Origin of the sequence: Brevundimonas sp. GCM10030266 (assembly GCF_042666595.1) — a bacterium.
Classification (GTDB): domain Bacteria; phylum Pseudomonadota; class Alphaproteobacteria; order Caulobacterales; family Caulobacteraceae; genus Brevundimonas.
In genome coordinates this window covers 493892-550084 of the sequence record NZ_JBHTCY010000002.1, presented here as the reverse complement: position 1 = coordinate 550084, position 56193 = coordinate 493892, and the positions used below count along the sequence as shown (strand labels likewise).

General features: G+C 68.2%; 53 protein-coding genes (2 of these 53 only partly in view). 34 read left to right on the top strand and 19 right to left on the bottom strand.

Going from position 1 to position 56193, the window contains the following annotated elements; genetic code table 11:
• Positions 1–92, bottom strand: partial view of a type I secretion system permease/ATPase gene (locus tag ACFQQC_RS09280; RefSeq protein ID WP_376861876.1) — the 5' end (the start) only. Its footprint begins 1708 nt before the window's first position; only the first 92 of its 1800 coding nucleotides appear in the window; the start codon lies at positions 90–92; its stop codon lies beyond the left edge, outside the window.
• A gap of 193 nt (positions 93–285) precedes the next feature.
• On the opposite strand from ACFQQC_RS09280, the gene ACFQQC_RS09275 reads away from it, so the two are divergent.
• Entirely contained in the window at positions 286–1167 is an 882-nt protein-coding gene (locus ACFQQC_RS09275; protein WP_376861873.1) for an ABC transporter ATP-binding protein, read from the top strand.
• A gap of 10 nt (positions 1168–1177) precedes the next feature.
• On the top strand, positions 1178–4756 hold the full coding sequence (locus tag ACFQQC_RS09270) for an ABC transporter permease/M1 family aminopeptidase (RefSeq protein WP_376861870.1): 3579 nt from the start codon (positions 1178–1180) through the stop codon (positions 4754–4756).
• Here ACFQQC_RS09270 and upp read toward each other — a convergent pair.
• Positions 4753–5397 carry a uracil phosphoribosyltransferase gene (gene upp, locus ACFQQC_RS09265; RefSeq protein WP_376861868.1) on the bottom strand — a complete coding sequence of 215 codons (645 nt, stop codon included), beginning with the start codon at positions 5395–5397 and terminating at the stop codon, positions 4753–4755. The genes ACFQQC_RS09270 and upp overlap by 4 nt on opposite strands.
• Positions 5398–5610: 213 nt before the next feature.
• On the opposite strand from upp, the gene ACFQQC_RS09260 reads away from it, so the two are divergent.
• The 3 genes from ACFQQC_RS09260 (at position 5611) to ACFQQC_RS09250 (ending at position 8923) form a co-directional block, all read left to right on the top strand.
• Positions 5611–5940, top strand: coding sequence for a PadR family transcriptional regulator (locus ACFQQC_RS09260; RefSeq protein WP_376861866.1), 330 nt, complete (start codon positions 5611–5613; stop codon positions 5938–5940).
• A gap of 25 nt (positions 5941–5965) precedes the next feature.
• Entirely contained in the window at positions 5966–7084 is a 1119-nt protein-coding gene (locus ACFQQC_RS09255; protein ID WP_376861865.1) for a hypothetical protein, read from the top strand.
• A gap of 63 nt (positions 7085–7147) precedes the next feature.
• Positions 7148–8923, top strand: coding sequence for an SLC13 family permease (locus ACFQQC_RS09250; RefSeq protein WP_376861863.1), 1776 nt, complete (start codon positions 7148–7150; stop codon positions 8921–8923).
• Between the two features lie 21 nt (positions 8924–8944).
• On the opposite strand, the gene ACFQQC_RS09245 is transcribed toward ACFQQC_RS09250, so the two are convergent.
• Positions 8945–9271 carry a hypothetical protein gene (locus tag ACFQQC_RS09245; RefSeq protein WP_376861861.1) on the bottom strand — a complete coding sequence of 109 codons (327 nt, stop codon included), beginning with the start codon at positions 9269–9271 and terminating at the stop codon, positions 8945–8947.
• 54 nt (positions 9272–9325) lie between these two features.
• On the bottom strand, positions 9326–9562 hold the full coding sequence (locus ACFQQC_RS09240) for a hypothetical protein (RefSeq protein ID WP_376861859.1): 237 nt from the start codon (positions 9560–9562) through the stop codon (positions 9326–9328).
• 113 nt (positions 9563–9675) lie between these two features.
• Between ACFQQC_RS09240 and ACFQQC_RS09235 the strand changes: the two genes are divergently transcribed.
• The 8 genes from ACFQQC_RS09235 to ACFQQC_RS09200 all read left to right on the top strand — a co-directional run bounded on the left by ACFQQC_RS09235 (position 9676) and on the right by ACFQQC_RS09200 (position 16383).
• A complete protein-coding gene (locus ACFQQC_RS09235) occupies positions 9676–10776 on the top strand; it encodes a bifunctional transcriptional activator/DNA repair enzyme AdaA (RefSeq protein WP_376861858.1) in 1101 nt (366 codons plus the stop codon).
• Positions 10760–11290, top strand: coding sequence for a methylated-DNA--[protein]-cysteine S-methyltransferase (locus ACFQQC_RS09230; RefSeq protein ID WP_376861856.1), 531 nt, complete (start codon positions 10760–10762; stop codon positions 11288–11290). Before ACFQQC_RS09235 ends, ACFQQC_RS09230 begins: the two co-directional genes overlap by 17 nt.
• A gap of 151 nt (positions 11291–11441) precedes the next feature.
• Positions 11442–12521, top strand: a complete 1080-nt coding sequence (gene nadA / locus ACFQQC_RS09225) for a quinolinate synthase NadA (RefSeq protein ID WP_376861854.1) — start codon at positions 11442–11444, stop codon at positions 12519–12521.
• Positions 12522–12555: 34 nt separating this feature from the next.
• Complete coding sequence (locus ACFQQC_RS09220) at positions 12556–12723, top strand: hypothetical protein (RefSeq protein ID WP_376861852.1); 168 nt, start codon at positions 12556–12558, stop codon at positions 12721–12723.
• Between the two features lie 117 nt (positions 12724–12840).
• The gene (locus ACFQQC_RS09215) at positions 12841–13731 is read left to right on the top strand and encodes a metalloprotease (protein ID WP_376861850.1); all 891 of its coding nucleotides are present in this window, start codon (positions 12841–12843) and stop codon (positions 13729–13731) included.
• Positions 13728–15236 carry an L-aspartate oxidase gene (locus tag ACFQQC_RS09210; RefSeq protein WP_376861848.1) on the top strand — a complete coding sequence of 503 codons (1509 nt, stop codon included), beginning with the start codon at positions 13728–13730 and terminating at the stop codon, positions 15234–15236. Before ACFQQC_RS09215 ends, ACFQQC_RS09210 begins: the two co-directional genes overlap by 4 nt.
• A gap of 6 nt (positions 15237–15242) precedes the next feature.
• Positions 15243–16091 (top strand): carboxylating nicotinate-nucleotide diphosphorylase, encoded by an 849-nt coding sequence (gene nadC, locus ACFQQC_RS09205; protein ID WP_376861846.1) that lies wholly within the window; start codon positions 15243–15245, stop codon positions 16089–16091.
• A 76-nt stretch (positions 16092–16167) separates the two neighbouring features.
• Complete coding sequence (locus ACFQQC_RS09200; protein ID WP_376861844.1) at positions 16168–16383, top strand: hypothetical protein; 216 nt, start codon at positions 16168–16170, stop codon at positions 16381–16383.
• Positions 16384–16387: 4 nt separating this feature from the next.
• Here ACFQQC_RS09200 and ACFQQC_RS09195 read toward each other — a convergent pair whose 3' ends face one another.
• Positions 16388–17425 (bottom strand): cell wall hydrolase, encoded by a 1038-nt coding sequence (locus tag ACFQQC_RS09195; protein WP_376861842.1) that lies wholly within the window; start codon positions 17423–17425, stop codon positions 16388–16390.
• A gap of 466 nt (positions 17426–17891) precedes the next feature.
• Here ACFQQC_RS09195 and ACFQQC_RS09190 point away from each other — a divergent pair, with 466 nt between their 5' ends.
• Together ACFQQC_RS09190 and ACFQQC_RS09185 are read left to right on the top strand one after the other, a co-directional pair.
• Complete coding sequence (locus ACFQQC_RS09190) at positions 17892–18077, top strand: hypothetical protein (RefSeq protein ID WP_376861840.1); 186 nt, start codon at positions 17892–17894, stop codon at positions 18075–18077.
• A 148-nt stretch (positions 18078–18225) separates the two neighbouring features.
• Positions 18226–18588: a DUF6481 family protein gene (locus ACFQQC_RS09185; protein ID WP_376861838.1), complete on the top strand. Its 363-nt coding sequence runs from the start codon at positions 18226–18228 to the stop codon at positions 18586–18588.
• 45 nt (positions 18589–18633) lie between these two features.
• On the opposite strand, the gene ACFQQC_RS09180 is transcribed toward ACFQQC_RS09185, so the two are convergent.
• Positions 18634–22275 (bottom strand): PAS domain S-box protein, encoded by a 3642-nt coding sequence (locus ACFQQC_RS09180; RefSeq protein WP_376861836.1) that lies wholly within the window; start codon positions 22273–22275, stop codon positions 18634–18636.
• Between the two features lie 185 nt (positions 22276–22460).
• Between ACFQQC_RS09180 and ACFQQC_RS09175 the strand changes: the two genes are divergently transcribed.
• From ACFQQC_RS09175 to ACFQQC_RS09155, 5 genes are all read left to right on the top strand, one after another.
• Positions 22461–22940, top strand: a complete 480-nt coding sequence (locus ACFQQC_RS09175; protein ID WP_376861834.1) for a Dps family protein — start codon at positions 22461–22463, stop codon at positions 22938–22940.
• Between the two features lie 124 nt (positions 22941–23064).
• Positions 23065–24243 carry a cell wall hydrolase gene (locus tag ACFQQC_RS09170; protein ID WP_376861832.1) on the top strand — a complete coding sequence of 393 codons (1179 nt, stop codon included), beginning with the start codon at positions 23065–23067 and terminating at the stop codon, positions 24241–24243.
• Between the two features lie 99 nt (positions 24244–24342).
• On the top strand, positions 24343–25989 hold the full coding sequence (locus ACFQQC_RS09165) for a PAS domain-containing protein (protein WP_376861830.1): 1647 nt from the start codon (positions 24343–24345) through the stop codon (positions 25987–25989).
• 99 nt (positions 25990–26088) lie between these two features.
• Positions 26089–26496: a response regulator gene (locus ACFQQC_RS09160; RefSeq protein ID WP_376861828.1), complete on the top strand. Its 408-nt coding sequence runs from the start codon at positions 26089–26091 to the stop codon at positions 26494–26496.
• Positions 26497–26573: 77 nt separating this feature from the next.
• On the top strand, positions 26574–27533 hold the full coding sequence (locus ACFQQC_RS09155) for an aldo/keto reductase (RefSeq protein WP_376861826.1): 960 nt from the start codon (positions 26574–26576) through the stop codon (positions 27531–27533).
• Between the two features lie 18 nt (positions 27534–27551).
• On the opposite strand, the gene trxB is transcribed toward ACFQQC_RS09155, so the two are convergent.
• Entirely contained in the window at positions 27552–28562 is a 1011-nt protein-coding gene (gene trxB / locus ACFQQC_RS09150) for a thioredoxin-disulfide reductase (protein ID WP_376861824.1), read from the bottom strand.
• 69 nt (positions 28563–28631) lie between these two features.
• Here trxB and ACFQQC_RS09145 point away from each other — a divergent pair, with 69 nt between their 5' ends.
• Entirely contained in the window at positions 28632–28919 is a 288-nt protein-coding gene (locus ACFQQC_RS09145) for a hypothetical protein (RefSeq protein WP_376861822.1), read from the top strand.
• Here the strand turns inward: ACFQQC_RS09145 and ACFQQC_RS09140 are convergent.
• The 5 genes from ACFQQC_RS09140 to ACFQQC_RS09120 form a co-directional block, all read right to left on the bottom strand.
• The gene (locus ACFQQC_RS09140; RefSeq protein WP_376861820.1) at positions 28916–29359 is read right to left on the bottom strand and encodes a hypothetical protein; all 444 of its coding nucleotides are present in this window, start codon (positions 29357–29359) and stop codon (positions 28916–28918) included. The genes ACFQQC_RS09145 and ACFQQC_RS09140 overlap by 4 nt on opposite strands.
• A 36-nt stretch (positions 29360–29395) precedes the next feature.
• Positions 29396–30397: a mitochondrial fission ELM1 family protein gene (locus ACFQQC_RS09135; protein ID WP_376861818.1), complete on the bottom strand. Its 1002-nt coding sequence runs from the start codon at positions 30395–30397 to the stop codon at positions 29396–29398.
• Positions 30388–30861, bottom strand: coding sequence for a transcription elongation factor GreA (gene greA, locus ACFQQC_RS09130; protein WP_141625921.1), 474 nt, complete (start codon positions 30859–30861; stop codon positions 30388–30390). The genes ACFQQC_RS09135 and greA overlap by 10 nt, the downstream gene beginning before the upstream one ends.
• Positions 30862–30966: 105 nt before the next feature.
• On the bottom strand, positions 30967–31170 hold the full coding sequence (locus ACFQQC_RS09125) for a hypothetical protein (RefSeq protein WP_376861816.1): 204 nt from the start codon (positions 31168–31170) through the stop codon (positions 30967–30969).
• 111 nt (positions 31171–31281) lie between these two features.
• Positions 31282–31947, bottom strand: a complete 666-nt coding sequence (locus tag ACFQQC_RS09120) for a glutathione S-transferase family protein (protein ID WP_376861814.1) — start codon at positions 31945–31947, stop codon at positions 31282–31284.
• A gap of 108 nt (positions 31948–32055) precedes the next feature.
• On the opposite strand from ACFQQC_RS09120, the gene ACFQQC_RS09115 reads away from it, so the two are divergent.
• Entirely contained in the window at positions 32056–33351 is a 1296-nt protein-coding gene (locus tag ACFQQC_RS09115) for a dicarboxylate/amino acid:cation symporter (RefSeq protein WP_376861812.1), read from the top strand.
• A 490-nt stretch (positions 33352–33841) separates the two neighbouring features.
• Here ACFQQC_RS09115 and ACFQQC_RS09110 read toward each other — a convergent pair whose 3' ends face one another.
• A complete protein-coding gene (locus tag ACFQQC_RS09110; protein WP_376861810.1) occupies positions 33842–34246 on the bottom strand; it encodes a hypothetical protein in 405 nt (134 codons plus the stop codon).
• Positions 34247–34475: 229 nt separating this feature from the next.
• Here ACFQQC_RS09110 and ACFQQC_RS09105 point away from each other — a divergent pair, with 229 nt between their 5' ends.
• Positions 34476–35243, top strand: a complete 768-nt coding sequence (locus tag ACFQQC_RS09105) for a DUF4019 domain-containing protein (RefSeq protein WP_376861808.1) — start codon at positions 34476–34478, stop codon at positions 35241–35243.
• A 174-nt stretch (positions 35244–35417) separates the two neighbouring features.
• Here ACFQQC_RS09105 and ACFQQC_RS09100 read toward each other — a convergent pair whose 3' ends face one another.
• The 3 genes from ACFQQC_RS09100 to ACFQQC_RS09090 are packed head-to-tail and all read right to left on the bottom strand — an operon-like array spanning position 35418 to position 39355.
• On the bottom strand, positions 35418–35705 hold the full coding sequence (locus ACFQQC_RS09100) for a DUF1294 domain-containing protein (RefSeq protein ID WP_376861807.1): 288 nt from the start codon (positions 35703–35705) through the stop codon (positions 35418–35420).
• Positions 35706–35712: 7 nt separating this feature from the next.
• The gene (gene carB / locus ACFQQC_RS09095; RefSeq protein ID WP_376861805.1) at positions 35713–39012 is read right to left on the bottom strand and encodes a carbamoyl-phosphate synthase large subunit; all 3300 of its coding nucleotides are present in this window, start codon (positions 39010–39012) and stop codon (positions 35713–35715) included.
• 28 nt (positions 39013–39040) lie between these two features.
• On the bottom strand, positions 39041–39355 hold the full coding sequence (locus ACFQQC_RS09090; protein WP_376861803.1) for a hypothetical protein: 315 nt from the start codon (positions 39353–39355) through the stop codon (positions 39041–39043).
• 260 nt (positions 39356–39615) lie between these two features.
• On the opposite strand from ACFQQC_RS09090, the gene ACFQQC_RS09085 reads away from it, so the two are divergent.
• On the top strand, positions 39616–42723 hold the full coding sequence (locus ACFQQC_RS09085; protein ID WP_376861801.1) for a TonB-dependent receptor plug domain-containing protein: 3108 nt from the start codon (positions 39616–39618) through the stop codon (positions 42721–42723).
• A gap of 64 nt (positions 42724–42787) precedes the next feature.
• Here ACFQQC_RS09085 and ACFQQC_RS09080 read toward each other — a convergent pair whose 3' ends face one another.
• Positions 42788–43483, bottom strand: coding sequence for an HAD family hydrolase (locus tag ACFQQC_RS09080; protein WP_376861799.1), 696 nt, complete (start codon positions 43481–43483; stop codon positions 42788–42790).
• A gap of 159 nt (positions 43484–43642) precedes the next feature.
• Here ACFQQC_RS09080 and ACFQQC_RS09075 point away from each other — a divergent pair, with 159 nt between their 5' ends.
• From ACFQQC_RS09075 to carA, 3 genes are read left to right on the top strand one after another with little or no spacing between them, the layout of a single operon-like run.
• Complete coding sequence (locus ACFQQC_RS09075) at positions 43643–44482, top strand: hypothetical protein (RefSeq protein WP_376861797.1); 840 nt, start codon at positions 43643–43645, stop codon at positions 44480–44482.
• 43 nt (positions 44483–44525) lie between these two features.
• Entirely contained in the window at positions 44526–45863 is a 1338-nt protein-coding gene (locus tag ACFQQC_RS09070; protein WP_376861795.1) for an amino acid permease, read from the top strand.
• Between the two features lie 46 nt (positions 45864–45909).
• The gene (carA, locus tag ACFQQC_RS09065) at positions 45910–47067 is read left to right on the top strand and encodes a glutamine-hydrolyzing carbamoyl-phosphate synthase small subunit (protein ID WP_376861793.1); all 1158 of its coding nucleotides are present in this window, start codon (positions 45910–45912) and stop codon (positions 47065–47067) included.
• A 38-nt stretch (positions 47068–47105) separates the two neighbouring features.
• On the opposite strand, the gene ACFQQC_RS09060 is transcribed toward carA, so the two are convergent.
• Positions 47106–47930: an SIMPL domain-containing protein gene (locus ACFQQC_RS09060; protein WP_376861791.1), complete on the bottom strand. Its 825-nt coding sequence runs from the start codon at positions 47928–47930 to the stop codon at positions 47106–47108.
• Positions 47931–48022: 92 nt separating this feature from the next.
• A complete protein-coding gene (locus ACFQQC_RS09055) occupies positions 48023–48289 on the bottom strand; it encodes a hypothetical protein (RefSeq protein WP_376861789.1) in 267 nt (88 codons plus the stop codon).
• 218 nt (positions 48290–48507) lie between these two features.
• On the opposite strand from ACFQQC_RS09055, the gene dnaG reads away from it, so the two are divergent.
• From dnaG to ligD, 7 genes are all read left to right on the top strand, one after another.
• Positions 48508–50382 carry a DNA primase gene (gene dnaG, locus ACFQQC_RS09050; RefSeq protein ID WP_376861788.1) on the top strand — a complete coding sequence of 625 codons (1875 nt, stop codon included), beginning with the start codon at positions 48508–48510 and terminating at the stop codon, positions 50380–50382.
• 69 nt (positions 50383–50451) lie between these two features.
• Positions 50452–52398, top strand: coding sequence for an RNA polymerase sigma factor RpoD (rpoD, locus tag ACFQQC_RS09045; protein ID WP_376861786.1), 1947 nt, complete (start codon positions 50452–50454; stop codon positions 52396–52398).
• A gap of 98 nt (positions 52399–52496) precedes the next feature.
• Entirely contained in the window at positions 52497–53231 is a 735-nt protein-coding gene (locus tag ACFQQC_RS09040) for an extensin family protein (protein WP_376861784.1), read from the top strand.
• Positions 53232–53353: 122 nt separating this feature from the next.
• Complete coding sequence (locus ACFQQC_RS09035) at positions 53354–53812, top strand: hypothetical protein (RefSeq protein WP_376861782.1); 459 nt, start codon at positions 53354–53356, stop codon at positions 53810–53812.
• A 108-nt stretch (positions 53813–53920) separates the two neighbouring features.
• Positions 53921–54190, top strand: coding sequence for a hypothetical protein (locus ACFQQC_RS09030; RefSeq protein ID WP_376861780.1), 270 nt, complete (start codon positions 53921–53923; stop codon positions 54188–54190).
• Positions 54191–54890: 700 nt separating this feature from the next.
• Positions 54891–55304: a hypothetical protein gene (locus ACFQQC_RS09025; protein WP_376861778.1), complete on the top strand. Its 414-nt coding sequence runs from the start codon at positions 54891–54893 to the stop codon at positions 55302–55304.
• Between the two features lie 122 nt (positions 55305–55426).
• Positions 55427–56193, top strand: partial view of a DNA ligase D gene (gene ligD, locus ACFQQC_RS09020; protein WP_376861776.1) — the beginning only. Its footprint extends 1819 nt past the window's final position; 767 of the gene's 2586 nt are visible here — the first part of the coding sequence; it begins with the start codon at positions 55427–55429; its stop codon lies beyond the right edge, outside the window.

Below are 56193 nucleotides of genomic sequence, written 5' to 3'. Positions count from 1 at the left end.
ACCGCCGCCCAGACGAAATGGGTCCGGCACGCCTTCAGCGCCTCGGCGAGGGGCTCGGTCCCCGGCTTGCTGGGCAGCAGGTTTTTAAGCACGGGCGGGGTCGGGTCCTGCGGTTGTCCGGCGACAGTCTAACCCGCTGGCGGTTCAAGACATAGTGGTCCGTGCGTCACGCCCGTCTGCGCGCCCGTTCCGCGCGCCCGTTCCGCGCGTTTGTGACCCAACTTTAACTTGCCGCCCTCGCGCCCGCGCGACACGGTGGCCATCGGCTTTTGTAAGGGGGACGCCATGCTGACGATCGAGAACCTGACTCATGTCTATGGGAACGGAACCCGCGCTCTGGATGACGTCAACCTGACCATTCCCAAGGGGATGTTCGGCCTGCTGGGGCCGAACGGGGCGGGCAAGTCCACCCTGATGCGCTCGATCGCCACCCTGCAGAGCCCGACGTCGGGTTCGATCCGCTTCGGCGACATCGATGTGGTGGCCGAACCGGAGAAGCTGCGCCGGGTGCTCGGCTACCTTCCGCAGGATTTCGGCGTCTATCCGCGGGTCTCGGCCTACGACATGCTGAACCACATGGCCGTGCTGAAGGGCGTCGCCAATGGCAAGGAGCGAAAGGAGACGGTCGAGGCCCTGCTGCATCAGGTCAATCTGTGGCCGGTGCGGAGCAAGGCCCTGGCGGGCTTCTCGGGCGGCATGCGCCAGCGCTTCGGCATCGCCCAGGCCCTGATCGGCAACCCCGAACTGATCATCGTCGACGAGCCCACCGCGGGTCTGGACCCGGAGGAGCGCAACCGCTTCCTCAACCTGCTGGCCGAGGTCGGCGAGAACGTGGTCGTCATCCTGTCGACCCATATCGTCGGCGACGTGACCGACCTGTGCCCGCGCATGGCGGTTCTGGCCGGCGGCAAGATCCAGCTGGAGGGCGCGCCGACCGAACTGCAGCACGCGCTGGAAGGCCGTATCTGGAAACGGGTGATCGACAAGCCGGAGTTGCCGGAGTTCCGCAAGCGCTACGAGGTCATCTCGACCCGGCTGCTGGGCGGCCGCACCGTGATCCACATCCTGTCCGACACCCCTCCGGGCGACGGGTTCGAAAGCGCGTCGGGCGGACTGGAGGACGTCTATCTGGCGACCGTCTCCAAGTCGCGCCGCGCGGCCGCTTGAGGCCATCGCCATGTTCGGAAAGATCGCCAGCTTCGAATTCCGCTACCAGCTGCGCCAGCCGGCGTTCTGGGTCATCTTCATCGTCTTCGCCCTGCTGTCCTTCGGCGCGGTGGCCAGTGAGAACGTCTCGCTCGGCTCGGGCGGCAATGTCTTCAAGAACGCCCCCTATTCGCTGGCGATCGCCCACATCGCCTTCAATGTCTTCTTCATGCTGGGGTCGACGGCGATCGTGGCCAATGCGGTCGCGCGGGACACCTCGACCGGCTACGGCCCGCTGATCCTGTCCACCCCGGTCAGCAAGTCGTCCTATCTGTTCGGACGGTTCTTCGGCGCCTTCGCGGCGACGGCCGTCTGCTACATAAGCATCTCGTTCGGCACCCTCGCGGGTACGCTCATGCCGTGGGTGGATCCCGAGACGCTCGGGGCCTTCCGCCCGTTCGACTATCTCTACGCCTATGGCGTCTATGGCCTGACCGGCCTGTTCCTGACTTCGGCCCTGTTCTTCATGCTGGCCACGGTCACCCGCTCGATGATGGCGACCTATGTCGGCGTGGTCGGGGTGATCATCCTCTATCTGGTCAGCACCGGGGTTCTGGGCTCCCGGCCCGAGTTCGAGACGGCCCTCGCCTGGGGCGAGCCGTTCGGTTCGGGCGCCTATGGCCTGGCGACCAAATACTGGACCGCCGCCGAGCGGAACACGATCAATGCCCCGCTGGAGGGCGTGCTGCTCTGGAACCGGGTGTTGTGGACCCTGGTGGGCGTGGCGCTGCTCGCCTCGACCTGGGCCCTGTTCCAGCCGTCGCCACGCGGCGCCAAGGCGAAGAAGGCTGACCGTCTGCGCGCCATGGTCGAGGCCGCGCCCGAACCGGTCGTCACCGCCATCGGCCACCTGCCGCAGCCGACGCACGGGCTGAAGGCCGCCTGGGCCCAGCTCGTCTCGCGCACGGCCTTCGAGATGAGTCTGATCTTCCGCAGTCCGGCCTATGTGGTGCTGATGCTGCTGGGCTTCGCCTTCGCCCTGGCCATGCTGTTCTTCAGCGGCGAGATGTATGGGGCGCCGATCCTGCTGGTCACCCGGGTGGCCATCACGGCCCTGTTCGGCGCCTTCGGCCTGATCTCCATCGTCATCGCCATCTACTATTCGGGCGAGCTGATCTGGCGCGATCGTGAGCGCAAGATCCACGAGATCATCGACGCCTCGGCCGCGCCCGACTGGACCTTCCTTGTGCCCAAGACGCTGGCGCTGGCGCTCGTGCTGCTGTCGACCGCGCTCGTCGGCATTCTGGCCGGCGTCGCCACCCAGGCGATCAAGGGCTATTTCGATTTCGAACTGGGCAAATACCTGATGTGGTACGCCCTGCCGCAGGCGATCAGCTTCACCCTGCTGGCGGTGCTGGCCATCTTCGTGCAGGCCCTGTCGCCCAACAAGTTCGTCGGCTGGGCGATCATGGTGGTCTACATGATCTCGACCATCGTGCTCAGCAATCTGGGATTTGACCACCCGATCTATCAGTACGGCAACGGGATCAGCGTACCCCTGTCGGACATGAACGGTCGCGGCGATTTCGCCCTCTTCAACAGCTGGTTCGACCTGTACTGGACCGCGTTCGCCGTGGTGCTGCTGGTGGTCGTTTACGGCCTGTGGCGGCGCGGGACCGAGACCCGTCTGGCGCCGCGGCTGAAGCGCTTCCCGCGCCGTCTGGTCGGCCCGGCGGGCGTGATCGGGGCGGTCGCCGTGCTGGCCTTCATCGGTCTGGGCGGCTTCATCTACACCAACACCAACGTCTGGAACGAGTACCGCACCCGGGACGCCGAGGAACGCCGCATGGCGGATGGCGAGAAGGCCCTGCTGCGCTACGAGAACACGCCGCAACCGTCGGTCGCCGACGTGAAACTGGTGCTGGACCTGCATCCGCACGAGCCGCGCCTGAACGCGCAAGCGACCTGGGTTCTGGAAAACCGGACCCAGGGTCCGGTCAACGAGATCCACCTGCGCTGGCCCGACGATCTGGACATCCGCGCCCTGAACATCGAAGGGGCGACCAAGGCCCGCGACTGGCCCGAGTTCAACTACACCATCTATCGGTTCGCCACGCCGCTGCAGCCGGGCGATCGCCGGACCATGACCTTCGAGACGGTGATGGCCCAGCGCGGCTTCAAGGCCAGCGGCAACACCACCCGCATTGTCGATAACGGCACCTTCGTCAGCCAGAACGAGTTCGGCCCGACCATCGGCATGAACCGCAACGGCCTGCTCGACGACCGCGCCAAGCGCCGCAAGCACGGCCTGCCGGCTGAGCTGCGCCCGGCCAAGCTGGAAGACGAAAGCGCGCGCGGCCGCAACTACATCGGCGCCGACTGGGTGAACGCGGACATCACGGTGACAACCGACGCCGACCAGACCCCGATCGCCCCGGGATACAAGGTTTCGGACGTCACCCGCGACGGTCGCCGCACCGCCCGCTTCGTCACCGAAGCCCCGATCCTGCACTTCTTCTCGGTGCAGTCGGCCCGGTACGAAATCCTGCGCCGCCAGCACAACGGAGTGACGCTGGAGGTCTATCATGACGCCCAGCACGCCCGGAACGCGCCGCGGATGATCGAGGCGATGCAGGCGTCGCTGGACTATTATACCCGGGCCTTCAGCCCGTATCAGTTCCGGCAGGCGCGGATCATCGAGTTCCCGGACTACGCCAGCTACGCTCAAGCCTTCGCCAACACCATGCCCTACTCCGAGGGGATCGGCTTCATCGCCGACTTCTCGGATCCGACGAAGATCGACTACGTCACCTACGTCACGGCGCACGAGATGGCGCACCAGTGGTGGGCGCACCAGGTGGTCGGCTCCAACCAGCAGGGCATGACCGTGCTGTCCGAGACCCTGGCGCAATATTCGGCGCTGATGGTCATGGAGAAGATGTACGGGCGCGACGACATCCGCCGCTTCCTCAAGTTCGAGCTGGACCGCTACCTGCGTGGTCGCGGCATGGAGCGGCTGGAGGAGATGCCGCTCTTCCGGAACGAGAACCAGCAGTACATCCACTATCAGAAGGGCGGGCTGGTCATGTACCTGCTGCGCGACCAACTGGGCGAGGATGCGGTCAACCGCGCCCTGCAGCGGGTGCTGCGCCAGTACGCCTTCAAGGGCGCGCCCTATCCGCGCTCGCTGGATCTGGTCGCCGCCCTGCGGGCCGAGGCTCCGGCGGACAAGCAGGCGCTGATCACCGACCTGATGGAGAAGATCACCCTGTATGACGTCAAGACGACCGGGGTGACGGCCACGCGCCGGGCCGATGGTCGCTGGGACGTCGCGGTCACGGTCGACGCCCGCAAGCTGTACGCCGACGGCAAGGGCGCCGAGACGCCCGCGCCGCTGAACGAGAGCTTCGACGTCGGCCTGTTCACCGCCGAGCCGGGCACGGGCCGCTTCGACCAGAACGACGTGATCCTGATGGAGCGTCGTCCGATCCGGAGCGGGGTGCAGACCCTGCGCTTCATCAGCGCGCGGGAGCCGAAGTTCGCCGGGGTGGATCCCTACAACAAGTGGATCGACCGCAACTCGGACGACAACGTCAGGGCGGTGAGCTAGCGCGTCCCGAACAGACGGTCGCCGGCGTCGCCTAGGCCGGGGACGATGTAGCCGTGGTCGTTCAGATGATCGTCCACGGCGGCGGCCCAGACCGGCACGTCCGGATGGGCCGCGCGCAGACGGGCGACGCCTTCGGGGGCGGCGACCAGACAGACGAAGCGCAGGTTGGCGACCCCGCGCGCCTTCAGCCGGTCGATGGCGGCGATGGCTGACGCCGCCGTGGCCAGCATGGGATCGACGACGATGCAGAGGCGGTCGGAGACGTCTTCCGGAGCGCGGAAATAGTATTCGACCGCCTCCAGCGTTTCCGGGTCGCGGTACAGGCCGACGTGGGCGACGCGGGCGGACGGGACCAGGTCCAGCATGCCCTCGACCAGTCCCAGTCCGGCGCGGAGGATGGGGACGAAGACCAGCTTCTTGCCCTCGATCTTCTGTCCGGTGGTCGGTCCGACCGGCGTTTCCAGCGGCCAGTCTTCCAGCGGCAGGTCGCGGGTGACCTCGTAGCAGAGCAGGGTCGAGATCTCGCGCAGCAGGGTGCGGAACTGGACGGTCGAAGTGTCCTTCGCCCGCATGATCGACAGCTTGTGGGTGACCAGGGGGTGGTCGACGACGGTGACGCCGTGGGCGGTGGAAGCGGGCATGGGCGTCCGATTTTTTATGTTGGAGTTTCGGGAGAGGGAGAAGACTCGAACTTCAACTTGAACAGGGCGGGCGGGCGTCGTCACGCCCCGGCCCCTTCATAGCATGACGATGCGTCGGAATTGGTCGTATCGAACAGCGGTATTGACTCCCTCGCACAGTATGCGCCATACACTGTGTGTCACACACTATGTGACGCAACAGGAGGGCGCGGCGTGAGCCTCGATCCCGAACTTTTCGAAAGCATGCGGCTGGAGTTGCGCCGCGGGTCGCTGGTGCTGGCGGTGCTCGCCTGCCTGCGGACCGAGCGGTACGGCTACACCCTGCGTCAGGCGCTGGCGGCGGACGGTCTGGAGATGGAGGAATCCACCCTCTACCCGCTGCTGCGCCGGCTGGAGAGCCAGGGCCTGCTGCAGAGCGAATGGCGCGAGGAGGAGAAGCGGAAGAAGCGCTTCTACGTCCTGTCGCCCGGGGGAGAGTCGATGCTCACCGCCCTGACTGACGAATGGCGGGGCATCAGCGCCTCGCTCGACAAGCTTCTTTGAACATCCGGGGACAAGGGGAAGTCTGATGGACCTGATTGATCGCTACCTGAACGCCGTCGCCGCGCAGCTGCCGCAGGACCAGCGGGCCGACATCGTCGCCGAGCTGCGCGACATGATCCTGAGCCGCTTCGAGGAGAAGGAGGAGGCGCTGGGCCGCCCCCTGACCGAGGCCGAGCAGGAGGAGATCCTGCGCGACATCGGCCATCCGCTGGTGGTCGCCGCCCGCTATGGCTCGGGCCCGCAGCATGTCGTCGGGCCGGAGCTCTATCCCTGGTGGATCTTCGGGGTGAAGGCGGGCCTGATCGTCATCGCCGCCATCGCCGTGCTGGGCGTGGTGGTGCGCGTGATCGTCGGCGATGTGGAAGCCGGTCGGGCCATCGGTCAGGCCTTCCACAGCGTGTTCACCAGCGCCATCACCCTGATCGGCTTCGCCACCCTGGGCGCCTTCATCATCGAGCGCCAGAAGGAGAAGCCGCGCTTCCTGCGGGAATGGCGGGTTCAGGATCTGGGCCTGTTCGAGTTCGGGGGAAACCTGAACGCCGAGGCGGTGTCGCGCGGCCTGAGAGAGGGGGACTGGAGCGGCAAGGCTGATGTCGCCAAGCCGGCCAAGGTCAAGGCGGGGGCGTCGCTGACCGTCCGCGCCCTGGGCAGCGCCGTGGGCTGGGGCGTGGTGCTGATGTGGTGGAGCGGCTGGCTGCCGCTGATGCATGTGTCGCCCCGCGATCTGGGCGGCGTGATCGACGGCGTCGACTACGGCCGAATCCTCGCCGAGACCCATGCCCTGCTGTACTGGCCCCTGATCGCCCTGCTGCTGGCCCGCATCGCCTTCGACCTGACCCGGGCGGCCCACAGCCGCGGCGTGCGCTTCACCGCCCTGGGCGACATCGGCTTTGGCGTGGCGGAGGCGACCCTGTTCGGCTGGCTCTGGCTCTACTCGCCCATGTCGCCGGTGGTGTTCGTGCCGAACCTGGAGGCCTTCGTCGAGCGGGTCCGGGCGATGTTCGAGACGGGCATCTGGCCGGTGCAGACCATCCTGATGCTGTGCGTGGCCTTCGGCGTCATCGTCGGCGTGTCCAAGGTTATCGGGGCGTTGGGCCGGTTGCTCACCGGTAAGGATCGCCGTCTCCCCGAAGCATCGAACTGAACCCTCGGGCGTTAGGCCCCGGCGGCGATCCGGCCGCCGGGGCTTTTCATTGATGGGGCAGGCGTGACGCTGCAGCAGGGGCTGGCTTTCGGGCTGGTGGGTTTGACCATTGTCGCCTTCATCTGGGGGCGGTTCCGCTATGACCTGATCGCGCTGGGCGCGCTGGTGCTGGGGCTGGCGATCGGGGTGATCCCCGCCGAGGCCGCCTTCGACGGCTTCCGCAATGATGTGACGGTGATCATCGCCGCGGCTCTGGTGGTCAGCGCCGCCTTCGCCCGGTCCGGCATTGTCGAGATGGCGCTGAAGCGGGTGCTGCCCCTGCTGAAGACCGAGCGCAGCCAGACGCCCGTCCTGACCGTCGCGGTGACCTTGCTGTCGATGGTGACCAAGAACGTCGGGGCGCTGGCCATCATGATGCCGGTGGCCCTGCAGGTCAGCCGCAAGACCGGTTCGTCCCCCTCGCGGCTGCTGATGCCGATGGCCTTCGGGGCGATGGCCGGCGGGATGGTGACCCTGGTCGGCACGGCGCCCAACATCATCGTGGCCGAGGTTCGTAACGACCTGCTGGGCCAGCCCTTCGGCATGTACGACTATGCACCGGTCGGTCTGGCGCTGACGGCGATGGCGCTGGTCTTTCTGGCGTTCGGCTACCGCCTGCTGCCGAAGGATCGCAAGGGCTCCGTCAGTCTGGGTGAGGCGCTGGCAGCGAACGGCTATGCGACCGAGGCGCGGGCGCCGGAGGGGTGGACCTCGCCCAATCCGACGATCAAGGGCCTGACCGCCATGGGGGACGGGGAGGTGCGCATCCTCGCCCTGATCCGGGGCCAGAAGCGCACGGCCAGTCCGCGCGGCAACCACAAGGTTCTGGTCGGCGACACCCTGCTGATCGAGGGCGGGCCCGAGGCGCTGGAAGGCTTCCTCGCCGCCAGCCGCCTGCAGCTGGTTCGCGAGGACCGGCCGGTGATGCTGGAGCAGCCGACCGACGAGGTGCAGGTCATCGAGGCGGTGATCGGCCGCAACTCGCCCCTGTCCGGCCAGTCGGTGCGGGCGGCGGACCTGTACGGCCAGTACGGCGTCAACCTGATCGGGGTGTCGCGCAGCGGCTATGAGCTGACGCAGAAGCTGCGCTCGGCGCGGCTGCAGGCGGGCGATGTGATCCTGCTGCAGGGCGGGGAGGCGGGCATGCCGACGGCGCTGAAGGCGCTGGACCTGCTGCCGCTGGCCGAGCGGGATGTGCGGCTGGGCAGCGTGCGCAAGCGGTTCCTGCCGGCGGTGGTGCTGGCCGTGGCCATGACGCTGGTGGGTTTCGGCGTCGTGCCGGTGTCCATCGCCTTCTTCGGCGCGGCGGTGGTGATCGTGGCGCTGGGCGGGCTGAAGATGCGTGAGGCCTATGCGGCGCTGGATGGCCCCCTGCTGATCCTGATCGCCGCCCTGATCCCGGTCTCGGACGCCATCCAGAAGACCGGCGGCGCCGACCTGATCGCGGCGGGGCTGAGCGGACTGTTCACCCACCTGCCGGGGGTGCTGGCGGTCGGCGGGCTGATGTTCGCGGCCATGGCGGTGACGCCCTTCCTGAACAACGCCGCGACGGTGCTGATCGTGGCCCCCATCGGGGCCAGTCTGGCGACCCAGCTGGGCTACAATCCCAACGCCTTCCTGATGGCGGTGGCGGTTGGCGCGGCCTGCGATTTCCTCACCCCCATCGGCCACCAGTGCAACACCCTGGTCATGGGGCCGGGCGGGTACCGCTTCGGGGATTACGCGAGGCTGGGGGCGCCGTTGAGTTTGCTGGTGCTGCTGGCCGGGCCGCCGCTGATCCTGCTGTTCTGGCCGCTGTAAGGGACGCGACCGGCCAGCGCGTCAGGCGGGAGGGTGCCGGGCCGAGCAGTCCTCAAGCAGTTCGCGGAGCCCTTCCTTGTTGGGCGAGGCTTCGATCTCGGCCGCGATGCGCTGGCTCTCGGGCGTGATCTGCTGAAGCCACGCCACCCCGCCGTTGGCCTGGACGATACGCAGCATCCGCGCGTTCATGTCATTCGCCAACGCCGTGTCCGAGGCCGTCGCCGCGCCGGCGCTGGCGAGGCTGAAGACGGTCATGCAGTGAACCGGATCGGCGCTGTTCCATTGGTCGGCCTTCTGACAGGCGGTCAGGGCTCCGGCGAGCACAAGCATGGTGACGGCGACGCGCATCTCATCTCCCTCAAAGCGGCTGGCTGATGCTGGTCCGGGGGAGTGAAGGTCGGGTTAGCGGACGTTCGATCCACCCTTCCTGAACCCGCGCAGCAAGGCCGTCGCCCCGGCGATCGACGCCAAGATCAGCATGGCAGACGGGACGTAGGTCGCCCACGATCGGCGCGGATCACCGAACGGATCTCCGTCGTCCGCCATCTTCGTCCCGACGGGGTCGAGCAACGCCACAAGCTCAAGGACGCCGACAAGCGCAGCAAACAGCAGCAGGAGGGCGGCGAGGATGGCTCTCACAATGGCTCCTTCTGGACGCGTTCATGGAACGTATCCCACACGGCGGCCTCCGTCATCACGCCCATGTCCGAAAACCGCGAGCGTTCTATCCTGCTCCGGCCTATCTTCCGCTCATGGAAAACCCCGCCGCACTCGATCAGGAGGCCTGCTATCGCGCCGTGCTGACGCGCGATGCGCGGTTTGACGGGCGGTTCTTCGGTTGTGTGAAGACGACGGGCATCTACTGCCGTCCGGTCTGTCCGGCGCGGACGCCCAAACGGGAGAACATGATCTTCGTCGCCTCGGCCGCGGCGGCAGAGGAGGCGGGGTTCCGCGCCTGCCTGCGTTGCCGCCCGGAGACGGCCCCCGACATGGGGGCCTGGCGCGGGACGTCGAATACCGTCAGCCGGGCCTTGGCCCTGATCGAGGCGGGGGCGCTCGACGAGGGGGATGTGGACGCGCTGGCCGGGCGGCTGGGGGTGGGCGAGCGGCATCTGCGTCGGCTGTTCCGTCAGCATCTGGGCGCCGCGCCCGTCAGCGTGGCCCAGACGCGGCGCGTGCTGCTGGCCAAGGCCCTGATCCACCAGACCGACCTGTCGATGGCGCAGGTGGCGCTGGCGTCCGGCTTCGGCAGCGTGCGGCGGTTCAACGAGACGTTTCAGGCCCTGTACGAGCGGCCGCCCTCGGCCCTGCGGCGACGGGGCGAGCGGGCGCACGAGGGCGGGGTTGTGCTGAGCCTGCCCTATGCGCCGCCCTATGACTGGGACGCCATGCTGGCGGCGCTGGCCGCGCGCGGCGATGCGATCGAGGGGCGGCGGTGGTCGCGCATCCTGGCCCGAGAGATCGACGGCGCCGAGGGTTCGGTGTGGGTCGAGCCGGCTGAGGAAGGCCGGGTCTCGGTCTGTGTCGAAACGACGGAGCTGAAGGCTGTGCCGGGCGTGCTGGCGCGGGTGCGGCGGGTGTTCGACCTGTCGGCGGACCCGGACGCCATCGCGAAGTACCTGTCGTCCGATCCGCTGCTGAAGCCGCTGCTGGCGGCGCGGCCGGGACTGAGGCTGCCGGGAGGCTGGATCGATGAAGGCGCCGAGCCGCCCAACGACCGGCTGAAGGATGATCGCCTGACCGCGCGCGCCGAGGACTGGCGTCCGTGGCGGGCCTATGGGGCGCTGCATCTGGCCGTGGCCGGGATCGACGCCGCCGAACGGATGGAGCGAGACGATGCCGAAGCGACCTGAAGCCGAGACTCTGACGCTGGACCGGGTGGCGACGCCTGTGGGCGAGGTGCTGCTGATCACCGGTCCGGAAGGGGCGGTGCGGGCGCTGGACTTCGTCGGCTATGAGGACCGGATGCACCGGCTGCTGGGGCGCCACAGCCCGGACGCGGCGCTGGTCGAGGGACGGGCGCCGGACGATGTGCGGGCGGCGGTGCAGGCCTATTTCGCCGGCGACCTGACAGCGCTGGACGGGCTGGCGGTGAAGACCGGCGGGACGGACTTCCAGAAGGCCGTCTGGGCGGCGCTGAGGGCGATCCCGGCGGGCGAGACGCGCACCTATGGCCAGCTTGCGACGGCCATTGGCTCGCCCAAGGCGGTGCGGGCGGCGGGGCTGGCGAACGGCCAGAACCCGATCGCGGTCATTGTGCCCTGCCACCGGGTGATCGGGGCGAACGGGACCCTGACCGGCTATGCGGGCGGACTGGAGCGCAAGCGCTGGCTGCTCGCGCATGAGAAGGCTGTATCGGGCGGCTGACCGTTCATCCATCCCTTGCATTCCTCCGGGATCGGCCTAGATTGTCCCTGCTTATGCTGAAAGTGAGCATAAGTCGGCGGACGGGTTCACAGACCGGCCGCCGTTATTCGGACCCATGATTTGCTCAGATCGAGCAAAAGGATGATTGGCGATGGCGGACGGCATGTTCGGACTGTCGAAGGAACTGGAGCGGGAGACCGCGCCGGTGTGGGACAAGGTCAAGGACCATGTGACCCCGCTGGAGTGGCCGGCCTATGCGGCCCTGATCAGCGAGATCAACGCGCTGAAGAAGGAGCGCGACGCGGTCATTCTGGCCCACAACTACATGACGCCGGAAATCTTCCACGGGGTCGGCGACTACGTCGGCGACAGCCTGGGCCTGGCCAAGGAGGCCGCCAAGTCGAAGGCGAAGGTGATCGTCCAGGCGGGCGTGCACTTCATGGCCGAGACCTCGAAGATCCTGAGCCCCGAGAAGACGGTGCTGATCCCCGACCTGCGCGCCGGTTGTTCGCTGGCCAGTTCGATCACGGGCGAGGACGTGCGGCTGATCAAGCAGCGCTACCCCGGCCTGCCGGTGGTGACCTATGTGAACACGACGGCCGACGTGAAGGCCGAGACGGACATCTGCTGCACCAGCGCCAATGCCGTGCAGATCGTCGAATGGGCGGCGAAGGAATGGGGTGTCGACAAGGTCATCCTGATCCCGGACGAATATCTGGCGCGCAATGTGGCGGCCCAGACCGACATCAAGATCGTCGCCTGGAAGGGCCACTGCGAGGTGCACAAGCGCTTCACGACGCAGGACATCGCCGACATGCGCGACGCCTGGCCGGACGCCGAGGTGCTGGCCCACCCGGAATGTCCGGAGGAAATCCTGCAGGCCGCCGACTTCGCCGGGTCGACCGCGGCGATGACCGACTATGTCGAGGCGCGCAAGCCAAAGCGGGTGGTGCTGATCACCGAATGCTCGATGGCCTCGAACATCAAGGGCGACGTGCCCGACGTGCAGTTCGTCGGCCCCTGCAACATGTGCCCGCACATGAAGCGGATCACGCTCGAGAACATCCGCGACTGCCTGCGCGACATGACGTTCGAGGTCACGGTGCCCGAGGAAATGGCCGAGCGCGCGCGAATGGCCGTGCAACGCATGATAGACCTGCCTCCGCCGCCGATTCCCGCGCGGTATGACCTGGTGAAGGCTAGGCATCACGTGGACGTGGAGCTGATCTGACGTGGTTCGAGTGTGGCGGGTTCCCTTTGGGTACATGATCCTGATCTGGCGCGCGAAGCAGCGCTGGCTCGCCTTCCGGCCGGTGCAGGATCTGCGCCGGGTCTATGAAATCCTGGCGCGCCGCGGCGTGCCGAAAAATCTGGTGCGTGAAGCGCTGACGCGGGCCAATCCCGCCGAGGCGAGGGCGCACAATCTGGACTGATCCCGCGATGCACTACGTCCCGCCCGTCCGCGCCGTCGCGACCGTTGACCGGAAGACCCTGCGGCTTCTCGCCGTACTGGCCTTGTGGCTGCGGTCGGAAAAGGCCACGTCGCGGCGATGAGTGACGCAAACACCCCCCGCCGGCCCGGTCCCTGGGATCCGAAGCCTGAAGAGACCGCCCGCGCCCCGGAGACCGTCAAGGCCCCTGCGCGGTCGCCGGGCGCCGCCCCGGCCAGCGGGCCGCTGGCCTCCACCTCGGCCCATCCGGTGGTGCAGGGCCAGAGCCCGGCCTGGGCCATCATCTCGACCCTGCTGCTGGGCGGGTTGATCTATCTGTGGATGCGCAGCTTCGAGATCGTGGCGGCGGTGCTGTTCGGCGTGCTGGTGCACGAGGTCGGCCACATGCTGGCGATGAACCGGTTGGGCATGGGCCCGGCGCGTATCTTCATCGTGCCCTTCTTCGGCGGGGCGGCGGTGGGCCAGCGCCCGGCGGCGAGCGAGTGGCACGGGGTGCTGGTGGCGCTGGCGGGGCCCGCCTTCGGCCTGCTGGCGGCGGCACCCTTCATGGCGCTGTACGCGGTGACCGATCAGCCGATCTGGCTGCTGTGCGTCATCGCCATCGCCTTCATCAACCTGATCAACCTGCTGCCCGCCCCCATGCTGGACGGCTCGCGGGCCATCGGTCCGGTGCTGGCCAAGATCCATCCCTTGGTCGAGAAGGCGGTCCTGCTGGTGATCGGCGTGCTGGCCATCCTGTGGGGCGTATCGACCGGCAGCTATCTGTTCGCCCTGTTCCTGGCCATTGCGGTGTTCAGCTATCTGAAGCGGGACGGCTGGCGTCCGGACACCCGTCCGCTGAGCTGGGGCGAGGCGGGCAAGTCGACGGGTCTGTACCTGCTGTCCATTCTCGGCTGTCTCGCCGTGGGTCTGGTCGCCGTCCTGCCGGGCGTGGACACCCTGGCCGCCGCGGCCGGGCAGGGCGCGGGCCTGCTGGGCATCAGCCGATGAACCGTATCCGTCATGACGGCCCCCTGATTATCGGCGGCGGTCTGGCCGGGCTGTCAGCCGCATTGGAGGGCGGGCCGCGCCCGACGCTGGTGGTGACGCCCGCGCCGCTGCTGCAGGCCTGTTCCTCCGCCTGGGCGCAGGGCGGGGTGGCGGCGGCCCTGTCGGGCGAGGATGACCCGGCGCTGCACGCCGAGGATACCGCCGCAGCCGGAGCCGGTCTGGTCGATGTGGAGGCCGCGCGGGCCCTGACCGCCGATGGTCGCCAGACCGTCGAATGGCTGGCGTCGATGGGCGCCCCGTTTGATCGCGCCGCCGACGGCGGTTTCGCCGTCAGTCTGGAAGCCGCTCACTCGAAGGCTCGGGTTGCTCGGGTCGGCGGCGACGGGGCGGGGCGGGCGATCCTGTCGGCGCTGGTCGCCTCGGTCCGCGCCGCGCCTCACATCGAGGTCTGGGAGAACGGACGCCTGCGCGCGCTGGTGCAGGACGCGACAGGCCGGGTGCGCGGGGCGGTGATGGAGCGGGACGGGCGACTGACCGAGGTGCTGGCCCCGGCGGTGGTGCTGGCGACCGGCGGCGCGGGCGGACTGTATGCGCGCACCACGACCCCGGCGGCCCTGCTGGGCGAGGGGATGGCGCTGGCGTATCTGGCGGGCGCGGACATCCTCGATCCCGAGTTCGTGCAGTTCCACCCGACCGCCATCGATGTGGGGCTGGATCCGATGCCGCTGGCCACAGAGGCCCTGCGCGGCGAGGGTTCGCGCCTGATCGACGCCGAGGGTCGCTTCCTGCTGGGCGAGGAGCCCGACGCCGACCTGAAGGCGCGCGACATCGTGGCCCGGGCGGTGCACAGCGCCCGCAGCGAGGGGCGCGGCGCCTATCTGGACGCCCGTACGGCGGTCGGCGCCCACTTCCCCGAAGAGTTTCCGGCGGTCTTCGCCGCCTGCATGCGCGCCGGTCTGGACCCGCGCGAGACGCCGATCCCCGTCGCGCCGGGCGCCCACTACCACATGGGCGGGATCGCCGCCGGGCTGGACGGACGGACCAGCCTGCCGGGCCTGTTCGCCGTGGGCGAATGCGCCGCGACGGGCGTGCACGGCGCCAACCGTCTGGCCTCCAACTCGCTGCTGGAGGCCGCGGCCTTCGGTCGTCGCGCGGGCCGCGCCGCCGCCGCCGAGACGGGCGGCGAGGGCGAGACGCTCAAGACGACGATCTTCCCCGATCTGGCCCGCGAGGCGCTGACCGCCCTGCGTGTGACGATGAGCGACAATGTCGGCGTGGTCCGCGACGCCGAGGGCCTGACCCGCGCCCTGGCGCTGATGGAGCGGCTGGAGCAGGAGGCGCGGGGCGCCTTGCCGCTTCTGGCCGCGCGCCTGATCGCCGGCGCTGCGCTGGACCGTCGCGAAAGCCGGGGCGGCCACTATCGATCCGACTATCCCGACACCGACGCCACGCCGCGCCATACCCGGCTGCGCCGCGATCCCGCCGTCTCCCTCGCCGCCGAGTAAGCGCTCATGTCCCACCCGACCCTGCCAGACCTGCTGATCGAGCCGGTGGTGCGACTGGCGCTGGCCGAGGATCTGGGCCGGGCCGGAGACGTGACGGCGAAGGCCTGCATCCCCGAAGGCGCGCGCATGCGGGCCGTGTTCGCCGCGCGCAAGCCGGGCGTGCTGGCGGGGATCGATTGCGTCAGGCTGGCGGTGCTGGCCATGGATCCGGACGCTTCGGTCGAGTTGAAGCTGCGCGACGGCGATCCGTTCGAGGTCGGCGCCGTCCTGGCCGAAGTCGAGGCCGACGCCCGCGCCTTCCTGTCGGCGGAGCGGACGGCGCTGAACCTGCTGGGCCGCCTGTGCGGCATCGCCACCCTGACCCGGGCCTATGTGGATGCGGTCGAAGGGACCGGCGCCCGGATCGCCGACACCCGCAAGACCACGCCGGGCCTGCGCGCGCTCGAGAAGCACGCCGTGCTGTGCGGCGGCGGTCTGAACCATCGCTTCGGGCTGGATGACGCCATCCTGATCAAGGACAACCATGTCGCCGTCTGCGGCGGGGTGGGCGAGGCGGTTCGCCGGGCGAAGGCTGCGGCAGGCCACCTGATGAAGGTCGAGGTCGAGGTCGACGGGCTGGATCAGCTGGACGAGGCGCTGGCCGAACGTCCCGACGTCATCATGCTGGACAATTTCAGCCTGGACGACCTGCGCACGGCGGTGTCGCGGGTGGCCGGGCGGGTGACGCTGGAGGCGTCAGGCGGGGTCAATCTGGAGACGGTCCGGGCGATCGCGGAGACCGGCGTGGACGTGATCTCGGTCGGCGCCCTGACCCATTCGGCGGCCTCGCTGGACATCGGCCTGGACGCCATCTGACGGCTTGGGGCCGAACGACGTTCCGGAACAGTCCCGGCGCGGGACGGTTGTTTCTTCACACGGAAGGAGACGATCGATGACCCACAGTCCGAAGATTCCGAAGGAACAACGCAGCTTCGCCAACCGTGGCGGCACGCCGATGGACGACGCCATGCAGGCGGATCGCCGCGACCTCGCCACCGGGGCGCAGTCGGGTCAGCCGGGCGACGCCGACGTCAATCTGGATACCCAGGGCCGTTTCGGAAACCTGCGTCAGAACATGACGACGCAGTGGAAGACCCAGCAGCGCTGATGGATCAGGCGGCCGGAGCCTCGGTCGGGTGCGGGATGGCCACGGGCGCCGGAGCCGCCGCGGGAGCCGTGCGGGCGGGCGTGTTGCGAACCGGCGCGGGAGCGACCGGCGCATCGCTGACGACCGACAGATACGGCACGGGGCCGGTGGTTTCGGTTTCCAGATTGGCCTGAACGATCCGCGGCGCGTCCGCGTCGGACGAGCGGCGGGCGGCATAGGTGAAGGCGCTGCTGGAGCCCGACCGGCCGCCGAAGCGATAGAACAGGTGATCGCCGACCTGGGTCACGCGGATCAGGCTGTTTCGCCACTGCGGCGCGACAGCGGTCGTGTGGAAGTGGGTGGCGTTGCCGACCTGGCCGTAGACCGAGCCGGACAGGGCTGCCGAAGCGATGTCGCGGGCCCGATCCCAGGCGGCGCGATTCACGCCGCCGCGCATCGAGCCGTTGCAGGTGAAGCTGAACTGGCAGCCGGTGCTGCGACCGGCGCCCTGGAAGACCACGCCGCAGACGCTCTTGGGGAAGGCCGGGTGGCGGACGCGGTTCAGGACCACTTGGGCCACGGCGCGCATGCCGTCACGACCTTCGCCGCGGGCTTCATAATAGGCCGCCTGGGTCAGGCATTCGAGGTCTCGGGACTGTTCCAGCGCGCCACTCATGCGGAAGGGGCGGGCGGCGACGGTGGCCGCGTTGCTGGCCTGACGCAGGCCGGTGACCTGCGCGCCGCGAAGCTGCTCGAGGCGGGCGGTCAGGAGTTCGGTCTGGCGGTCGCGCTGGCTCGGGCCGGCGACAGTGAAGGGGTCGTGACGCCGGGCGATGGCCAGCGCGCTTTCGTCCAGTCCGCCGGCGGCGGCGATCAGGGCTTCCTCGGTGAAGCCCGCGGAGGTCGCGGATTCGATGCGTTGGGCCCGATCCTGAACAGCCGACGCCTTGGCCGCGGCGCCGCCCAGATAGGCGCCGCCGACTGCCAGTCCCACCAGAGCGCCGAACGCCGCCGCCGCCGTGCCGGGCCGGATACGGGCCACACGATCAACGGGCGATTTCACACGCGTCTGCGAGGAATTAGGCAAAGGCTCAGTCCTGTTCGGCAGGGCGCAGTGCCGCCCCCGGGTAGTCTTGCCGTCGGGCGATCCGGGATCGCGGTCCGACTGCAGCAGTTCCGATGTTCGGCGAACGGCCGGGCTTCGGAGGACGCGCCTTAAGCCAGCCGTTTGTGGCGCCAATGTGGTTGATTCGCAAGAATTGTGTGCGCCGCAACATAAGGTGTTAATCGCTGTGTATGCGCGTAAAGCCTTGTCCGATATGGAAGTGCAGGCGATCAGTTGATCATCGCTCTACTGTATTGAACGTCATGGGGTCTTCGTCACAATCCGGATGCCCGCCTTGCCCATGTCTTCGCGGGCGCGTTAGTCTAGTTTCAGCGCGGTCGCTTTCCTGAAAGGTAACTGGAGGGTGTGCGCGGGAACCCCACGGCCACGCTGACGTTTGATGCTCCGAACAGGAGACAAGAACATGCGCCGTATTTCCACCGTCCTCGCCGTCGCCGCCCTCGCTCTGGGAGCCGCGGCCTGCGGAACCACAACTGAACAGAAGGCCGCCACGGGCGCGGTCGCCGGCGCTGTCGTCGGCGGTCCGGTCGGCGCGGCGGTCGGCGGCGCCGCGGGCGCGGCCGTGGGTCACGCCGAGCGCCCGAACTGACACACTTGCGGCGGGGCGTGCATCGACGCGCCCTGCAAACCTTGCTTTCTGACCCTATATGGGGTTAGCGGACCCGCCCGGGGCTGAGCCTTGCTCGCCCCGGCGTACGCGCATCTGACAATCGATCAAGGATACGACGACCCCTCGCATGAGAGATCTGAAACAAACCGGCTTCAACGACCGCATCTCCGCCCAGAAGGACGCCAAGGCCGCCCTTCTCGCCAAGTTCAAGCCGAAGGCCGCGGCCCCGGACCCCGAATTCGACAAGCTCGCCGAAAAGCGCGCCGCCGAGAAGGAAGCCCAGCGCCAGCAGCACGAACTGGCCAAGGCCGAGCAGCGTCGCGAAAAGGCTGAGAAGGAAGCGGCGCGTATGGCCGCCGAACAGGCTGCGCAGGACGAGGTGGACGCCGCCAAGCGCGCCGCCCGCAAGGAGCGCAAGCAGCTCACCAAGGAAGAACAGAAGGCCGCCCGTGACGCCCGTTACGCGGCCCGCAAGGCGCGCCAGCGCTGATCTGACGACGCATATCCGCGACCGCCTTTCGTGCGGTCGCGGGCGTCACTCCGCTCCGGCGGGAACCTGTCCCAGAATTTCGGCCAGTTGCTCGCCCGAGTAGGGTTTGCGCAGGAAGGGCCATGGGGCGTCCGAAAGCGCCTCGTCCACATCCTCGCCGGCATAGCCCGAGGTCAGGACGATCCGCATGTCCGGCCAGTCCCGCGCGCACTGCCGCGCCAGTTCGATACCGGTCATGCCGCCGGGCATCACCACGTCGCTCAGCATCAGGTCAAAGCTTTCGGCCTTCAGCATCTCCAGCGCGCGCGGCGCGCTGTCGGCGGTGGCCACGTCCATGCCCATCGCCGTCAGCAGGTCCAGAGCGATGGCGGCGACCCCGGCGTCATCCTCGACCAGCAGGATCCGGCGCGCCGCCACCTTGGGATAGGGAGAGGTTTCGCGGGTCGCGGTCTCGACGTCCTCCGTCCGGTCCAGCGGCGGCAGGTAGAGGCGAATTTCCGTGCCCCGGCCCAGTGTCGAGGCGACGCGCACGCCGCCGCCCGACTGACGTGCGAAGCCATAGACCTGGCTGAGCCCCAGTCCGGTGCCCTTGCCGATGGCCTTGGTGGTGAAGAAGGGCTCGAACACCCGGGTCAGCACCTCGGGATCAATCCCCGACCCGTTGTCCGCGACGGTGACGCAGACGTAGTCGCCCGCGGCCAGTTCATGCACCTCGCCGGCCTGCACGGAGCAGGACAGCGTCTGGACGGTGATGCGACCGCCCTTGTCGCCCATGGCGTCACGGGCGTTGACGACGAGGTTCAGCAGGGCGGCCTCGAACTGGGACGGGTCCACGTGCACCCGGGCGCCGCCCCGCCGCAGCTTGAGCCGGAACTCGACCGCCTCGCCCACCGCGCGGCGCAGCAGGGGCTCGCTCTCGCGGATCAGGCCGTTGAGGTCCAGCGCCTCGGGGCGCAGGGCCTGACGGCGCGAGAAGGCCAGAAGCTGGTGGGTCAGGCCCTCGCCCCGACGTGCGGCGGCCAGAGCGGCCTCGCCCAGCTTCTTCTGGCGCGCCCTGTCGTCCGGCGAGCGCAGCATCATGTCCAGAGCGCCGATCACCACGGTCAGCAGGTTGTTGAAGTCGTGGGCGACGCCGCCGGTCAGGCGACCGACCGCCTCCATCCGCTGGGCGTGCATCAGGTCGGCCTCGGCCTTGGCCTTCTCGGCCATGGCCTCGCTGACGCGCTCCTCCAGAAGTTCGTTGATCCGCTTCAGGTCATCCTCGGCCTGACGCGCCTCGGTGACGTCGATGTTGGCGCCGACATAGCCCTGGAACTGACCATCGCCGTCGAAGCGGGGAATGCCTTCGCAGCGCAGCCAGCGACGGCCCAGCTGGGGGTGCATGACCTCCATGATCGCCTCGAACCGGTCGCGCTGCTCCAGCGCGGCGAGGAAGCCGGAATAGAAGGACTCCAGCCCGTTGGCGCTCATGATCCCGCGCCAGCTTTCGTGCAGGTCGGCGTCCTTCCGGACCCCGAAGAAGGTGCGGTAGCGCCTGTTGCCGAAGATGACCTGACCGGCCTCATCGGTCATCCACATATGGGCCGGGGCGCTGTCGGCGACCGTGCGGAACCGGGTCTCGGATTCCATCAGCCGGGCCTGCGCCTCGCGGATGTCCGTCACGTCGAAGGCCACGCCGACGAAGCCGATCACCTCGTCGTCGGCGTCGAGACGGGGGCGCGAGAAGGATTTCAGCCAGCGATGCTCGCCGTCATGGCGCAGGTAGCGGGCCTCCATCGAGAAGGGCTGGCCGGTGGCCTCGCCGGCGATGGAGTCGTGGATGATCCGTTCATGGTCGTCGACGTGAATGACATCCCGCCAGTCCGCCAGCCGGGCGTCGTCGTAGGAGCCGCCGTTGAAGGCGACATAGGCCTCATTGACGAACTCGCGCACCCGGTCGCGGCCCGTGACCCAGATCAGCACCGGCGCGGTGTCGGCGATGGCGCGGAAGCGCTCCTCGCTCTCGCGCACGGCCCCCTCGGCGCGGGCGCGCTCGATCTCGGTCCAGGTGCGGCCGGCCACCTCCTGCAGCAGCTCGGTCTCGGCGTCGGTCCACTCCCGCACGTCGGCGTCGTGGGCATAGAGGAAGGCGCGCAGGCGGCCGCCGCGGATCACCGGCGCGCGCATCAGGGCGCGGGTCTCCAGCCGCTCGAACACCTCAAGCGCGTCGCGGGTGCGAGGATCCTTGCGGACGTCGGCGATGCGGATCAGCCGCCCCTCCGCCAGGTCCTTGATCAGATCGGCGCCGAGGTCGGACAGGGCGAACTGGCCCTGGGCGCTGACGACGCCGGCGGTCCAGTCGCGGCTCATGGACACCAGGCCCCGGGCCTGATCGACCTCGCCATAGCCTACGCGATCCGCGCCGAACTCGGCCCCCAGCGACCGCTCGACCTCCGCCATGATGTCGTCGGGCGTGGTCAGGTCGCGCACACGGTCGGTCAGGCCCAGCAGGAAGCTCTGGCGCCGCTCCTGCGCCTCCAGGGCGTCGATGGCGGTGCGGGTGTCGGTGCTGTCGAACGACATGCCGACATAGCCCAGGAAGGCGCCGTCCGCGTCGAAGCGGGGGTTCACCGCCACCCGCATCCAGCGCCAGCTGCCGTCAAAGCGCCTGAAGCGGGCCTCGAAGCCGTAGGGGCGATGCTCGGGCCGCGCGACCTCCATTACCGCCTCGACCTCGGCGACGTCATCGGGGTGCAGGGTCCGGCGCCAGGTCGCGCCCATGACCCGTTCGGCCGGCTGTCCATAGAAGTCGACCAGCGCCGTGTTGACGAACTCGACCTCGGCGTTGGCGTTGGTCATCCAGACCGGGGAGGGCGCCGTGTCGGCCATCAGGCGGAAGCGGGTCTCGCTTTCCCGCAGCGCGGCCTCGGCGGCCTTGGCGGCGGTGATGTCCACCACCACGCCGATGAAGCCGATCAGGGCGCCGGCCGGGTCGGTCAGGGCGCGCAGGCTGGTCAGGGCCCAGACGATGGAGCCGTCAGGGCGGATGTAGCGCTTCTCGATCCGTCCTTCTCCGCCGTTGCGGGCGGCCTCCAGCGCGCGACGGGTGATGGCGACATCCTCGGGGTGGGTGACGTCGCCGGTGGTGATGCCGATTATCTGCTCCGGCGTCAGGCCCAGGATTTCGGCGAAGCGGGCGTTGGCGCTGATGATCTGGCCCTCAAGGCCGACGCGGGCGATCCCGGCCGACGCCTGTTCGACCATGGCGCGCAGTTCCTGCGTCGTCTCGCCGACGCGGGTGTCGGAGGTGCGCAGGCGCTGGACGGTGTCATCAAGGTTGCGCAGGGTCGAACGCAGCGAGGCGGCCAGAACGGTGCCGAACACCCCCACCACGATGAAGGCGCCGACGCCCACGGTCATCAGGTTGAAATTGCCCTGCAGCAGGCCTTCGAACTGCTGGCTGATGAACAGGGCGCCGAATATGCTCAGAATGATGGCGGCGTAGCCGGCGATCTGCCCGCCCCACAGCGCGGCGATCAGTACGGCGGGGATCAGCACGGTCAGGCCGGTGACGCTGCCGAACAGGGGCTGGAGCGCCAGTCGCAGCAGCAGGCCTATGGTGGCGCAGATCAGCCCCGTCAGGACGGCCTGAGCGGGCCGACCCGGCTGGGCGAGCGCGAGCTGTCTGAAGAACCGGTCCGCCCCCAAGGTGCGATCAACCCCCTGATCACGCTTTCTCTGGCGTGTCTGACTGCAACGCTATCCCGATAAAGGCGTTCCCGAACGCCGCATATATCCGTTCGTATGGTCAAGCTTTCCGTATGGCGGGCTTGGCCGTGGGCCTTGCGGCGCCTAACTGTATGCCTGCACGCGCTTCTATTCAGGACACCCAAATGACCGTGACCATCGACACCGGACTCAGCAAGACCGAACGCAACGACGTCGCCGAGGAGCTGACCAAGGTTCTGGCGGACAGCTTCGCCGTCTATCTGAAGACCCACGGCTATCACTGGAACGTCCGCGGGCCCGAGTTCTTCAGCTTCCACAACCTGCTCGAGCAGCAGTACCGCGACATCTGGACCGCGCTGGACGAGATCGCCGAGCGCATTCGCGCCCTGGGCGTTCTGGCCCCGCAGAGCTTCTCGGGCTTCGGCAACCTGACCTCGATCAAGGATGGCGATCCGGAGAAGGAGGCGATCCCGATGCTCAAGGAGCTGCTGGCCGATCACGACACCCTGATCGCCACCGCCCGCAAGGCCTTCGAGGTCGCGGACGCCGCCGGCGACGAGGCTTCCGCCGACCTGCTGACCCAGCGTCTGGCCGCCCACGAGAAGTTCGCCTGGATGCTGCGCTCGACCCTCGGCGGTCGCTAGGATTTGATAGAACGGCGCTTTTCGGTCAGAAAAGCGCCCCTGTTCGGGGGCATGGGTTTTGCTCCGGCCCCCGGACCGGACGCCTTGGAGACGGAAGCTGGATCAGCAGACCTGGACGTCAGTGATGAAGGGAGCGCGCCGGTTCGCCACCGCCGCGCCCGTCGTGCTGGCCGTCTTCGGGGTCGCCATGACCGCCTCCTCCACCACCCGTCCCGAGATCGACCAGCGCGTGGACAATGTCCGCCGGCTGACGGGCGGCGACCTGTCGGACAAGGGGCTGGCGGCCATCGTGGCGGGCATGACCCCGTCGCAGGTGTCGCTGGCTCGTCGACTGGATCCCTCGTCGCGCCTGCCCGAGATCTACGGCCTGACGCCGGGGTGGGAGAGCCTGTCGCTGGTCGGCAAGCCGACCCTCGGCTTCGGCGAGGCGGGCATGGACGCCCTGCGCCTCAACGCCGCCACGCCCAACGTCTCCAACCTGCTTCGCCCGGCCCGTCCGTTCGCCTTCCGCCCGGCCTCGGCCGAGGATCGTCGCCGGGCGATGCGCTGTCTGACGCAGGCCATCTATTACGAAGCCGCGCTGGAGCCGACCGAAGGGCAGGAAGCCGTCGCCCAGGTGATCTTGAACCGCGTGCGCGATCCCAACTACGCCAACAGCGTCTGCGGCGTGGTGTTCGAAGGCGCCGAGCGGGTGACCGGCTGCCAGTTCAGCTTCACCTGTGACGGCGCCCTGTCGCAGGCCCCGGTCAACTGGGCCTGGGAGCGGGCCCGCAAGGTGGCCGAGAAGGCGCTTTCCGGCCATGTGTCGCAACAGGTGGGGACGGCGACCCACTACCACGCCGACTATGTCCATCCCTGGTGGGCGCCGACGCTGAACAAGCTGACCCAGATCGGGGCGCACATCTTCTATCGCTGGAAGGGCGTCTACGGCGAAACCGCCGCCTTCCGGCAGGCCTATTCGGGCCGCGAGCCCCTGATCGACGAGGCGCGCTTCGCCCGTCCGCGCATTCAGTTGCCCAAGGCCGTCACCCTGGCCGAGGCCGATGCGGCGCTCGCCGCGGCGGCGGCTTCGGGACAGAGCGCCACCCGCACGGTCCAGATCGACGGCCAGACCCGCACGGTCGGGGTGGTGTCGCTGGGCGGTCGTCGTCAGGCGACGGCGGCGGACATCAGCAGCATCAACCAGCGTCTGGCGGCCTTCGAGGCTCCGGCGGCTCCCGCCCCTGCGCCGGCCACGCCCGCCCCGGCTGTTTCGGGCGTGACCCCGATGGCGGTCGAGGAAGTCGGCCGGCCGGGATCCTGACCCGGTTTCCCGCAATCGGCGCCCGTTGTGTTGCAACGCCCCGCGCCCCTCTGCATTAAAGTCGCACCAGAGGCGCACGGCGCCGCTTGAGGCCCCCGCGTGCGAGACAACAGGACAGGACTGACCAGCGCGGCCGAGCGCGAACGGATCGCGGCCCTTCGCGCCTACGGCGTCCTGCATACCCCGCCCGAGACCGAATACGACGAGATCGTCAGCCTGGCCGCCCGGCTGTGCGAGACCCCCATCGCCCTGATCAGCCTGGTCGCCGAGGACGAGCAGTGGTTCAAGGCCCGGGTCGGCCTGGACGCCTGTGCAACCGGCCGCGATGTCTCCTTCTGCGACCACGCCATGCGCGGCGACGGCATCATGGTGGTGCCGGATGCGACGCTGGACCCGCGGTTCGCCGACAATGCCCTGGTCACCGGTCCGCCGCACATCCGGTTCTATGCGGGGGCTCCTCTGGTCAGTCCCGAGGGGCAGCCGCTGGGCTCGCTGTGCGTGATCGACAGCCGTCCGCGTCCGCAGGGGCTGACCGACCTGCAGGCCCACGCCCTGACCGTTCTGGCCGGGCAGGTCGTCGCCCGGATGGAGCTGCGTCGCCTGTCGCTGAAGGACGCCGCCCTTATCCGCTCCGGCAATCAGCAGATCGCCGAGCATGAGGCGCGCGCGCTCAGCCGTGATGCGGCCGACGCCATGCGAGATGCGCATGATGTCGAACTGGCCGGCATCGCGCGTGAACTGGAGATCAGCGAGGCCAAGTTCCGGGCCATCGCGGACTCCCTGCCGCAGATGGTGTGGTCGGCGCTGCCTGACGGGTTCCACGACTACTACAATGCCCGCTGGTACGAGTTCACGGGCGTCCCCGCGGGATCGACCGACGGGGAAGCCTGGAACGACATGTTCCACCCGGACGACCAGAAGCGGGCTTGGACGGATTGGCGTCACTCGCTGGCGACCGGCGAGGTCTATGAAATCGAGTACCGGCTGCGTCACCGCTCCGGCGTCTATCGCTGGACCCTGGGTCGCGCCGTGCCCATCCGCGATGAAGCCGGAAAGATTTCCCGCTGGTTCGGCACCTGCACCGACATCGACGACCTGAAGCGGATGGAGCAGGCCAAGGAGCTGCTGAGCCAGGAACTGAGCCACCGCATCAAGAACATCTTCGCGGTGGTGTCGGCCCTGATCGCCCTGTCGGCGCGCCAGTTTCCGGAGGCCAAGGCGTTTGCGGCGGCGGTGCGGACGCGGATCAACGCCCTGGCCCGGGCGCATGAGTTCGTGCGGCCGCATACCGAGACCTCGCGCCCGCTGTTGGGAACGACGACCCTGCACGCCTTCCTGAACGACCTATTCCGACCCTACACCGATGCGGCCGGGACGGCCCGGATCCGGCTGACCGGGGATGACGCGACCTTTGATGATCAGGCGGCGACATCCGTGGCCCTGCTGTTCCACGAACTGGCGACCAACGCCGCCAGATACGGCGCCCTGTCGGTCGATGGCGGCCATGTCGATATGGAAACCCGCAACGAGGGCGACCGCTTCATCCTGATCTGGCGGGAGAAGGGCGGGCCGGCCGTGGAAGGCCCGCCCCAGCGCAGCGGATTCGGCTCCTCGCTGGCGACCCTGTCGGTCGAGGGACAACTGGGCGGGCGGCTGGAACGAAATTGGGACGCGACCGGTTTGAGCGTGGTCGCGGACCTGCCCGCAACCGCCCTGTCCAGACGCCGGGCGGCGCTGGGTGTCTGATAACCGACATTGGCGCGAAACCTGCAAGCCTCTTGCGCGTTCCGTGTGCGCGCTTCACACGCATGTTGAATAAAAAGAACTATCTCTCTGCCTGTCGCCATGACTGCCCGTATTCTGATCATCGAAGACGAAGCCCTTGTCGCCATGGAGCTTCGATTTGTGCTTGAGGACCTCGGCCACGAGGTCGTGGGCGTGGCCGCCGATGCCCGGACGGCCCGCAATCTGGTGCGCGAGACCGAGGTCGATCTGGCGCTGGTGGATATTCACCTCTCCGACGGCCCGACCGGCATCGAACTGGGGCGCGAGCTGGCGCAGGAAATGGGCGTCACCGTCCTGTTCATGACGGCCAACCCCGGCATGGTCCGCAACGGCGTGGCCGGCACGATCGGCGTCCTGACCAAGCCGGCGGACGAGCGCGCCGTCCAGAAGGCCGTCGACTATGCCCTGCGTCGCCGGGTGGGCGAACCGGTCGATCAGGCCCCGGTCGAACTGCAACTGTTCGGCTGACAAAGCCGTGAGGCGGCGGTTGCGGTCCCGCTGAACGGCCCCAGATTCAAGGCTCCCCGAAATGCAGGAGCCTCCCCATGCAGAAACGTCCCCTTGGCCGCAGTGGTCTTCAAACCGCGCCGCTGGTGTTCGGCGGCAATGTCTTCGGCTGGACCGTGGACAGGGACCGCTCCTTCGCCCTGCTGGACGCCTTCGTGGATGCCGGCTTCAACGCCATCGACACCGCCGACGTCTATTCGCGCTGGGCGGATGGCAATCAGGGCGGCGAGAGCGAGATCATCATCGGCGAATGGCTGAAGGCGCGCGGCAAGCGTGACGATGTCCTGATCCTGACCAAGGTCGGCTCGCCGATGGGGCAGCATCCGGATGATCGCACGGACCTGTCTGCGGCGTGGATCGAACGGGCGGTCGAGGACAGCCTGCGCCGCCTCCAGACCGATGTGATCGACCTGTACCAGTCGCACTGGCCCGATCCGAACACCCCGCAGGAAGAGACCCTGCGGGCCTATGATCGGCTGGTTCAGGCCGGAAAGGTGCGGGCCATCGGGGTGTCGAACCACACCGCCGAGGCGACCTCGGAGGCGCTGGCGATCTCGGCGCGCGAAGACCTGCCGCGCTACGAGACCCTGCAGCCGCACTACAACCTCTACAGCCGCAAGACCTTCGAGGGGCCGCTGCAGGATCTGGCGGTCGAACAGGGGCTGGGGGTGATCACCTACTACAGCCTGGAGAGCGGCTTCCTGACCGGCAAATACCGCACGGCGGACGAGGCGGCGGCGACCACCCGCGGCGCCGGGCTGAAGGACCGGTTTGACGAGCGCGGCATGCGCATTCTGGCCACCCTGCGCGGCGTGGCCGAGCGCAATGAGGCGACCCCGGCCCAGGTCTCGCTGGCCTGGCTGTTGACCCGCCCGGCGGTGGCCGCGCCGATCGTCAGCGCGACCTCGCTGGAGCAGCTGTCGGACATCCTGAAGGCGGCCGAGCTGTCGCTTTCGGCGGAGGATGTGGCGGAGCTGACGGAGGCGTCGGAGGACTGATCCTCCAATGGATCGGGGTCACCAGGCCCCGATCTTCTCCGCTTCCTTGTGCGAGATCGGATGGTGGGCCTTGGCGTGGTCTTCCTCGGCGAGGAAGCGCACGGCTTCCAGCGCGGCCATGCAGCCCATGCCCGCGGCGGTGACGGCCTGACGGTAGATGTCGTCGGTCACGTCGCCCGCGGCCCAGACGCCCTCGATGGCGGTGGCGGCGGTGCCCGGCTTCACGACCAGATAGCCGCCCTGCTTGGTCTCCAGCTGACCGGCGAACAGCTCCGAAGACGGAGCATGGCCGATGGCGATGAAGACGCCGTCGGCGGTCAGTTCGCGGGTCTCGCCCGTCTCGACGTTCTTCAGGCGCGCGCCGGTGACGTTCACGCCGCCGAAGCTGTTGGTCTCGCCCAGGATTTCATCGATGGCGTTGTTCCAGACCACCTCGACCTTCGGATGGGCGAACAGGCGGTCCTGCAGGATCTTCTCGGCGCGGAACTCGTCGCGGCGATGCACCACGGTGACCTTGCGGGCGAAGTTGGTGAGGAACAGCGCCTCTTCGACGGCGGTGTTGCCGCCGCCGACCACGATCACGTCCTTGTCGCGGTAGAAGAAGCCGTCGCAGGTCGCGCAGGCCGAAACGCCGAAGCCCTGGTATTTGGCCTCGCTCTCCAGACCCAGCCACTTGGCCTGGGCGCCGGTCGAGATGATCACCGTCTCGGCCAGCATCTCGGTTCCGCTGTCCAGCGTCAGCCGGAACGGGCGCTGCGACAGGTCGGCCTTGACCACGATGTCGTGGATGACCTCGGTCCCGACGTGCTCGGCCTGCTTCTGCATCTGCTCCATCAGCCAGGGGCCCTGGATGACGTCCGCGAAGCCGGGATAGTTCTCGACATCGGTGGTGATAGTCAGCTGACCGCCGGGCTGAAGGCCCGCGATCACGACCGGCTGCAGCAGGGCGCGGGCCGCATAGATGGCGGCGGTCCAGCCGGCGGGGCCGGACCCGATGATGGCGACGCGGACAGTACGGAGAGTGCTCATGGCGCCTATTTAGGGGCTGATTCCGGATTCCGGAATGATAGGCTTTGGCCGCGTCAAAAGGAGTCGGGGATGAAGAAGACCAACAGCGCGGCCTTCCTGCCGATCGGCATGGGGATGGGCGTCGCTATCGGCACGTCGGTGGGCGTCGCCACCGACAATATCGCGGTCTGGCTGCCGATCGGCATCGCCATCGGCTCGGGCTTCGGCGTCGCCATGATGGGCGCCGCCAACGCCAGGGCGAAGAAGGATGGGGCCGACGGCGGTGGGACCGTGGTTCCTCCGGACAGCCACCGCGATGGGTTCGATGGCGGCTCCGACGGCGGCGGTGATGGCGGTGGCGGTGGTGGCGGGGACTAACCCGCCGGCTCGCGGCTCCAGACCGCGAACCTGCACCCGACGGGCTCCAGCAGGACCCAGACCTCCCGATCCTCCGCACCCAGCGGGACCAGCGCGGGCACGCCGTCTATCGGGTTGATGACACGGTTGTATCGACGGAAGGGCCAGTCACTGAGCGGCTCGACTCCCTGGAATTGATAGGTCAGGCCCCTGACTGTCAGAGGACGACGGTCGAGATACCAGTCGCGCTGGCCCGCCGTGACCTCATCCGGGACCGAGAAGGCCGCTCCGCCGGGCGAGGGCGTGGCGTGCCACCAGATCTCGCCGTCGGGACGCCGGACGCCGACGTAGCGGTTCAAGGGGCCGGCCTGCGCCGTGCAGATCGATACCTGCGGGCGCGCCGCGTCTTCGGCGGAGATCTGCGGCAGGGCGAGGGTGGCGAGGACGAACAGCGTCAGCATGCCGATAGCTAGCCACGCCCGACGTCGGGCGTCGAGCTATCGGTTCCTGACCGCCAGCCTGTTCAGGACTTCCCGCGCCGCCCGGTCCGTCTCCGCCAGCGGCTCATAGCTCCAGCTGTCCAGCGTCCCGTCGAACGGCCGCGCCACGCCGCGCGTGCGCAGGTCGGCGTGCAGGCGGGCGAATTTGTCGGCGGGCTTGGTCGGAACCATGGGCAGGATGTGCACCGGCCTGCCAGTCGAGGCCGCCTCGGCGGCCATGTTGGCGCTGTCCTCGGTGACCAGGATGTGGTCGGCGTCGTGCAGGAAGGCGAAATAGGGGTTTGGACCCTCGCCGTCCCAGATCAGGCCCGGCAGGTGCGACAGGCGCGCGGTCATCGCCGCCTTCGCCGCCTCGGGCGTCCGGCGCGAGAAGGTCAGCATCAGCGAACCGCCCGCCGCCGTGACCGCCGCCGCGATCCGGTCGGCCAGTGCGGCGGCATGGACCTCGGGCAGGTCATGGGTGCGCGACTTGCCCCCGACCAGCACCGCCACGCGCGGGCGGGGCAGGGGCTCCAATCGGTCGCTGAAGGCTGCAGCGCCCTCCGCGAGACGGGCGGGTGAGATGCGATGTGGCGAGCCGGTGATCGACAGGACGTTCGGCCCCTCGATCCCGTCATGCTTCGGGGCGACGACCAGATCGTAGTCGCCGGTGCGCCAGCGTGGGTCCTGGGTCTGCACCACCAGCGTCTTCCCGCCGGACCGGCGCTTCGCCATCAGGGACAGGGGCAGGGTGGCGCGGCCGGTGGCGATCCACACATCGGGCCAGGCCTCGCCCGGCTTCGGAAAGGGGGCGTCAGCCGCCGGGTCCAGCATCCATTTCGCCTTCAGCGCCGAGGGCAGCTTCTCGAACAGCTTGCGCCATTTGACGCGAACGACGGTGATTTCAGACGGCAAAAGGCGCTGGAGGGCTTCCGCCAACCCCAGCGCCTGATTTTCCATGCCGATCCGGCCGTCCGAGACGACCCGGATCGAAAGCGGCTTCTGTGAGCCTACTTCCACTCGACCTTGAGGATCTCGTAGGCCTTCACGCCGCCGGGCGTGTTGACCTCGACCACGTCGCCGACCTCTTTCGAGATCATGGCGCGGGCGATCGGGGAGGCGATGGAGATCTTGCCCGCCTTCACGTCGGCTTCGTGCTCGCCGACGATCTGGTAGCGACCCTCTTCCTCGGTGTCCTCGTCGACCACGGTGACCGTGGCGCCGAATTTGACCTGCGAGCCCGACAGCTTGGAGACGTCGATCACCTGGGCGCGGGACAGCTTGTCCTCGATCTCGGCGATGGAGCCTTCGATCCAGCCCTGACGTTCCTTGGCCGCGTGATACTCGGCGTTTTCAGACAGGTCGCCGTGTTCGCGGGCCTCGGAAATGGCCGCGATCACGTTCGGCCGTTCGACCGACTTCAATTGCTTCAGCTGATCGTCGAGGACACGGTAGCCCTCGGCCGTCATCGGCACTTTTTCCATATGTCGTGAGTTTCTTGCTTCGCCCGGACTACAGAGACTACTCGGCACAGAGGTCGCTGGGCGCACGCGACCGGCCCAAGAGGGTAGGGTGTTCTGCCGAAAGGTTCAAGGGCGCGTGAGTGACGCGGTCTTTCGGCCCCTGAGGGCGTGAACCTGACGGATCAGGCTCCAGGCCAGCCAGGCGACCGCCGCCAGGCCCAGGGCCATGAACAGGCCGGATACCAGCAACACCCCGGCGGCGATGAAGGCCAGCACAAAGGCGAGGGCCGCGATCAGGGCGGCGACGATCTGGACGGTCTTCAGGCGCATGGCCCATTAACGTTTGGACCCGCGCCGGGTTTCCACCGGTTTCGCGCGCTGACGAAACCGTGTCCCGCATGTCGCATGGCCGACTCTGGCCCAGATCCGGCCTTACCTCGCTCAGGCGTAGGCGTACGGCCCGCCCCGCTCCAGCGCCCGCTGATAGGCCGGGCGGGCGTGGATGCGCTGCAGGAAGGCCGCCGCCTTCGGCATCCTGTCGCCGAAGGGCGCGCGCGAACTGGCGGCCTCAAGCGGGAAGCTCATCATGATGTCGGCGGCGGTGAAGCGCTCGCCGGCGAACCATTCGCCCTTGTTCAGCTCGGCCTCCCAGTAGCCCAGGTGGCTGGCGATCTGCGGGTCGATCAGGCTGGCGCCGACCTTCTTCGAAATCCCCTTGGCGATGGGGCGGATCAGGGCGGGCGAGCGCTGCGGGACCACGCTGAAGATCAGCTTCAGCAGCAGGGGCGTCATGGCCGAGCCCTCGGCATAGTGCAGCCAGTAGGTCCAGCGCCGGGCTTCGGGCGTGCCGGGCGCGGGCTTCAGCCCGGCGTCGGGGAAGGTCTCCAGCAGATACTCGACGATGGCGCCCGTCTCGGCCACGACGATGTCGCCGTGCTGGATCACCGGCGACTTGCCCAGCGGATGGATGGCCCTCAGCTCGGGCGGCGCCAGCCGGGTCTTCGCGTCCCGCTCATAGCGCTTCACCTCATAATCGACGCCCAGCTCCTCGAGCAGCCACAGCACGCGCTGCGAGCGCGAGTCGTTCAGGTGATGGACGATGATCATGGTCTGGCTCCTGTCAGCAGACCGACTGTGGGCGGTTTCCCTCACGTCCGTCCAGTGCCGTCGCACAAGACGATGGCGTCCGGCGCAAACCCCGCATAGCGTCGCCCGATGGCCGCGCTCCGACTCCGTTCCGCCCTGAAGTCCCTGAGCCTGTGGGTGATGATCGCCCTGCTGGCGGGCCTGTTCGCCGGCGCCGCCGCCCAGGCCTGGGGCCTGCCTGGCGGGGAGGGGACGGCGGCCGTCATCGGCTCGATCGGCACCCTGTGGCTGAACGCCCTGAAGATGACCATCATCCCGCTGGTCTTCGGCCTGCTGGTCACCGGGGTGGCCTCCATCGCCGACGCGGCGGCGACCGGGCGGCTGGCGCTGAAGGCGCTACTGGTCTTCGGCCTGCTGCTGCTGGGCGCGGTTACTTACGCCTTCCTCGCCTCCGAAGGCCTGCACCTGCTCTGGCCGATCAGCCCCGAGGGCGCCCGCATCCTGCTGTCCAGCGCGCCCGACGCCTCAACCGTGACCAACAGCGCCCACGGCGGCGGCCTGCCCGCCTTCCTGACCAGCCTCGCCCCGCCCAACGCCGTGCGGGCGGCGGCCGAGGACGCCATCCTTGGCATCGTGGTCTTCGCCATCGCCTTCGGCTTCGCCGTCACCCGGCTGGAAGCCCGGCTGCGGGCGCCGCTGGTCACCTTCTTCGAGGCGGTGTCCGAGACGATGATCGTCATCGTCCACTGGGTGCTGCTGGCGGCGCCGATCGGGGTCTTCGCCCTGTCGATGGGCGTGGGACTGAACGCCGGGCTCGGGGCGCTGGGCGTGCTGGGCCACTATGTGGCGCTGGTGGTCCTGGCCCAGGTGGGGCTGATCCTGCTGATCTACGCCGTGGTCGTGCCCTTCGGCCGCATCGGCCTGGCCCGTTTCGCCCGGGGCGTGGTCCCGGCGCAGGTCGTCGCCTTCTCGACCCAGTCGTCGCTGGCCAGCCTGCCGGCCATGGTCGAGCAGGCGCGCAATGCGCTGGGCGTGTCCACCGCGACCGCGGGTCTGGTCCTGCCGCTGGCGGTGGCGGTGTTCCGCATCACCAGCCCGGTGGCCAACCTGGCCGTGGTCATCTACGTCGCCCACCTGCACGGCATCCATCTGGGACCGGCCCTGTGGATCGTCGGCGGCCTGACGGCGCTGGCGGTGTCAGTCGGCACCGTGGGCCTGCCCGGTCAGGTCAGCTTCTTCGTCTCCATCGCCCCCATCTGCCTGGCCATGGGCGTCCCGGTGCAGGTCCTGCCCCTGCTGCTGGCGGTCGAGGTCATCCCCGACATCTTCCGCACCATCGGCAACGTCACCGCCGACCTCGCCGCCGCGCGGATCGTCGAGGGCCGGGACGCGGACGTGGACCCGGAGCCGGGGGCGGGGATCTAGGCGTGTTGTCTTGAGGGCGGGATGCCGAGGCCTCTTTTCGACCCGCTGCGGACGTCAGTTAGATTGGCGAAGGTAGCCGACGACATCTGGATAGCCGAATGCTCAGACGCGCTCTTTTTGCAATGATTGCTTTTCTCTCCGCCTGTCAGGGGATGGATGGCGATCCGATGTTGAGACCGGTGGGCGGATCTGATGCTCCAAACGTAGGCGGCCTATTCGCGAGCGGATACCGGATCGTTGATGAAAGAGGCGTAGGTTTTGACTGCGGACTCGGCTGCATCGGTGACGGTTTTGACGCAGTCTATTTGGGCACAGGAGAAACCGAAAACGGAGAAGAGTTAGCTCACTACGCCTGTCCTGGGATCAGGGGCGCGGAGTTGAAAGATTGGCGGTGTCGCAGGCTGCCTCATCCCTACGTGCCTAATGGTGGCTTCCGCCGCTAGGTCCGCCTTCCACCCATAGCAGGCCTGACGAACTACCGCTCAAGCGTTCACTCCATCGCCGCCCACGACATCCGATCCAGCGCCGCGGCCGCGCGCAGCAGCGTCGCCGCCTCCGCCGTCTGGCCCGCCGCCAGCAGGGATGAGGCGCGGCGTACAGCGAGGAACATGGCCTCGCGCGGGTGAACGGCGTCCAGGTCGAGGTTGTCTTCCAGCGACAGCGCCGCGATCGCCGGCGGCGGCGCATCGGCTCCGCCCCGCAGCGGCTTCAGGTCCAGCTTCGCGGCGATGGCGGCGCGGGTCCAGCCTTCGGCCCGCGCCTTCCGGCGCAGATTGGCCAGCCCGACATCGAACCGACGCGCACAGGACGGCCCGGACTCCCCGGCGATGAAGGCCTCGCGCACCTGCTTCCAGGTCTCCGGGCCGCGATATTTGCGAAGGCGATGGTGTTGCATGCCATCATCTTAAGCCGCCGATACGTCAGAATTGGTCGCATGGCGCCGCCGGGATTGCACGAAACTGCAGGGCGGAGGTCGCGGAACTCGCGCGCCGGGATAGCCGAAATCACCGCGAACTCACCTGTGCAACACGCGGCCGGTCACGGCGTCGCTATCGCTTCGAAAGGGGTTGTGGCGGGGCGCGCATAAATGCTCCCCTTGGCGCGAGAGGGGATCGAACCAGCCGATGAACGCGGACGCCGAAACGCTGACCGAGCGGGAGAAGGAGACCCTGCGTCTCCTCGCCAGCGGCCATGACGCCAAGTCGGTCGCGACCCATCTGGGCCTGTCGGTTCATACGGTGAACGAGCGGCTGCGCGCGGCGCGGCGCAAGCTGGGCGTCTCCAGCAGCCGGGCGGCCGCGCGCTGGCTGATCGAGGCCGAGCAGGACGACCCCAAATTTCCTGTAGACAAGAATTTGGGGGAAGCCACGGGCGTCGCCGGCGTGGAGAGGTCGGGGCGTACAGCAACCCGCCGGGCCCGTCTCTGGGCCCTGGGACTCGGAGGTCTTCTCATGTTCGCCATCGCCGTCGCCGCCCTCGTCATCAGCCTGACCGGGACCGGTTCGCCCGCGCCCGTCGCTTCACAGCCCGCCCCGGTCGCCACCCAGGCGGCCACGCCGGAGGTCGCGGAGGACGCGCTGTCCTGGCTCGCCCTGCTGGATAACAGCGCCTGGGCCGACAGCTGGCGGGCCGGCGGCGCGATGTTCAAGGCGCAGGTGACCGAGGCCGACTGGACGACGGCGGTCCGCTCCGCGCGCGAGCCCTTCGGCGCCGTCGTCTCCCGCAACCCGCAGAGCGCGGAACGCACCGCCAGCCTGCCGGGTGCGCCCGACGGCGAGTACTGGATCGTCCAGTATCAGACTGCTTTCGCGAACAACCCGAACGGCGCCGAGACCGTCGTGCTGGCGCGTGAAGGCGCGGACCTGAAGGTCATCGGCTACTTCGTTCGCTAAAGGGCGTGCTCAAGCCCTTCCCCTCGACGGGGGAGGGTTGGGTGGGGGTGGATGCAGGCTGCGTCAGGACATGGCGCGGGAGGCTTTATCGACCTCTCCGAACGCGCCTCCGACTGTCAGACCGGGCGCGCACCCCCATCCCCGACCCTTCCCCCCTCGAGGGGGAAGGGAGATCTAGTTCAACACCCACCACACCCCCGCCGCCACCGCGATCAGGTGCACGGCCACGGCCGCCCCCAGCAGCGTCCGGAACGGCTCCTTGCGGGTCTTGTGGCGCAGCAGGTGTTGGGCGAACCACGCGCCGATCCCGCCGAACAGGGCGGCCAGCAGCAGGGTGCGTTCGCGCACCCGCCAGTCGCCGTTGCGGGCCTGCGTCTTGTCGAACCCGAACAGGCCGAAGACGGCGACCTGAAGGACGGCCAGCACGATCAGCGCCTGATCGACGCGCGTGAGGCCGTCCATCGCCGGGTCAGGCGTAGTTCTGGATCGGGCGAACGTCGAGCTCGCCCGCCTTGATCGCCCCGATCGCCTGGGCGGCGGCCAGGGCCCCCGCGGCGGTGGTGTAGTAGGGGATCTTGCCCATCAGGGCGGTGCGACGCAGGCTGAAGCTGTCCTGCAGCGACTGCTTGCCCGAGGTGGTGTTGAAGACCAGCTGGACCTCGCCGTTCTTCATCGCGTCGACGATGTGCGGACGGCCTTCCAGCACCTTCTTCACATGCCCGACCTCAAGGCCCTGCTCGACCAGATACGAGTGGGTGCCTTCGGTGGCGATCAGGCTGAAGCCCTCGGCCAGCAGGGTCTTGGCGGCCTCGAGGATGAAGGGCTTGTCCTCATCCTTCACCGAGATGAAGGCGCAGCCTTCGGTCGGCAGGGTGGTGCCGCCGCCCAGCTGCGACTTGGCGAAGGCGCGGGCGAAGGCGGGGGCCATGTCGGCCTCGCCCTCGCGCTTCCAGTCCAGACCCATGACCTCGCCGGTCGAGCGCATTTCCGGCCCCAGAATGATGTCCACACCGGCGAAGCGGGCGAACGGGAAGACCGCCTCCTTCACCGCGATGTGGTCGTAGGGCTTGTCGGTCAGGCCGAAGGATTTCAGCGGCACCCCGGCCATCACCTTGGCGGCGATGGCGGCGATGGGCTGGCCGATGGTCTTGGCGACGAAGGGCGCCGTGCGCGAGGCGCGCGGGTTCACTTCCAGCACGAAGATGCGCGGCTCAGCGCTGTGCGGCTCCTCGATGGCGAACTGGACGTTCATCAGGCCGCGCACCTTCAGCGCCCGGGCCATGGCCTCGGTCTGGCGCTTCAGCTCGGCGACGGTCTCGGGGCGCAGCGACCACGGCGGCATCGAACAGGCGCTGTCGCCCGAGTGGACGCCAGCTTCCTCGATGTGCTCCAGCACGCCGGCCACGAAGACGGTCTCGTCGTCGCACAGGGCATCCACGTCCACCTCGGTGGCGCGGTTCAGATAGTGGTCGATCAGCACGGGATCGTCGCCCGAGACCTGCATCGCCTCGTGGACGTAGCGGTCCAGTTGCTCGCGGTCGTGGACGATCTGCATGCCGCGGCCGCCCAGCACATAGGACGGACGCAGGACGACCGGATAACCGACCTCTTCCGCCTTCTGCGCGGCTTCCTCGGCGCTGCGGGCCAGCCCGTTCGGCGGCTGCTTCAGGCCGATGTCGTGCAGCATCTGCTGGAAGCGCTCGCGGTCCTCGGCCAGGTCGATGGAGTCGACCGTGGTGCCCAGGATCGGCACGCCGTCCGCCTGCAGCGCATGGGCCAGCTTCAGCGGCGTCTGGCCGCCGAACTGCACGACCACGCCGATCAGCTCGCCCTTCGAACGCTCGACGTCGATCAGCTCCAGCACGTCCTCGGCCGTCAGCGGCTCGAAATACAGGCGGTCGGAGGTGTCGTAGTCGGTCGAGACCGTCTCGGGGTTGCAGTTGACCATGATCGACTCGACGCCGATGTCGTCGAACGCGAAGGCCGCGTGGCAGCAGCAGTAATCGAACTCGATACCTTGCCCGATCCGGTTCGGGCCGCCGCCCAGAATGATCGCCTTCTTCCGGTCCGACGGATTGGCCTCGTTCTGCGGGACCTGGCCCAGGGCGCCGGTCTCATAGGTCGAGTACATATAGGCGGTGGCGCTGGCGAACTCGGCGGCGCAGGTGTCGATGCGCTTGAACACCGGGCGGACCTCAAGGGCGCGACGGGCCTTGCGGACGTCGGCCTCGGTCTTGCCGGTCAGCTGGCCCAGACGCGCGTCCGAGAAGCCCTTGGCCTTCAGCTTGCGGAACTCGACCGCAGTGGTCGGCAGGCCCTGCACGACGACATGGCCCTCGGTGCGGACGATGTCGGCGATCTGGCGCAGGAACCACGGCTCGTACGAACAGGCGGCGTTGACCTCTTCCACGGTCAGGCCGTGGCGGAAGGCCTGCGCGATGACGCGGATGCGGTCCGGGGTCGGCACGCCCAGGGCGCGGATGACGGCGGCGCGGGCGCTGGCGTCGTCCTCGGCGCCGGCGACGCCCTCGATCTCGACTTCATTGAAACCGTTGAGGCCGGTCTCGAGACCGCGCAGGGCCTTCTGCATCGATTCCTGGAAGGTCCGGCCGATGGCCATGACCTCGCCCACCGACTTCATCGAGGTGCCCAGCAGGGGCTCGGAGCCGGGGTATTTCTCGAAGGCGAAGCGCGGGATCTTGGTGACGACGTAGTCGATGCTCGGCTCGAACGAGGCCGGGGTCACCTGGGTGATGTCGTTCTGCAGCTCATCCAGCGTGTAGCCGACGGCCAGACGGGCGGCGACCTTGGCGATGGGGAAGCCGGTGGCCTTGGACGCCAGCGCCGACGAGCGCGACACGCGCGGGTTCATCTCGATGACGACCATGCGGCCGTCCTTCGGGTTGATCGCCCACTGGACGTTCGACCCGCCGGTCTCGACGCCGATCTCGCGCAGGACGTTGATCGAGCCCGTGCGCATGCGCTGGTACTCTTTGTCGGTCAGCGTCAGGGCCGGGGCGACGGTGATCGAGTCGCCGGTGTGGACGCCCATCGGGTCCACGTTCTCGATCGAGCAGATGATGATGCAGTTGTCCGCCGTGTCGCGGACGACCTCCATCTCGTATTCCTTCCAGCCCAGCACCGACTCCTCGATCAGCACTTCGGTGGTCGGCGACAGGTCGAGGCCGCGCAGGACGATCTCCTCGAACTCCTCGCGGTTGAAGGCGATGCCGCCGCCGGTCCCGGCGAGCGTGAAGGACGGACGGATGACGGCGGGCAGGCCGACGAACTCCAGACCCTCCAGCGCCTCTTCCATCGAGTGGGCGGCCTTGGAGCGGGGGCTTTCCAGACCCAGCTTGTCCATGGCGTCGCGGAATTTCTGACGGTCCTCGGCCTTGTCGATGACCTCGGCCTTGGCCCCGATCATCTCGACCCCGTGGCGCTTCAGCGCGCCCGATTCCTCCAGCGCCAGCGCCGTGTTCAGCGCCGTCTGGCCGCCCATGGTCGGCAGCAGGGCGTCCGGCTTCTCCTTGGCGATGATCTTCTCGACGATCTCGGGCGTGATCGGCTCGATATAGGTCGCGTCGGCCACCTCCGGATCGGTCATGATCGTGGCCGGGTTGGAGTTGACCAGAATGACCCTATATCCCTCGGCCTTCAGCGCCTTGCACGCCTGAACTCCGGAGTAGTCGAACTCGCACGCCTGACCGATGACAATGGGGCCTGCCCCAATGATCAGGATGGACTTGATGTCTGTGCGCTTGGGCATGGCCTGAGGCTCTTCTTCTTGGGGGAGTTCAGTGGGTCACGACCGCGCACTCCCAGCCGTCGTAGTCGAGCTGGAAGGCCGCGGCCCAGGATTGCATCATGGCGGACACGGGCGCGAAGGCGGCCTCGTCCACGGGGATTGTCGTCTCCAGGACGGTCATGTCGTCCTGCCCCCGCGTCACGAAGCCGGCGCGCCGCGCCACCTCGTTCAGGTCGTCGTGGTCGCCCTCGCCATAGAAGTAGAAGAGGGTGTGCCGCGGGGTCACGCCGTTGTCGCCCTGTTCCGCCAGGGCCGCGCGCACGGCGGCGTCGCGTTCGTCATGACTGGCGTCGGAGGCGGACACGGGCGGGGGAGGCTCCTTGCGCGCGAGAACCCGGCGCAGGCGATTGCCGGCGCGGTTCCGTTCGGGTTGTCGGTTAAGCGGCCCGTCTAAAGACGCGTCGCCATCGGGACAAGGCGGTTTCTGCGCAAAGCGGGGGAGATCAGTGACGAAAGTGCGACATCAAGGCGCATTCAGGACGATTATCGCCCACGAGGATAGCGAGGCGCCGGAACTCGTGATGAGTATTACCTTTCTGTAATCGTTTTCAGTGGGGGATCACTGTGCACAATTCTACTCGTAAGCGTGAGTTTCGTAGACTCATCCTGTCGTCCGCGGCGGGCGTAAGCCTGCTCGCCGGCGCGGGTCTGGCCCAGGCCCAGGAGGCGGCTCCCGCGCCCCAGGACGAGGCCTCTTCGCAACTGTCAGAAGTCGTCGTCACCGGCACGCGTCTGCGTCTGCCCAACGAGACCCAGCCGAACCCGACGGTGTCGGTTACCGCTGAGTCGATCCAGTATTCGGGCGTGACCAACGTCACCGACCTCCTGACCGACTTCCCGGCCCTGGCGAGCTCGTTCAACTCGGTCGATTCCGCGGACACCGGCGGGCAGTCCTCGGCGGGGCTGAACCTGCTGGATCTGCGCAACCTCGGCACCCAGCGCACCCTGCTGCTGGTCAACGGCCGCCGCCATGTGGCCTCCAACCCGGGCTCGGCCTCCGTCGACACCAACACCATTCCCGTCGGCATGATTGAGCGGGTCGACATCCAGACCGGCGGCGCCTCGGCGGTTTACGGGGCCGACGCGGTCTCGGGCGCGGTCAACTTCATCATGCGCGAGCGCTTCGTCGGTGCCGACGTTCGGGCCCAGGTCGGTGGAACGCAGGACGGCGGCGGCGAGGGCTATTTCCTCACCGGTCTGTACGGTCGCAACTTCCTGAATGATCGCCTGAACGTGACCATCGCCGGCGAGTGGGCCAAGGACGAGGCGATCTCGGCCTTCGACCGCAGCTACACCCGCCCGGGCGAGCGTGAAGTGCTGGTCGGCAATCCCGACGATCTCGCGGACGATCCCAATGTGCCGGACAACGTCTTCTATCGTGACGTTCGCTATCCGGACACCTCGCGGGGCGGCTCGGTCTACACCGACCTCGACTTCGGTGACTCGATGTACGGCTTCGATTTCGAGGGCGCCGGCGGGGTGTGGCGGGACGGTATCGCGACCAGCGGCTTCCCGGTCATCGGCGGTTCGGGCACGCGTCTGGACGACTTCGTCGACGACCTGACGCCGTCCCAGGACCGCTACACCCTGAACACCACCGGTCGTTTCGAGCTGAACGACAAGGTCGAGCTGTTCTGGGAGGGCAAGTATTCGCGCATCGACACCGGCTTCAAGGCGCAGCCGACCTACGACTTCGGGTACGGCGCTTACGGCGGCTACCTGTACACTGGCCTGTGGACGGGTATCGACAACCCCTTCATGCCGACGGCGATCCGGGACGACGCCATCAACAATCCGGACGGTCTGGGCAATCCGGACAATGCCGAGGCGCTGGGTGTCGATCCGGGCGTGTTCGTCCAGCGGGACAATTTCGACTTCGGCTACACCGGTCGGGACATCACGCGTGAGACTTACCGCACCGTGCTGGGTCTGGAAGGCGAGCTGGACAATGGCTGGGCCTACGAGATTTCGTACGTCTATGGCCGCACCGAAACGGAATCGACCTATCTGAACAACCGGATCAATGACCGCTTCCTGGCGGCCATCGATGTGGTGCAGGGGCCGAACGGGCCGGTCTGCCGCAGCAACCTCGATCCGGCCTCTTACTTCAGCAACCCCAACATCGACCCGCGCGTCGGCGCGCGCACCTTCACGCCGGGCGCGAACAGCGGCTGTCAGCCGCTGAACATCTTCGGCGACGGTTCGCCGTCGGCCGCCGCCCTGGACTGGATCAGCACCGACTCGACCAGCTGGGACAAGATCGAGCAGAGCGTCCTGAGCGCCTTCATCACCGGCGACACCGAGCAGTATTTCAGCCTGCCGGCCGGGCCGATCTCGTTCGTGCTGGGGGCGGAGTACCGTCTGGAGAAGAGCCGTTCGACCGCTTCGGACATGCAACGCCTGGCCCAAGACGTGGCGGACGAACGTCCTGAAGGGGATGATCCGCTGCCCTATGACGTGACCTGGGAAGGCGCCGGTCGCGACAGCGGTGGCGAGTTCGACGTCGCTGAAGTCTATGGCGAGGTCTCGCTGCCGCTGCTCAAGGATCTGCCGTTCGCGCAGGACCTGCGTCTGGACGCCGCCTACCGCTACTCCGACTATGAAACCGCCGGCGGCGCCGAGACCTGGAGCTTCGGTCTGCGGTATCGTCCGACCGACTGGCTGCTGATCCGCGGCACCCGCGCCCGCGCGGTCCGTGCGCCGAACATCGGCGAGTTGTTCCTGCCGCAGGTCCAGACCAACGCCCTGCTCAGCGATCCGTGTGACGCCGACAACGTCAATCTCGGTTCGGACCTGCGGGCGGCGAACTGCGCTGCGGCGCTGACGGCGGCGGGCGTGGCCGATCCGGCGAACTTCCAGAACACCAGCTCCGGCTCGATCCAGGGGCTGGTCGGCGGCAACCCGGACCTGGGCGTGGAGACGGCGAACACCGTCACCTACGGCTTCTCGTTCACGCCGCAGCAGTGGGTTCCGGGTCTGTCGGTCTCGGTCGACTACTATGACATCGAGCTGAACAACGCGATCCAGACCTTCTCGGCGCAGACGATCGTTGACCAGTGCTACGACCTGCCGACCGGCAACCAGTTCTGCGATCTGGTCAGCCGTCGCAGCGCGCCGGGCAATGGTCAGGGCTTCATCGACTTCTTCGAGCAGTTCGCGATCAACGTCGCCAGCTATGTGACGGAAGGCTATGACTTCACCGTCCGCTACAACCTCGACCCGGCCGATTTCGGCGTCGAGCGTGACATCGGCACCTTCTTCCTGTCGCTGGCCGGCACGAAGCTGGAGGAGTTGGCCTTCACGGAGCTGGACACCCCGGACAACCAGCTCGGCTTCCCCGGCGCGCCGGAGTGGGCCATCGCGGCGGACGTGACCTGGAACTGGCGCGACTTCGCGGTGAACTATGGCTACTCGTTCCTGGACGAGACGTATCGCGTCGATCCGGTGACCCTGGCGGCCGAGCCGGACTACGTCGAAGAGCAGTACCGCATGTACTCGGCCCGCCATCGTCACGACATCCAGGCGCGCTGGAACGTCAATGACGACGTGACCGTCTATGGCGGGATCAACAACTTCACCAACCAGGAGCCGGATCGCGGCAGCTTCTCGCTGCCGATCGGTCCGCAAGGCCGGTTCTTCTACGCCGGCGCCACCCTGCGGTGGGGTCAGTAAGACCTGACGACACGTCAGAACGGGAAGGGGCGGCGCCACAGGCGCCGCCCTTTTTCGTTGCCGCTCAGGCCCGTTCGGCGATCCAGTCAGGCAGATCGTCGATCCGTTCCAGCGCGCCGTAGCGGGCGTGCCCTTCCGGCGCGTCGGCCAGTTCATGGGCCCAGGTGATGGCGTAGGGGATGTGAACCCCGAAGGCGCCGGCCTCCAGCGCGGGCAGGACATCCGACTTCATGGAGTTGCCGACCATCACCGCCTCGTCCGCGCCGGTGCCGTGGCGCGAGAAGATGTGCGTGTAGGTGTGGACCGTCTTCTCGGACACGATCTCGACCGCCGCGAACAGTTCGCCCAGCCCCGACGCGGCGACCTTGCGCTCCTGATCCATCAGGTCGCCCTTGGTGATCAGCACGAGGCGGTATTTCTCCGACAGGGCGGCCAGCGCCTCGTCGACGCCGGGCAGGGTCTCGACCGGATGGGCCAGCATTTCGCGGCCCGCCGCCAGGATCTCGCGCACCACCGAAGGCGGGGCCTCGCCGCCGGTCAGCTCCATCGCCGTTTCGATCATGGACAGGGTAAACCCCTTAACCCCGTAGCCGTAGAGCCGCAGGTTGCGGCGTTCGACCTCGGCCAGCCGGGCCTCGATCGTGTCGCGGTCGCCATGCTGTGACAGCAGGTCCGCGAACCGGTCGTGGGTGAGCCGGAAGATGGTCTCGTTGTGCCAGAGAGTGTCGTCGGCATCGAGGCCGACCGTGGTGATGTTCATGGCCGCTCCCTGAACCGAATTCGCGTCCTCGTCGAGCGCGTCGGCGCCCGGGCGTTAATGATCAATGCCGTGCTGACCATGTTTGTCAGGGATATCTTCGCGAACCGGGCACAGGCTGGTTCCTCGGACAAGGACCGGGGGGCACGCAAGGAGCCGGTCATGATGGGTAATCCGACGGGGCGGCGCGGGCCGCCCGACGGATCGGCGTGGAGCGACAAGCCGCTTCCGTCGGACGAACAGACAGAGCCACGGCTGGACGCCATCCTGCCGCTGGAGCGACGGGCCTACGCCACGCCGTATGAGAGCCTGACCTTCCAGATGGTCACGCGGGCGGGGCGCGAGCTGACGGTCACCCTGGCCGCGCAGCCGGTGTTCGATCTGGCGCGGTCAACGCCGGTCAGCCGTCGCATCCGGCGCACGGTCCGGCATTCGGGCGGCGAGCGCGCCCTGACCGGACTGGGGCGCAAGGCGCTGGAGCCGGCGGATCTGCAGCGGATCGATCTGCAGAGCCTTCATCAGGGCCTCGATATGCTGAAGCTGGGCGAGAACGAGAGCGGCGTCCTGCCAGCCTTCTGGCGCACGGTGGCGACCAGTCGGGGGCGGTTCTCCCTGCTGTGTACGGAGATGCAGCATGACCGGCCGGGCGTCCTGCTGGTGGAAGTCATGGGCGGGCTCGAGCAGGCGTCGCCGGAGGCGGTCGAGGCGGCGATCAGCCATTTCGAAACCCGGCGGCAGGGCGCGATCCTGCATGTGTCGCCGGACATCGGGGCGGTGCGGCGGATGGCGGCGGTGAAGCCGCGCTGCCTGTCGCTCGACTTCGCGGGGGTCATGCATGACAACGCCCGCGATTGGGCGCAGGCGGCGATCCTGATCGGGGCGGCGCGCGAGGTGAGCGACCAGGTGATGCTGCTGAACCTTCGACCGGATCGGGGGCTAGCCGCGCATCAGGCGGGCGCGACCCATGCGGTCTTCGCCGGGATGGACGTCCTGACCGTCTGAGGCCGCGGTTGACGGAAGGGGCCGTGAGGGGGCACCTGCGCCCATGAGCCAGACCGAACACTCCATTCCCCTGCCCGAAGACCCGCTGGCCGACCGGCACAAGCTGGGCTGGGGGCTGGCCGCGCTGGTGGTGGCCGGGAACATGATCGGGTCGGGCCTTTACCTGCTGCCCGTCAGCCTGGCCTCGACCGGAAGTTCCAGCCTGATCGGCTGGCTGGTCGCGGCGGTCGGCGCATGCACCCTGGCGCTGGTGTTCGGCGCGCTGGGCCGGGTGGCGCCCAAGGCGGACGGCCTGTCGGGGTTCGCGGAGAAGGGGCTGGGCCGGTTCGCCGGCTTCCAGGTTTCGCTGGCCTTCTGGATGGCCTGTCTGGTCGGCAACGTCGCCGTGGCGGTCGCGGCGACCGGCTATCTGGGCTTCTTCTGGCCGGTGCTGAAGGATCCGGTGGCGGCGACCCTGTGCAATCTCGGCCTGATCTGGATCGCGACCCTGGCGTATATCGTCGGCGCCCGGACCGCTTCATGGCTGGCGGCGGCGGCGCTGGTCATCGGCCTGATCCCCATCGTCATCGCGGTGGCGGCGGGCGTGACCGCCTTCGAGCCGCAGGTCTTCGCCGCCTCGTGGAGCCCCTCGGGCGAGCCGCTGCTGAAGACCGTCCCCGCCTCGCTGGCCATCATCTTCTGGGCCTATCTGGGCGTGGAGAGCGCGGCGGCCCTGTCGCACCGGGTTCGCCATCCGGCGACGGATGTGCGTCGGGCCTCTGTCGCGGGCGCCCTGCTGGCGACCGTCGTCTATGTCGCGGCGACCGTGGCGGTGTTCGGGGTGATCCCGGTCGCCCAGCTGGCCGATTCGACCAGCCCCTACGCCGATCTGGCGGCGCGGGTGTTCGGCGGCTCCATCGCCGGCGTCGTCGCCGTTTGCGCCATCGTGAAGACCCTGGGCACCATCGGCGGCTGGACCATGATGGGCGGCGAGACCGCCCGCGCCGCCGCGCAGCAGGGCTATCTGCCCTCCGGCTTCGGCTCGACGACGAAGACGCCGATGGTGACGCCCCTGCTGGGCGCGGCCTTCATGAGCGTCATCGCGGTGCTGTCGGGGCAGCCGACGCTGGGCGGCCAGTTCGGCATTCTGGTCGGCGTGACCTCGGTGCTGACGCTCAGCATCTATGCCGTCTGCTCGTTGTCGCTGTTCCGGCTGGCGAAGACGCCCGGGGCGCGGATCATCGCCGTGCTGGGCCTGCTGTTCGCGATCGCCGCCGTGGCCGCCGCGGCCCCCGGATACATCCTGCCGACGCTCGGTTTCGTGGTCCTGATGACCGTCGCCTGGTTCGTATTCCTGAGAAAGTCGGGATCACGCGTTGACCCTGAGGGCAGGGGGGCCTAACCACCCCGCCGTTTGTTCGCCGGATAACGGCTTTACGGAGCGCGCCATGACCCAGACCCTTCTTCCCGGCGTCACGGGCGTTCTGGCGCTGGCGGACGGTACGATCTTCCAGGGAATCGGCTGCGGCGCGACGGGCGCGGCGCTGGGCGAGGTGGTCTTCAACACCGCCATGACCGGCTATCAGGAAATCCTGACCGACCCGTCCTACATGAGCCAGATCCTGGCCTTCACCTTCCCCCACGTCGGCAATGTCGGCGTGAACGTCGAGGACATCGAGCAGATCGGCGGCGGGTCTGAGACTTCGGCCAAGGGCGCGATCTTCCGCGACGTGCCGACCGACCCGGCCAACTATCGCGCCGAAAGCGACTTCGATGGCTGGATGAAGCGTCGCGGCGTGGTCGGTCTGGCCGGGATCGACACCCGCGCCCTGACTGCGCGCATCCGTGACACGGGCGCGCCGCACGCGGTCATCGCCCACGATCCGGACGGAAACTTCGACCTTGAGGCGCTGGTCGCCGAAGCGAAGGCCTGGACCGGTCTGGTCGGCCTCGATCTGGCCAAGCCCGCTTCGACCCTGCAGGCGTTCGAGTGGGATGAGGGCCTGTGGGACTGGCCGGAAGGCCACCCGCGCGTCGAAGCCGCCGACAAGACCGTGGTGGTCATCGACTACGGCGCGAAGCGCAACATCCTGCGCGCGCTGGCCTCGACCGGCGCGAAGATCACCGTGGTCCCGGCGACCACGACCGCCGAAGAGGTTCTGGCCCGCAACCCGGACGGCGTCGTCCTGTCGAACGGACCGGGCGACCCGGCCGCCACCGGCGAGTACGCCGTGCCGGAGATCAGGAAACTGGTCGAGAGCGGCAAGCCGGTGTTCGGGATTTGTCTGGGCCACCAGATGCTGGCGCTGGCGCTGGGCGCCAAGACCGTGAAGATGGACCAGGGCCACCACGGCGCGAACCATCCGGTGAAGGATCTGACGACCGGCAAGGTCGAGATCGTGTCCATGAATCACGGCTTCACCGTCGACCGCGACAGCCTGCCGGACGCGGTGGAAGAGACCCACGTCAGCCTGTTCGACGGCACCAACTGCGGCATTGCCCTGAAGGGCAAGCCGGTGTTCAGCGTCCAGCACCACCCGGAAGCCTCGCCCGGACCGACGGACAGCCTCTACCTGTTCCAGCGCTTCGCGGACTCGATGAAGTAGGCGGGGCTGCTCCCTCCCCATGCAGGGGAGGGAGAATCCTATTCCAGACCGAACCGCACGGCGACGCTGACCAGGGCGTTCTCGCCGTCGTGCGAGCGCATCAGCACCGAGACATAGCGGACCTGACCCAGCGGGCGGCCCGAGGCGGAGGCGATGGCGTCCGCCTGCGCACGCGCGCGGGCGACGGCGTCGGCGGTGGCGGCGTTCCAGACCGCCTCGCCCGGATCGCGGGCGGTATCGAGGCCCAGCAGCGACAGGAAGGGCTGCATGGCGCCCAGGTTCATGCCGTTCAGGCTGTCGTCCAGATCGGTCACGCCGGCGTCCACTAGCGCGTCGATAAAGCCGGGCAGGCGGGTCTCGTTCGGGCGGTCGATCTTGACCTGCACCGAGGCGGTGACGGTGCGGGCGGGGGCGGCGTCCGCGCCGGTGTCGGCAGTCTCCACGGCGGCTTCGACGGCATCGGCGGCGGCGTCCGCGGCGGCGCCTTCGTTCAGGCCGGACCAGTCGATGGCCGCGAACTCGTCGGCCTCGGAGATGCTGTAGGACGTGGCTCCGACCTCGATGGCGACATCGAAATTGTTGGCGGCGGCGCGGACGCGCTCCAGCTGGGCGTTGCGGTCCGCCACGGCGGCGGCGGCGGTCGCGCCCTCGCCCTTGATGGTCAGGGTCAGCGGCAGGCCGTTGGAGTGCGGCAGGGGCGCCTTGCCCTGGGCGGTGACGAAGACGCCGGGCCCGCCGGTCATCGATTCCGCCATGCTCTGGCCGAACTGGTCGACGGCGGCGGCGACCGGGCCGGCGATGTCCTGGGCGGCGACGGGCGTGGCGAACAGGACGGCGGCGATGGCCGTGGCGGCGAGTTTCATGGCTGGTTTCCCCCTCAGCGATGTGCGGGAGAGAACACCGGTCCGGGCCCGGCGCCTAGTCCCCTGATGGGGGCGAGGCGTCGCAGCAGGCGTCAGGGCAGGGCGAGGAAGCCGGCGTCGCCGCGCAGAGCGCAGGCCTTGCGGATCGCCACGGGGGCGGCGTGCAGCCAGTAGTCGGCGTCGTCGGGCCGGTTGTTGCGCCGTCGTTCTTGTCCGCGCATCCGCCGGAGGGCGGCGTTCTCGAGCAGCCGGGCGTGCAGGGCGCGGGGCGAGACGAACGGGACAGCGGGGGAACCGGGGACGGCGACGGCGTCGGGGCCTTTGGGCTCCACCGCCGGACGGGCGATGGCGATGAACATGGGAAGGCTTTCAATCCTGGAACGTCGCCACAGCGTCCGCTGCGATGCCGTCGAAGACCGTCCTGTTTCTGGGACAGTTGCGTGGATAATCCACAAGACCTGTGGATAGTTCCTCGAAATTATGATTTGAATCAGACGCTTAAGGTCGCCGTTTCGCCTTCTTGGTTAATGAAAGGTAAATCGCCGCCATTGGCTGAGTCGCGCGCTATAAGGCGACGGTGCGCTTTGACGATCGCTTCATCGAGGAACTGAAGGCCCGCCTTCGCCCGTCCGACGTTATCGGGCGGTCGGTGAAGCTCAAGCGTCAGGGACGCGAGTTCGTCGGGCTGTCTCCCTTTTCGAAGGAGAAGTCGCCGTCCTTCTTCGTCAATGACGACAAGGGCTTCTTCCACGACTTCAGCTCGGGCAAGCACGGCGACGTCATCAGCTTCCTGCAGGAGACGGAGCGGCTGACCTTTGTCGAGGCGGTGCAGCGGCTGGCGGCCGAGGCCGGGATGCAACTGCCCGCCGAGGACCCGCAGGCGCAGGAGCGCGAGCAGAAGCGCCAGGGCCTGAACGACTGGATGGACCTGGCCCAGAAATGGTTCGCTGCCAATCTGCGCCGATCCCCGGGCAAGGCGGCGCGGGAGTATCTGGAACGACGCGGCTTGCCGGAAGACCAGTGGGAGCGCTTCGGTCTCGGCTACGCGCCCAATGATCGCGAGGGGCTGAAGCAGGCCCTGATCCAGCGCGGGGCCAAGCCCGGCGATCTGGTCGAGGCCGGGATGCTGATTTCGCCGGAGGGGGGCGGCCAGCCCTATGACCGGTTCCGCGACCGGCTGATGTTCCCCATCCTCGACGCGCGTGGCCGGATCGTCAGCTTCGGCGGCCGGGCGATGAACCCGGACGACCGGGCCAAATATCTGAACGGGCCGGAGAGCCCCCTCTTCCACAAGGGGGCGACCCTTTACGGCCTGCCGGAAGCCCGTCGCATCCTCGGCGCCGCCTCGCGGGGCGAGCAGGGGATCGTGGTGGTCGAGGGCTATATGGACGTGATCGCCTGCCAGCGCGCGGGCATCCCGGCGGTGGCGCCGATGGGCACCGCCCTGACCGAGGAACAGATGGAGCGGCTGTGGCGCGTGTCGTCCGAGCCGGTGCTCTGCTTCGACGGCGATGCCGCGGGTCGCCGGGCGGCCTATCGCGCCGTGGACCGCGCCCTGCCGCAGCTGAAGCCCGGCCGCTCCTTCCGCTTCTGCCTGCTGGATGGCGGGCAGGATCCGGACGACATCCTGCGGGATCGCGGCGCCCCGGCCCTGCGGCAGGCGATTTCCGAGACCAGGCCCTTCGCCGAGGTGCTGTTCCAGAAGGAGGCGGAAGCCGAACCGCTGGACACGCCCGAGCGGCGCGCCGGCTTCAAGGGGCGACTGCGCCAGCAGGCCTCGGCCATCCAGGACAAGGACCTGGCCGAGCAATACCGCCGGGAAATGTTCGAGCGGTTCGACGCCGCCTTCCCGTCGCGCCGTCCGCCACAGCCCCAGTCCGGCGGTCAGGGTTACGGGCAGGGCGGGGGGCGTTTCCGCGGGCCTCCGCCGAAGCTGGGCCAGACCGCCGAGGGCGCCCAGGCCATGCAGTCGCTGAGCCGCGCCATCGAGCCCGTCGCCGCTGCACTGGCCCACGGCGCCATCGATGATCCCGAGCGGATGGATGACCATCTGGAGGCGATCGCCGCCCACGGTTTCGGCGATCCGTCGCTGAATGGACTGGCGCAGGAGATGGTTCGGCTACGCTTCTCGGGGCAAGACCTTGACTCTGCGGCTCTCCGTCGCCATCTGGCGCAATCGGGTCATGACGTCTTGATGCGCGAGGTCGAGAAGGCGGCGGCAAAGTCCGGCGCGCCTTTCCTGGCTGCAGACAAGCCCCTCGGCGAGACGAGGATCCGATGGTCGCAGGCGTTTGATGCGTTAACCCGTGTCGCCGCCCTGGAAGACGCCCTGTCTTCGGCGCGTGGCGTGCCGGGGCAGGACGAGGCGTTCCGCCGGCTGAAGGCCGAGCGGGATGCGTTGCGTCGTGCGATCAAGACTGGAGAAATTTGGGAAGACGGAACGAGTTCGTAACCAACGAGCTCGACACACGTTGTATTTGGCGGCGGGCCTGATCAGCCCTCCACCCGGAGAAGAGACTGTATGAGCGCCCAGACCGAGACGCAGGAAGCCGAAGTTCAGAGCGACGGCCCGCTGCTCGACCTTACCGACGCCGGCGTCAAGAAATTCATCAAGCAAGCCAAGGCCAAGGGCTATGTGACGATGGAGGAGCTGAACAAGGTCCTCCCGTCCGAAGAGGTGACCCCCGACGCGATCGAGGACACCTTGGCGATGCTGTCCGAGATGGGCGTGAACGTCGTCGAGGCCGAGGAAGACGCCGAGCAGAAGGACGGTGAGGGCGGCGAAGTCGCCGAGCGCGCCGAGACCTCTGTCGCCGAGACCCCGGCCAAGGCCGCCTATGACCGCACCGACGACCCGGTGCGCATGTACCTGCGCGAAATGGGCTCGGTGGAGCTGCTGTCGCGCGAGGGCGAAATCGCCATCGCCAAGCGGATCGAGGCCGGCCGCGATGCGATGATCTCGGGTCTTTGCGAAAGCGCCCTGACCTTCGAGGCCATCATGGTGTGGCGCGACGAACTGGCGAACAACCGCATCCTTCTGCGCGAGGTCATCGACCTGGACGCCACCTACGGCGTCCTGAACCCCTCGTCCCTGCCGCACAACCAGCCCCCGGCCGGCGAAGCGGCTGAGGAGGAAGAGGAAAAATCCGGCGAGGAGAAGCCGGAGGGCGACGACGATGACGACGACTTCGATGACGGCGGCGGCATGTCGATCTCGGCGCTGGAAGCCGAGCTGCGCGACGGCGTCATGGAAGTGCTGGACGCCATCGCCTCGGACTTCGGCGGTTTCCGCAAGCTGCAGGACAAGCTGGTCGAGGCCCGCCTGAAGGGCGAGGTTCTGACCGCCAAGGACCAGAAGGCGTACGACACCCTGACGGCGACCATCTCGGGCCGCCTGAAGACGATGAAGCTGAACAACAACCGCATCGAGGCGCTGGTTGAGCAGCTGTACGCGATCAACAAGCGTCTGATGGGTCTGGAAGGCCGCCTGCTGCGTCTGGCCGACAGCTACGGCATCTCGCGTCCCGAGTTCCTGAAGGCCTATTTCACCAAGGAGCTGGACCCGAACTGGGCGAACGACGTCAAGGAAATGGGCGTCCGCTGGACCAAGTTCAGCGACAACGAAGCCAGCCAGATCGCCTCGATCCGCGCCGACGTCGCCGCCGTGGCGACCGAAGCCGGCCTGCCGATCGACGACTATCGCCGCATCGTCCAGACCGTGCAGAAGGGCGAGCGCGAGGCCCGTCAGGCCAAGAAGGAAATGGTCGAGGCCAACCTGCGCCTCGTGATCTCCATCGCCAAGAAATACACCAACCGCGGCCTGCAGTTCCTGGACCTGATCCAGGAGGGCAACATCGGCCTGATGAAGGCGGTCGACAAGTTCGAGTACCGCCGCGGCTACAAGTTCTCGACCTACGCCACCTGGTGGATCCGTCAGGCGATCACCCGCTCGATCGCCGACCAGGCGCGCACCATCCGCATCCCGGTGCACATGATCGAGACGATCAACAAGATCGTCCGCACCAGCCGCCAGATGCTGCACGAGATCGGCCGCGAGCCGACCCCGGAAGAACTGGCCGAAAAGCTGGCCATGCCGCTGGAGAAGGTGCGCAAGGTCCTGAAGATCGCCAAGGAGCCGATCTCGCTGGAAACCCCCATCGGGGACGAGGAAGACAGCCACCTGGGCGACTTCATCGAGGACAAGAACGCCGTCCTGCCGATCGACGCCGCCATCCAGTCGAACCTGCGCGAGACCACCACCCGCGTGCTGGCGTCGCTGACGCCGCGCGAGGAGCGGGTCCTGCGCATGCGCTTCGGCATCGGCATGAACACCGACCACACCCTGGAAGAGGTCGGCCAGCAGTTCTCGGTGACGCGCGAGCGGATCCGCCAGATCGAGGCCAAGGCCCTGCGCAAGCTGAAGCACCCGTCGCGGTCGCGGAAGCTGCGGTCCTTCCTGGATAGCTGAGACTGACGAAGGGGCGGTTCGAAAGAGCCGCCCTTTCTCTTTGCGGACTCGCTGTGTCGTGATCCCCCGCTCCCGCAAATCACCCTAGCGTCCGGCCCATGCGCGCCCTTCCGCCGATCCTGACCGTCGCCCTGCTGCTGGCGAGCTGCAGTCCGATGCTGCCCGAGCGGCGGCCGACGACCGCCTATCCGACACCCTATTCGCCCACTGAGGCGCCGCTGGTCGGGGCCCTGATCGATCAGCCCATCGGCGGCGGCACCCGGGCGGCGGTGATCCGCGAGAGCGCCGAGCTGACCCAGTGCATGGCGCAACTGACGGCGGCGCGGGTGACCTTCCGCCCCGTGCCGGACAAGGGCGATCCCCAGAGCTGCGGGCTGGTCTCGGGCGGGGTGCTGGGGGCGGACATGGGCACGGTGGCGCGGATGACGCCGGGCGATGTCGAGATGACCTGCCGCACGGCCCTGGCGCTGAGCGTCTGGCGGCGGCAGTCGCTGGAGCCGGCGGCGCGCGAGATCCTCGGCTCGGACGTGGTCCAGATCGATCACTTCGGCGCCTACGCCTGTCGCAATGTGAACAACGGCGGGGTCAGCAACCGCATCAGCGCCCACGCCCAGGCGGCGGCGGTGGATGTCGCCGGGGTGCGGCTGAGGGACGGGCGGCGGATCAGCCTGAAGGCCGACTGGTTCGGCGGCGGCGAGGCCGAGCAGCGCTTCCTGCGCCGCATCCGCGACGACGCCTGCCGCATCTTCGGCACCACCCTGAGCCCCGACTACAACGCCGTCCACGCCGACCACCTCCACCTCGAGGCGACCGACACGCGGTTCTGCCGGTAGGTCTGCCGGATAGGAATTGGACGACGGATTTCCGGTGATTCCGACGACGGCGATGTGTGATTTCGAAGACGCGGGATACCGGTGCGTCCGTTTTTGACGCAGGCGCATGCTCTGATGCCGCCATGGACCACTATCGCCTTCGAAAGTATCGCGGCCCGGAGACCTGGAAACGGGTTCGCGCGGCCTATGAGGCGGGGGAGAGCGGACCGTCATGCGCGCGGCGGTTCGACGTCGGTCTGGCCAATCTGCGCAAGAAGGCGCGACTGGAAGGCTGGAGCCGCAGTCATCAGGCCGAGCGCGCGGATCGGGCGTTGCCGCAGGAGAGCGAGGCCGCCGACCGGGACTTCCCGGATGACGATCCCATGCCGGTCAACCGGCGCGAGGCGCTGGAGGCCTGCCTGGACCACGCCGCCGTGGCCATGACGCGCGGCGACAGCCAGAAGGCGCTGGCGGCCCTGAAGGCCGCGCTGGCCTACGCCGACATGACGACCAAGCTGGGCAAGGTCGATGACCCGACCGGAATGAAGCGCGGCCGCGACGCGGCGCTGGCCGCCCTGCGGGCGCAGGGGGTGATGCCGTAGGGGGAGGGCTGGCGGCGACGCACGCCGACAGGCGGAGATCGACGTCGCGCCGACCTTCCGCCAGAACCCTCGCCCGAGGTTCAGGCCCGCTGGCGGGCGACCGAGACGATGCGGCTGGAGAAACACTGGGGCGAGCGCGCCTTCCGCATGGCCCGGGACCTGCTGAGCGACACCGGCTACGACGTGGCCGACAACTGGGCCCTGGAGGCCCCGCGCTGGCGCGCCCGGGTGCTGGGCCCGGATCAGGCGCGGCGGGATTTCCTGCGCGGGGTGAGGGGCGGCTGGGCGAGGCGGTACTGGGACGGGGAGGGGGTGTTGCTGCCGCCGGAGCCGGGGGAGGAGCCCGAGGCGCGGATGTGGCGGCAGCATGGGCGGTAAAGGGGGCACGGCGAAGACTGACCCGGGGCGACCGGGCCATCGAAATTCGCTTCTGACCGGCAAGGCGAAGTTCGGCGTTCGACCCATTGCGGACGTTCCACGTGTGCCTCAAGCTGGACCTTATGAAGTCGAGCCGCCTCTGCCTGATAATCGCGTTCGGCTGTCTTCAGACTGCTGCCTGCAATGACGATTACCCTCTACCCGCCGCACCTCATCAGAACATCACGGTACTCGACGGCGACAGCTTGGTTTTCGAGGGGCAGTGGATTCGAGTTAGGGGCATTGATGCCCCGGAGTTGGGGCCTTGGGCCAGATGCTGGGCGGAAGCGGGCCTAGGCGGTGCATCACGCGACGCCCTCGAAAGAGTGATCTATTCCGAAGGGCCGTGGCGATTGGTTCAACCCAGCCAAGCGGACGAACGTGGCATGGTCGTAGCGGCCCTCGCCAACGAAGACGGCGAAGACCTTGCGGATTACGTGGGCGTCTACGGCTATGCAGCTAACACTGACGGCAAGTGGGATTGGTGTGGATTAGACGCTGACCTCCATTCTCCATCTGAGGACGAGCCCCGCCCACATGGTCCAAACCTGTGGTGGCCGACAAACCACATGTTCGATGAGCGGGCGGGCGACTGAGGTCCGCTACCCACCCGTTGCGGACGTTCGACGCGGATGCAATCGTCGGCCCCATGCGAAACATATTGAGCGGGATCGTCGCCTCCACCTTGGTGGGCGTCTCCGTGGTTGCCTGCGCACCGCCCCGTCAGCCTGTCGATCTTGAAATCGATCTCGGTGCGACGTCGGGTCGGCGTTGCGTGGTGATCTACGAACTACAACGACGCGCACCCTTCGGCATGGCGACTTACTGGCCAGTTCATCTGGAAGAAGCAGACAACGCTGGCCGATTGCGGGTGTCAAAACCCCTTTGCCCCAACCTGAAGGTCGGCGCCTTGGGCGGTGCTGAGGAAGTCATCAAGCATGAGGGAGGGCGGAAAGTCGTCGTTCTGGACGGCGATGCCGTCGATGCGCCCTGTGAAGCGCCAAGGCTGAGTGAGGAGATCTTCCTGCTTGAGCAGCAGCTCCGCGACCCTGATCCAGTCAGATGCGAACAATGAGTCGAGAGGCCGCGTAAGGGCGCAGTGTCCGCTCACCAGCCATAGCGGACATCCAAAGCGTCCGCTGATCCAACCGCCGCCCCCCGCGTTGACTCCGCCTCACACCCTTGAGGACAAGCCGGATGCGCGGGGAGCTGGAGACCTATCGGAAGAAGCGGCGGTTCGGTGAGACGCCGGAGCCGAAGGGGGCGAAGGGGCGAAAGGCGAAGGGCGCGCCGCTGCGGTATCTGATCCAGCGGCATGCGGCGACGCGGCTGCACTATGACTTCCGCATCGAGTTCGACGGCGTCCTGAAATCCTGGGCCGTGACCAAGGCGCCGTCGCGCGATCCGGCGGTGAAGCGGCTGGCGGTCGAGGTCGAGGACCATCCCCTCGACTACGGCGGGTTCGAGGGGACCATCCCGTCCGGCAACTACGGCGCCGGGACGGTGCAGATGTGGGACGCCGGGACCTGGACCCCGCAGGCGCCGGAGACGCTGGAAGCCGACTTCGCCAGGGGCTCGGTGAAGATGTGGCTGGACGGCGAGCGGCTGAAGGGCGGCTGGGCGCTGGTGCGGCTGAAGTCGGATCGCGGCAAGCCGTCCAAACGGAACAACTGGCTGCTCATCAAGGAGAAGGACGAGCAGGCCGTGCCCGGCGAGGGCGACGCCAATATGGAGATCGACGCCTCGGTCACCACGGGCCGCAGCCTGGCCGAGATCGCCGAGGGACGGAAGCAGTGGACCGCGTCAAAGCCGGTCGCGCGCAAGGGGCCGGCGAAGCCGAAGGCGCGGGCGGCGGTGACGGCGAAGGCGAGAAAGCCCCACGCCTTCATCCCTCTGCAGATGTGCAAGCCGGTGGACTATCCGCCCGGCGGCGCCGGCTGGGTGCATGAGATCAAGTTTGACGG

Bases quoted from the DNA above. Each gene is read 5' to 3' on its own strand.
- ACFQQC_RS09185 (WP_376861838.1), top strand. From the start codon at position 18,226: ATGAGAGATCTGAAACAAACCGGCTTCAACGACCGCATCTCCGCCCAG.
- ACFQQC_RS09255 (WP_376861865.1), top strand. From the start codon at position 5,966: ATGGACCTGATTGATCGCTACCTGAACGCCGTCGCCGCGCAGCTGCCG.
- ACFQQC_RS09215 (WP_376861850.1), top strand. From the start codon at position 12,841: ATGAGTGACGCAAACACCCCCCGCCGGCCCGGTCCCTGGGATCCGAAG.
- ACFQQC_RS09125 (WP_376861816.1), bottom strand. From the start codon at position 31,170: ATGCGCCTGAAGACCGTCCAGATCGTCGCCGCCCTGATCGCGGCCCTC.
- ACFQQC_RS09275 (WP_376861873.1), top strand. From the start codon at position 286: ATGCTGACGATCGAGAACCTGACTCATGTCTATGGGAACGGAACCCGC.
- ACFQQC_RS09120 (WP_376861814.1), bottom strand. From the start codon at position 31,947: ATGATCATCGTCCATCACCTGAACGACTCGCGCTCGCAGCGCGTGCTG.
- ACFQQC_RS09230 (WP_376861856.1), top strand. From the start codon at position 10,760: ATGCCGAAGCGACCTGAAGCCGAGACTCTGACGCTGGACCGGGTGGCG.
- ACFQQC_RS09160 (WP_376861828.1), top strand. From the start codon at position 26,089: ATGACTGCCCGTATTCTGATCATCGAAGACGAAGCCCTTGTCGCCATG.
- ACFQQC_RS09140 (WP_376861820.1), bottom strand. From the start codon at position 29,359: ATGCTGACGCTGTTCGTCCTCGCCACCCTCGCCCTGCCGCAGATCTCC.
- ACFQQC_RS09270 (WP_376861870.1), top strand. From the start codon at position 1,178: ATGTTCGGAAAGATCGCCAGCTTCGAATTCCGCTACCAGCTGCGCCAG.
- ACFQQC_RS09075 (WP_376861797.1), top strand. From the start codon at position 43,643: ATGATGGGTAATCCGACGGGGCGGCGCGGGCCGCCCGACGGATCGGCG.
- carB (WP_376861805.1), bottom strand. From the start codon at position 39,012: ATGCCCAAGCGCACAGACATCAAGTCCATCCTGATCATTGGGGCAGGC.
- ACFQQC_RS09040 (WP_376861784.1), top strand. From the start codon at position 52,497: ATGCGCGCCCTTCCGCCGATCCTGACCGTCGCCCTGCTGCTGGCGAGC.
- ACFQQC_RS09035 (WP_376861782.1), top strand. From the start codon at position 53,354: ATGGACCACTATCGCCTTCGAAAGTATCGCGGCCCGGAGACCTGGAAA.
- ACFQQC_RS09210 (WP_376861848.1), top strand. From the start codon at position 13,728: ATGAACCGTATCCGTCATGACGGCCCCCTGATTATCGGCGGCGGTCTG.
- ACFQQC_RS09115 (WP_376861812.1), top strand. From the start codon at position 32,056: ATGGCCGCGCTCCGACTCCGTTCCGCCCTGAAGTCCCTGAGCCTGTGG.
- ACFQQC_RS09080 (WP_376861799.1), bottom strand. From the start codon at position 43,483: ATGAACATCACCACGGTCGGCCTCGATGCCGACGACACTCTCTGGCAC.
- nadC (WP_376861846.1), top strand. From the start codon at position 15,243: ATGTCCCACCCGACCCTGCCAGACCTGCTGATCGAGCCGGTGGTGCGA.
- ACFQQC_RS09110 (WP_376861810.1), bottom strand. From the start codon at position 34,246: ATGCAACACCATCGCCTTCGCAAATATCGCGGCCCGGAGACCTGGAAG.
- ACFQQC_RS09200 (WP_376861844.1), top strand. From the start codon at position 16,168: ATGACCCACAGTCCGAAGATTCCGAAGGAACAACGCAGCTTCGCCAAC.
- rpoD (WP_376861786.1), top strand. From the start codon at position 50,452: ATGAGCGCCCAGACCGAGACGCAGGAAGCCGAAGTTCAGAGCGACGGC.
- ACFQQC_RS09175 (WP_376861834.1), top strand. From the start codon at position 22,461: ATGACCGTGACCATCGACACCGGACTCAGCAAGACCGAACGCAACGAC.
- ACFQQC_RS09170 (WP_376861832.1), top strand. From the start codon at position 23,065: ATGAAGGGAGCGCGCCGGTTCGCCACCGCCGCGCCCGTCGTGCTGGCC.
- ACFQQC_RS09070 (WP_376861795.1), top strand. From the start codon at position 44,526: ATGAGCCAGACCGAACACTCCATTCCCCTGCCCGAAGACCCGCTGGCC.
- ACFQQC_RS09030 (WP_376861780.1), top strand. From the start codon at position 53,921: ATGCGGCTGGAGAAACACTGGGGCGAGCGCGCCTTCCGCATGGCCCGG.
- ACFQQC_RS09100 (WP_376861807.1), bottom strand. From the start codon at position 35,705: ATGGACGGCCTCACGCGCGTCGATCAGGCGCTGATCGTGCTGGCCGTC.
- ACFQQC_RS09055 (WP_376861789.1), bottom strand. From the start codon at position 48,289: ATGTTCATCGCCATCGCCCGTCCGGCGGTGGAGCCCAAAGGCCCCGAC.
- ACFQQC_RS09105 (WP_376861808.1), top strand. From the start codon at position 34,476: ATGAACGCGGACGCCGAAACGCTGACCGAGCGGGAGAAGGAGACCCTG.
- ACFQQC_RS09220 (WP_376861852.1), top strand. From the start codon at position 12,556: ATGATCCTGATCTGGCGCGCGAAGCAGCGCTGGCTCGCCTTCCGGCCG.
- nadA (WP_376861854.1), top strand. From the start codon at position 11,442: ATGGCGGACGGCATGTTCGGACTGTCGAAGGAACTGGAGCGGGAGACC.
- trxB (WP_376861824.1), bottom strand. From the start codon at position 28,562: ATGAGCACTCTCCGTACTGTCCGCGTCGCCATCATCGGGTCCGGCCCC.
- greA (WP_141625921.1), bottom strand. From the start codon at position 30,861: ATGGAAAAAGTGCCGATGACGGCCGAGGGCTACCGTGTCCTCGACGAT.
- ACFQQC_RS09060 (WP_376861791.1), bottom strand. From the start codon at position 47,930: ATGAAACTCGCCGCCACGGCCATCGCCGCCGTCCTGTTCGCCACGCCC.
- ACFQQC_RS09235 (WP_376861858.1), top strand. From the start codon at position 9,676: ATGGAAAACCCCGCCGCACTCGATCAGGAGGCCTGCTATCGCGCCGTG.
- ACFQQC_RS09145 (WP_376861822.1), top strand. From the start codon at position 28,632: ATGAAGAAGACCAACAGCGCGGCCTTCCTGCCGATCGGCATGGGGATG.
- ACFQQC_RS09155 (WP_376861826.1), top strand. From the start codon at position 26,574: ATGCAGAAACGTCCCCTTGGCCGCAGTGGTCTTCAAACCGCGCCGCTG.
- upp (WP_376861868.1), bottom strand. From the start codon at position 5,397: ATGCCCGCTTCCACCGCCCACGGCGTCACCGTCGTCGACCACCCCCTG.
- ACFQQC_RS09245 (WP_376861861.1), bottom strand. From the start codon at position 9,271: ATGCGCGTCGCCGTCACCATGCTTGTGCTCGCCGGAGCCCTGACCGCC.
- carA (WP_376861793.1), top strand. From the start codon at position 45,910: ATGACCCAGACCCTTCTTCCCGGCGTCACGGGCGTTCTGGCGCTGGCG.
- ACFQQC_RS09190 (WP_376861840.1), top strand. From the start codon at position 17,892: ATGCGCCGTATTTCCACCGTCCTCGCCGTCGCCGCCCTCGCTCTGGGA.